Below are 55,799 nucleotides of genomic sequence, written 5' to 3'. Positions count from 1 at the left end.
GTGGTCAACAACGCCGGGATCCTGCGTGACAAGACCTTTCACAAAATGGAAGACGCCGACTGGGACCTGGTTTACCGCGTCCACGTCGAAGGTGCCTACAAAGTCACCCGCGCCGCCTGGCCGCACATGCGCGAGCAGAACTACGGCCGGGTGATTTTCACCGCGTCGACCTCGGGTATCTATGGCAACTTCGGCCAGTCCAACTACGGCATGGCCAAGCTCGGCCTCTATGGCCTGACCCGCACCCTGGCCATCGAAGGCCGCAAGAACAACATCCTGGTCAACGCCATCGCCCCCACCGGCGGCACGCGCATGACCGAAGGCCTGATCCCGCCACAAGTCTTCGAACAGCTCAAGCCGGAACTGGTCAGCCCGCTGGTGGTGTACCTGGCCAGCGAGAACTGCCAGGAAACCTCCGGTCTGTTCGAGGTCGGCGGTGGCTGGATGGGCAAGGTCCGCTGGGAGCGCAGCCTCGGCGTCGGGTTCGATCCACGGGCCGGTTTCTCACCGGAAGACGTGGCGGCGCACTGGCAGCAGATTTGCGACTTCGAGGGTGCGGCGCATCCGAAGGACAACATCGAAGCGCTGAAGGAAATGATGGGGAATTTGCAGAAGTATTCGCTCTGACATTGCCGGCAAGGTCACATTGACTGACCTTGCCGGTGGCTGCATCTGTAGGTTGGAAAATCGTTCGCCATCGATCAGCCGGAAAAGTATTTGAATACCAGTGCCTTCAGATTGGCGGCTGTCTGTGCATCCATTTTTCCGTCAAATTTTTCCGGTCGAAAATGCATCTGGAATGCCCGTACCAACTGTTGAAAACCACCCTCCGTCGAGGCGCCCGAAACATCGTATCCATAGGACTTGAACAGCCCCAGCAATTCGCTTCGGCATGGAACGCCCGATGTGGTGTATTGGCTCAGAAACTCGTCCCGAGTGGCTTCATCGAACCAGGCGCCGACGCCTTTGAGGTACAGCGCCTGCCAGGGAAACATCGGCCCCGGGTCGCTTTTGCGGCCGATTGAGATATCGGAGTGGCCCAACACCTGCGTCGGCGTGATATCCGGGTAGCGCTTGAGGATGTTCAGCGCCAGTTGTTCAATCGCAGCAATCTGCTCGGGGTGATACGGCGGGAAGGTGAATTCGCCGTTGTTGTCAGTCGCCAGGTTGACCACTTCAATGCCGATAGACGTGTCGTTCAGATTGCTGCGGTTGCCCCACTGACTGACGCCCGCATGCCACGCGCGTTGGCTTTCATCCACCAGGTTGAACACTTCCTGCCCGGTATAACCGGCTTTCAGGTAACTGGGGTCGGTGATATCCGGAACCAGATAGTGCGCGCTGACATTCGGGCCGGTCAGGGCACTGACAGAGCTCGCAAAGTCAGCGGCCGTGTAGTGAAGCACCAGAAGGCGTATTCGACTGTTGAAGCTTCGGGTTGAGCGATAATGGTTGTAGTTGATGGGCTTCATGGTTGCACTCGCAATAAGTCAATGTGAAGCCGGACGAAGATCAAGGTTGTTCGCCGACTTGCCGGTCAACTTAATGGCCTGAGTGCGATAGGTGTTTACCTATGCTTGTAGGTTCTTTCTGAAAAAAATGTAGGAGCCAGCTTGCTGGCGATGGACTCAAGCGCGCCGCGTTTATCCAGTTCACCCGCGTTATCGTTAACGACCATCGCTGGCAAGCCAGCTCCCACAAAGGACTGCGCCCACGCTGAAACTGTAGGAGCCAGCCTGCTGGCGATGGACTCAAGCGCGCCGCGTTTATCCAGGCCACCCGCGTTATCGTTAACGACCATCGCTGGCAAGCCAGCTCCTACAAAGGACCGCGCCCACGCTGAAACTGTAGGAGCCAGCCTGCTGGCGATGGACTCCAGTTCGCCGCGTTTATCCAGTTCACCCGCGTTATCGTTAACGACCATCGCTGGCAAGCCAGCTCCCACAAAGGACCGCGCCCACGCTGAAAACTGTAGGAGCCAGCTTGCTGGCGATGGACTCAAGCGCGCCGCGTTTATCCAGTTCACCCGCGTTATCGTTGACGCCCATCGCTGGCAAGCCAGCTTCTACAAAGGACCGCGCCCACGCTGAAACTGTAGGAGCCAGCCTGCTGGCGATGGACTCAAGCGCGCCGCGTTTATCCAGTTCACCCGCGTTATCGTTAGCGCCCATCGCAGGCAAGCCAGCTCCTACAGGGGACTGTGCCCACGCTGAAAATGAGGCCCATAAAAAAGGCCGCTGCAAACGCAGCGGCCAAAGTAAGACGTTGGATCAGGAGCTACAAATCAACGTCAGTGAACACGGGGCGATGAACCGAATCCTCGATTCATCTGAAATCTTTCAGTCACGGTGCAGGCTCCGTGGCAGCCAGGTAAGAATAAGCCCTCGGCGCTGTAGGAAAAATACCAATTCCCGACATGCACTGTTGCAGCCCGGGCAACAGTCAGGATTCGGCTGCTCGACTTCCGGGTGATGACCCTGTGCCGGTCATCCTTTAGAGGTACACCACGAATACCTCTTTGGTGCGCTTATCGATCCCGGTGCCCCGGCAGTAGGGTGACGCCTTCTGTCACTCACCGGGGAAGACGCATGACAAAAACAACAATGCGCGCCATCTTCACACCGCAGGCGCTGGCGGCCGCGGTCGCATTGGGCTGCTGTGCCCAGGCTCAGGCCATTTCGTTCAGCATCGGGGAAATCGAGGGGACGTTCGACTCCTCATTGTCGGTCGGCGCGAGTTGGGGCATGCGTGATGCGGATGATGCCCTGGTAGGCACCGTCAATGGCGGTTCCGGTCAGTCTTCGACCGGTGACGACGGGCGCCTGAACTTCAAGAAGGGCGAAACCTTTTCGAAGATCTTCAAGGGTATTCATGACCTCGAACTGAAGTACGGCGACACCGGCGCGTTTGTGCGTGGAAAGTACTGGTACGACTTCGAGCTCAAGGATGAGAGCCGCCCATTCAAGGACATCAGCGATCACAATCGCAAAGAAGGCGCCAAGTCTTCAGGCGGACAAATCCTCGACGCGTTCGTTTATCACAACTACTCCCTCGCCGATTTACCGGGCACGGTGCGTGCCGGCAAGCAGGTGGTCAGTTGGGGGGAGAGCACCTTCATCGGCAACTCGATCAACAGTATCAATCCGGTCGACGTGTCCGCGTTCCGTCGCCCTGGAGCGGAGATCAAGGAGGGCCTGATCCCGGTCAACATGCTGTTCGCTTCCCAGGGCCTGACGGAGAAGTTGACCGTGGAAGGCTTCTATCAACTGGAATGGGATCAGACGGTCGTCGATAACTGCGGCACCTTCTTTGGTGTCGATGTGGTGGCCGATGGCTGCAACAAGGGCTACACCGTCGCCAGCCCGGCCATTGCACCCTTGCAGCCGATTGCGGCTGCCTTTGGCCAGGGCTTCGAGGTCAGTAAAGAGGGGGTGATCGTTCCCCGAGGCGGTGACCGTGACGCCCGGGATTCCGGACAGTGGGGTACGGCGTTGCGCTGGCTGGGGGACGACACCGAGTACGGCCTGTACTTCATGAACTACCACAGCCGCAGCCCCAACGTCGGGACCACCACCGCCGGGCTCAGTACGCTGGCAAGCCTTCCGGGAATCGTCGCCACCGCCAACCGAATCGCCCCCGGCAGCGGTTCAGGCCTGGCCCAGAGTGTGATGCTCGGTCGGGGCCAGTATTACCTCGAATACCCGGAGGACATCCGCCTCTACGGCGCCAGCTTCGCCACCACCTTATCGACCGGCACTGCGTGGAGCGGGGAAATCAGCTACCGCCCCAACCTCCCGGTGCAGGTCAACACCAATGACCTGACCCTGGCCATGCTCAATCCGATAGCAGGCGGTGCGGCGTCGCCCATCGCCACGTCACCGGGGGCTGACAACAAAGGTTACCGCCGCAAGGAAGTGACGCAGATCCAGAGCACCCTGACGCACTTCATCGATCAGGTCGCCGGTGCGGATCGCCTGACGTTGGTGGGCGAGGCGGCGGTGGTTCGGGTCGGTGGTTTGGAAGCACGCAGCAAACTGCGCTACGGCCGCGACTCGGTGTATGGCCAGTATGGTTTCCACGGCGATACCGACGGCTTCGTGACCTCGACTTCTTGGGGTTATCGCGCTCGGGCCATCCTCGACTACAACAACCTCATCGCCGGGATCAACGTCAAGCCCAATCTCTCGTGGTCCCACGACGTCTCCGGCTATGGCCCCAACGGCCTGTTCAACGAAGGCGCCAAGGCCATCAGCCTCGGCGTCGATGCGGACTATCGCAACACCTATACCGCGAGCCTCAGTTACACCGATTTTTTCGGCGGGGACTACAACGTCCTCACCGACCGTGACTTCGTGGCATTGAGCTTTGGTGTGAACTTCTGATCTGGCTGAAAAGGATGAATTCAATGCGCAAGATGATTCTGCAATTGGGCACCGTTCTGGCTCTGAGTCTGCTGGCCGCCAAGGTGATGGCCGCGGTGTCGCCAGAGGAAGCCAACAAGCTCGGCACCAGCCTGACCCCGCTCGGTGCCGAGAAGGCCGGCAATGCCGATGGTTCGATTCCGGCCTGGACCGGTGGCATCCCGAAAAACGCGGGCGCGGTGGACAGCAAAGGTTTCCTGGCCGACCCGTTCGCCAACGAAAAGCCGTTGTTCGTGATCACCGCTGCGACCGTCGACAAGTATAAGGACAAGCTTTCCGACGGCCAGATCGCGATGTTCAAGCGCTACCCCGAGACTTACAAGATCCCGGTCTATCCCAGCCACCGCAGTGTGGCGTTACCGGCAGAAATCTATGAGTCGGCCAAACGCAGTGCACTGAACGTAACACCGATCAACGACGGCAACGGTCTGGCCAACTTCACCGGCAATCGCTACTACGCGTTTCCGATTCCGAAGAATGGCGTGGAAGTGATCTGGAACCACGTCACCCGTTACCACGGCGGCAATCTGCGTCGCACCATCACCCAGGCGACACCGCAATCCAATGGTGATTTCACGGTGATCCGCTTCAAGGATGAAGTCGCCGTGCCGTCGTTGCTCAGTGATCTGAAGCCGGGCAGCGACGATAACGTGCTCAACTACTTCAAGCAGGAAGTGACCGCACCGGCACGGCTGGCGGGCAACGTGTTGCTGGTCCACGAGACGCTCGATCAGGTCAAGGAACCGCGCAAGGCCTGGATCTACAACGCCGGCCAGCGTCGGGTACGGCGTGCGCCACAGGTAGCCTATGACGGTGTCGGCACCTCATCCGATGGCCTGCGCACCACCGACAACTTCGACATGTTTTCCGGCGCACCGGATCGCTACGACTGGAAACTGATCGGCAAGAAGGAGATGTACATCCCCTACAACAGCTACAAGCTCGACTCGCCAGACCTCAAGTACACGGACGTGATCAAGGCCGGGCACATCAACCAGGACCTGACTCGCTATGAGCTGCACCGGGTCTGGGAAGTCGTCGCTACGGTCAAGCCGAGCGAACGGCACGTGTACGCCAAGCGCCACATGTACATCGACGAAGACAGCTGGCAAGTGGCGCTGGCCGACCACTACGACGGACGTGGCCAGCTCTGGCGTGTCGCCGAAGGGCATGCCCAGTTCTACTACGATCACCAGGTGCCGGCGTACACCGTCGAAGCGCTGTATGACCTGATTGCCGGTCGCTACATCGCACTGGGAATGAAGAACGAAGAAAAGCGCAGCTTCGAGTTCAACATCGATGCAAAGGCGGGAGACTACACGCCAGCAGCCTTGCGCAGCACGGGGGTCAGGTAGGTTTCCTACAGGCTCCTACACAAAAGGGTGACTTTGCGGTCACCTTTTTTATAGGGGGCGATCAGTGTGTTGAATACTTCTTCAACAAGCGCTCGGGAGGGGTCTAGGGTAGCGCCAGAATTATAAAAAAAAGGCGCATCACAATGACTGCAATGACGCACTGTCTGGACCGCCCAGGCCTTGTGCCCCGACTGTCGTCCCATCATCTGTCCCGCGAGCGGTTGATCGAACCCATGCTGGTGTCGACCGCGAGGGTGAAGTTGCTTTGCGCACCGCCCGGCAGTGGCAAGAGCGCGTTGCTCAGCGAATGCCTGCTGCGGGCGCCGGAGCACTATCGGGTCTGTTGGCTGCCGCTGGCGGGGGCGTCGTTGAGTGCTGCCGATTTTCTGTTGCGCCTGACGCAAGCGCTGGATCTGCCCTCGGCGGATGAGCCCGGGCTGCTGGCGCATCTGGCCCGATTACAGACCCCGACCTGGCTGTTTCTGGATGATTACTGCCGCGCACCCAACCCGGAACTCGACCGGATGCTCGATCGCCTGTTGGCCGTCGCCAACCCGATGCTGACCTGGTGGCTGGGTTCCCGTCGACGACCCTCCTGCAACTGGCCGCGGCTGCTGCTCGATGATGAGGTGTACGAGTGCGAAGGCCGGGCGCTGGCGTTTACCGAGGCCGAGGTCGGGCAGTTGCTCGGTCATGTCGAGCCGACCCTGGCGGCCCAGACTGCCAAGAGGGTAGTTGAGCGCAGCGGTGGCTGGTGCGCTGGCGTACGGATCGCGTTACTCAATGGTTGCCCGTGGTCGAGTGAGCAGGGGCGTTCGGCAACGTTGCTTGATTATCTGCAGCACGAGTTGTTCAACACCTTGCCGCCGGAGTTGGTTGAGGTCTGGCAGGTGTTGGTTCATCTGCCACGCTTCAACGCCAGCCTGTGCGAGCATCTTTTCGGTACGGGTGAGGGCGCGCAGTGGCTGCACGCGTTGCAGGACATGGGCTGCTTCATTGAGCCTTGGGAAGACTCCGTCGAGTGGTTGCGGATCTTCGAGCCACTGGCCCGGGCAATGGCTGAAGAGCCGACCCCGACCGGGCGATCCTGGCATCGCCGCGCGTGCCAATGGTTCAGCGCCGAAGAGGACTGGCAAGGTGCGTTCGAGCAGGCGCTGTTGGCGCAGGAGTTCGAAGTGGCGGTCAGTCTGTTGCAGCACTTCAGCCTCGAACATTTGTTCCGGCGCGAAAATGTCTGTCTGCTGTTGAAACTCCATGAGCGTCAACAGGCTGAGCTGACCCTTGTTACGCCGCAATTGGTGGGGCTGGTCAGCGCGGCGTTGTTGTTTGCCGGACGTTTCGATCCTGCCGCCGCGTGCATCGAGCAACTGGCACGATTTACCCCGCAGCCTACGCAGGCGCTGCAACGGCAACTGCTGGCACGCTGGCAGGCGCAACAGGGTTGGCTGCTGCATTTGCAAGGCCGTATGGAGGCGGCCCGTACGCACTTCCTCGATGCGCTGGCCGAGCTGGGCGTCGATGCCTGGCCGGCGCGAGTGTTGTGCCTGTCAGGACTGACCCAGCAGGCGTTGCTCAACGCCGAACTCGATGTGGCGCAGACGTTCAATCGTGAGGCACTGTGCCTGGCGCGCGCCCAAGGCTCGCTATTGTTCGAAGGCCTGCTTGAACTCGATCACGCGCAGTTGCTGGAGATGCGCGGAGCGCCCCGACGCGCCGAGAGCTTGTTGGCTGATACTGTGGCGCTGTTGTCTCGAGAGGCTGATCGACCGACGCCGCTATTGGGGCGAATTGCCCTGCGGCGAGGACGTTTGGCTCTCTGTCAGGGGCAAGATGAGCTGGCCGCCGGTTTCTTCCAGTCCGGCCTGGAGGACTGCCTGCAAAGCCAGGACAAGCACGCGCTGTATGGCTTTCTCGGGCAAGCGCAGATGGCCGCCAACCAGCGCGATTATGCCCATGCGTTTGATCGTCTGCGCGAAGCCGAACGGTTGATGCAGCAACGGCAGATCCCCGACACGGTTTATCGCAGCGTACTGCTGCAAATCAGCAGTCATTTCTGGCTGCAACAAGGGCGCCCGGAGTTGGTCCGGGAAGCGCTGACCCGAGTCTTGCGTCATTATCGCGGGGCCCATGCACGCCAGGCACCACCCGCCACGCTGCAACTGATTGCGCGTATCGAATACCAGTTGGTGTTGGCCGAGACTCAACTTCAATTGGCGCACTGTCCATTGGATCGTCTCAAGGCGTTACTCAAGCATGCGCAACAACAGGCCATGCTGGCGCTGGAAACGGAGTTGCAATTGGCAATCTGCGAAGTGGCGGACCTGACGGGCGAGCCGGACATGGCTCATGCAGCACTGGAGGCCGGCCTGGCCTTGGTGAAGCGTTGTCATGGGCAACAGGCATTGCGTGATTTGAATTTGCGCCAGCCAAGTCTGATCTGTCGTCTACAGGGAACGGCGCCAGCGGTCGGCACCGATGTCAGTTTGCTGAGCGGGCGAGAGCTTGAAGTGCTGGATCTGATTGCCCAAGGCAACTCCAATCAACAAATCGCCGAACAACTGTTCATTTCGTTGCATACGGTTAAAACCCATGCCCGACGCATCCACAGCAAGTTGGGTGTGGAGCGACGCACACAGGCAGTTGCCATGGCAAATAAGTTGGGGTTGATAATGCAGGTTTGTTAAGTATTGGTTTTTAGTTTTGAAATGAATTAAAACATACTGTCGCGTGCATAAATAATTGTGTTGATTAGTATGGTTGCCGGCGCTGACAGGTCAGAAATTGGTTGCGTTGTCAGTATGTTGGTTCAACACGCCGAGCAGGATGTTCGGCTATTCAAGACAGGAAGTCTGTATGAGCGACAGGTTTTTTTCTTACAGAAAGATTTTACTATTGAAGCGTATACGTGCGGATTTCGCAGTCGAAGTGCTGTTGGTTTCGCGCTTGGGAGAACTCGGGATCAATCCGTTCAAAACCTATTTGAATACGCTGGTTGATCTTGTTGGCAATGAATTCAGTGGATCCAGGACGTTATTCGATGAAACGCTGGAGTGGGTTGAGAAAAAGGCACTGCCTAATTATATCCAGGGTATCAATCAGATTTTCAACCGGCAGTATTCTTTCGAGCCGGAGCATCGGGTATCAGGGCTGGACCTGATAGAGTTTGAGCGCATCGTAATTGATATCGTCCGTTGGTTGACCGAAGCGCCCTCAATCAACCTTTCAAAACGTTCGATCAAAGTATCCGGCATCGAGGAGGTCCATGCGGCGTTGAAGTATCAGCTCCCGGAATTCAATATCGATAACCTGTACTTGACCCGTTTTGTCGCGCAAGCGGGCGAGCGAAAGATACTTCAATCCCGAAACTTGGCCGAAGATATCTTTACTCATTTCAAGCAGAATGAAATTCCTTACTATCACGGCGAAGGAATTGGTGTTTATTCGATCGCTAACAGTGCCCAGGAATCTGATTTGCATCCGCAGCTTACGATCGAGGATGTCAGTGACCTGGTGATCAAGATCGCCCCGGATTTCCTGGCCTGAGCGTTTGGTAAAAGCGCTGGCTATGGGGAAAAACGTGTAACTATTAATTATGGAGTTTTAAAGTATGGAACAGCTGACCAAGGAATTGGTGCGGGCCAAGTTGCACGCAAGGATCAGTCGTCGCGGTATCGATGTCGATAAGGTATATATCAATGCAGTTGCGTCGGCTAGCGATTCGACGGTTATTTACTCTGAGTCACTGGTGTCGGCATTTTTTCTTCAGTTGCAGGATGGTGAGGTTCCAAAGTTTTACAGTGAAAATTTGGGGATCTTTTCCAAGCCGTATACGTTTGACCAGGAATATCGTTTCGATGGTGTGAAACTTGATGAACTCAATGAAATGGGTGCAGCCATTGCACGGGACTTTTTGAGCTGATTGGTGTTTTCATAAAAGCAGCTGTGCCAACCCTGCTTGGTTGGCACAGCTGTGGCAGTCAGATTGCGGATGCGGCGGGTTCATAACCCATGCGCCAGCTGACCGCACGGCTGGCGGATAACAGGCGCTGCGCCGCCGGCCCGTTTTCATCGGCATGGAACAACGATGTCGGCCCCACCACTGTCAGCACCGCAACCACTCTGCCCATCGCGTTGAACACCGGTGCCGACAAGGCATCCACCCCTGGCAGCAGCAAACCATGTACATGGTGCAAACCGCGCGCGCGGATTTGTTCGCACTGGGCCGCGTAGGCCTGATCGTCTGCCAGCACATGGGCTGCGTGGGACTGTAGTTCCTGCACGCGCAGATCCTCGGTCTCGCGTTTCGGCAGGTAGGCGCCAAATACCAGTCCCGTCGAAGAGCTGAGCAGCGGCAGCACCGAGCCCAGTTGTGTCACCACCGTCACCGCACGCACTGCCGGCTCGATGTGCACCACGGTCGCGCCCTGATTGCCCCATACCGCCAGAAAGCAGGTTTCGTTCAAGTCATCGCGCAGCTCGGCCAAGGGCAGGGCGGCGACTTTCAGCACGTCCATACTGTTGAGTGCTGCCAACCCCACGCGTAAGGCTTCACGGCCCAGGCCGTAATGGTTGGTCGCTGCGTTCTGTTCGGCAAACCCGCTGGCGATCAGCGCCTGCAAATAGCGGTGGACCTTGCTCGCTGGCATTTGCACGTGTTCGGCCAGGCGCGACAGCGAAGTCGAAGGCGACAACTCGGCCAGAGCCTTGAGGATGTCAGTGCCAACCTCGGCCGAGCGGACTTTCTGTTTACCGTTGTTGTCGCTGGTTTTTTCCATGGTGGCTGGGATCCCGGGACGAATGGGCGTCTTTATAGCTTGACGGTCAATACCAATCAAATTACGTTATGCGTAATCAAATTACGATAAAAATAACCCAGGCGTGCCTCGACCTCTGCAACAGAGCGAGCGGCCACTGCCGACTCCCTGTTCAGGAGGCTCCATGAACCCCGATTCAACGATGCCAGCGCTGGCCTACCTGTCAGGCTTCGGCAACGAATTCAGCAGCGAAGCCTTGCCCGGCGCACTGCCTGTCGGCCAGAACTCCCCGCAAAAAGCCCCATACGGTCTCTACACCGAGCTGTTCTCCGGCACGGCGTTCACCATGCCGCGCAGCGAGGCACGGCGGACGTGGATGTACCGCATTCAGCCGTCGGCCAATCACCCGGCATTCGTCAAGCTGGACCGGCAACTGGCCGGCGGCCCGCTGGGTGAGGTGACCCCCAACCGCCTGCGCTGGAACCCGCTGGACATTCCCGCCGAGCCGACCGATTTCATCGACGGCCTGGTGAGCATGGCCGCCAACTCGGGCGCAGAAAAGCCGGCCGGTATCAGCATCTACAACTACCGCGCGAACCGTTCCATGGAGCGCGTGTTCTTCAACGCCGACGGCGAGATGTTGCTGGTGCCTGAACTGGGGCGCCTGCGCATTGCCACCGAACTGGGCGTGCTTGAACTGGCACCGCTGGAAATTGCCGTGCTGCCACGCGGTCTTAAATTCCGCATCGAACTGCTCGACCCGCAGGCCCGTGGTTATGTCGCCGAAAACCATGGTGCGCCATTGCGTCTGCCGGACCTGGGGCCGATTGGCAGCAATGGCCTGGCCAATCCGCGGGACTTCCTGACTCCGGCGGCGGCTTACGAGAACCTGCAACAACCCACCACGCTGGTGCAGAAATTCCTCGGCCAGCTGTGGGCGTGCGAGCTCAATCATTCGCCGCTCAACGTGGTTGCCTGGCACGGTAACAACGTGCCGTACAAATATGACTTGCGCCGTTTCAACACCATCGGCACCGTCAGTTTCGATCACCCGGATCCTTCGATCTTCACCGTGCTGACCTCGCCGACCAGCGTCCATGGCCTGGCCAACCTCGACTTCGTGATCTTCCCTCCGCGCTGGATGGTGGCCGAGAAAACCTTCCGTCCGCCGTGGTTCCACCGCAACCTGATGAACGAATTCATGGGTTTGATCCAGGGCGAATACGACGCCAAGGCCGAAGGCTTTGTGCCCGGCGGTGCTTCGCTGCACAGCTGCATGAGCGCCCATGGTCCCGACGGAGAGACGTGCACCAAAGCAATCAACGCTGACCTCAAACCGGCGAAAATCGACAACACCATGGCATTCATGTTCGAGACCAGCCAGGTGTTGCGTCCGAGCCGTTTCGCCCTCGATTGCCCGCAACTGCAAAACACTTACGATGCCTGCTGGGCTACGCTGCCCGCCACTTTCGACCCGACCCGGAGATAACCCATGACGCAGACTTCCATCACTCGCAGCTGGGTTGCATCCGCCAACGACCATGCGGATTTCCCCCTGCAAAACCTGCCGCTGGGCGTGTTCAGCCTCAACGGCTCGGCGCCGCGCAGTGGCGTGGCCATCGGCGAGCACATCTTTGATTTGCAGGCGGCCCTGGAGGCCGGGTTGTTCGATGGCGCTGCGAAAGCAGCGGTCGAAGCGACCCTTGGCGGTCAGTTGAATGCCTTCTTCGAACTGGGCCGCGAGGCTCGCGTCGCGTTGCGCGAGCGTTTGCTGGAACTGTTCGCCGAGGGCAGCACCCTGCACGGCAAGATCGAAGCCCAGGGCGCAAAACTGCTGCCGCTGGCGGCGGATTGCGAAATGCACCTGCCGGCAAAAATCAATGACTACACCGACTTCTACGTCGGCATCGAGCACGCGCAGAACGTCGGCAAACTGTTCCGTCCCGACAACCCGTTGCTGCCGAACTACAAGTACGTGCCAATCGGCTACCACGGTCGTGCGTCGACCATTCGCCCGTCCGGTACCGACGTCCGCCGCCCGAAAGGCCAGACCTTGCCGGCCGGTCAGAGCGAACCGACGTTCGGCCCTTGTGCGCGCCTGGACTACGAACTGGAGCTGGGCATCTGGATCGGCCGGGGCAACGACATGGGGGACTCGATTGCCATCGGCGACGCCGCCGATCACATCGCCGGTTTCTGCCTGCTCAACGACTGGTCGGCACGGGACATCCAGGCCTGGGAATACCAGCCTTTAGGGCCGTTCCTGTCGAAAAGTTTCATCACCAGCATCTCGCCGTGGGTCGTCACCGCCGAAGCGCTGGAGCCATTCCGTCGTGCCCAGCCTGCGCGTCCGCAAGGCGATCCGCAGCCGCTGCCGTACCTGCTCGACAAGCGCGATCAGGCCGCTGGCGGGTTCGACATCGAACTGGAAGTGCTGCTGCTCACCGAGGCCATGCGCGAGCAGAACCTGCCGGCTCATCGCCTGACCCTGAGCAACACACAGCACATGTACTGGACCGTGGCGCAAATGGTCGCGCACCACAGCGTCAACGGCTGCCAATTGCAGGCCGGTGACCTGTTCGGTTCGGGCACCTTGTCGGGGCCGGAGAGCGGTCAGTTCGGCAGCCTGCTGGAAATCACCGAGGGCGGTAAAAAGCCGATTGAACTGGCCTCGGGCGAGGTGCGTAAATTCCTTGAGGACGGTGACGAAATCATCCTGCGCGGCCGTTGCCGTCGCGACGGTTTCGTGTCCATCGGTTTCGGTGAGTGCCGTGGCAAAGTGCTGCCGGCGCGCTGAGAGGAGCGGGGCATGGAACTCTATACTTACTACCGTTCGACGTCCTCGTACCGGGTGCGTATCGCGTTGGCGCTCAAGGGCCTGGATTATCAATCCTTGCCGGTCAACCTGATCGCCCCCCAGGGCGGCGAGCATCGACAGCCGCCTTATCTGGGCATCAACCCGCAGGGCCGCGTGCCGGCCTTGCGTACCGATGAAGGCGAGTTGCTGATCCAGTCTCCCGCCATCATCGAATACCTGGAGGAACGTTATCCACAGCTGCCACTGCTGTCCAAGGACCTCGCCACCCGCGCACATGAGCGCGGCGTGGCGGCAGTGATCGGTTGCGATGTGCACCCGCTGCACAACGTCAGCGTGCTCAACCGGCTGCGCCAGTCGGGCCACGACGAACCGCAGGTGGTGGAGTGGATCGGTCACTGGGTCGGCCAGGGTCTGGCCACGGTAGAGCAGTTGATCGGTGATGACGGTTACTGCTTCGGCCCCGAGCCGGGGCTGGCGGACGTCTACCTGATCCCGCAGTTGTACGCGGCCGAGCGTTTCAATGTTTCCCTTGAGGTTTATCCGCGGATTCGTCGAGTGGCAGCGTTGGCGGCGACGCATCCGGCGTTCGTCCAGGCGCATCCGGCGAATCAGCCTGATACGCCTTGACGCCTCACACCGTCCCACAGGGGGGGGGACTGTGATTAATGGACGATGGCATTCGGCGGCAGATGTCCCAGCCGTTCCGTCAGGCGAATCCGCTGGATGGGATCGTCGCTGAGCAGCAGGGCGTGCTCCAGGTCAAAACGCTCGGCGTTCGGGCAGTCCAGCCGTTGGTACAGGCTGGCCCGGGCCAGATAGTCGGCGGTGCTGGCATTGCCCAGTTCCAGGACGCGTCCGGCGTCGATCAGGGCATTGATGAAGTCGTCGTGGGAGAGGTACAACTGGCGCAGGTTGCGCGACAGCCGTTGCAGCATCTGCACCGGCTCGGCGGTAACCAGGTGATCGGCGCTGAGCTTCATGTTCGGGCCGTACTGGCGATGCAACAACTCTCGGCAATCGTTCGGATAAAGGCGACGGCCGCCGCAGGGATCGAGCAAATGATCGGCGCCCGGCACCCGCAGCAGGAAATGCCCGGGAAAATTGACCCCGACCATGGGGATCTCCAGGCCCTTGGCCAACTCCAGCGCAATCAGCCCCAGCGTCAAGGGTTGCCCTCGTCGGCGTTCCAGTACTTTGTCGAGCAGTGCCACTTGCGGGCGCAAAGGGGTGAAGTCGTCCTGGGCGAAACCCAGATCGTTCATGCGCCGCAATAGCGGTTGGGCCAGTTCACTGACCGGCAGCATCGGCAAGCCGCCGCTGACCCGTTGCTGCAATTCCTGGAAATCGGCCAGTACCGCTTGAGGCTTCACTTCACCGTCATGCTCGACCGCAATCCATAGCGCCGCCTCGAACAGCGCGGGCGGTGAACGTTGCAGGCAGGCGAAGAACGATTGGCGCGGGGTCATCAAAATCTCCGGGCAATGCCTCGTTTTAGCCCCCTCTCCGGCATTCGTCCAGTGCTGCACGAGCGCGAATTCCGGTTATTTCCGAAAGCCTGCATCTGGGCCGCGCTTATTCCGGTGCGCTTCTGCAATTTTCGGGCGCAAGCCTATACTGGCGTCTACAAGAAGTGATTCGGGAGCCTTACGATGTTCGCTCTCATGCAAAGTACTCGCCTTGAATCGCTGCATCTGAGCGTTGACCCGGTCACCGGGTTAAAGGCGGTCATTGCCATTCATAACAGCCGACTGGGGCCTGCCCTGGGTGGTTGTCGTTATCTTGCCTATCCCAGCGACGAGTCTGCGGTCGAGGATGCGGTGCGCCTTGCCCAAGGCATGAGTTACAAGGCGGCACTGGCCGGCCTGGCCCAGGGCGGCGGCGTGGCGGTGATCATTCGCCCCGTTCACGTGGCCAACCGCGCCGCGCTGTTCGAAGCCTTCGGGCGCTGTATCAATCAGCTGGACGGGCGCTACATCACGGCCATCGACAGCGGCACCTCAGTGGCGGACATGGATTGCATCGCCCAACAGACCCAACACGTCACCAGCACCACCTCGGCAGGTGACCCGGCGCCGCACGCGGCGATGGGCGTATTCACCGGCATTCGCGCCACTGCGATGGCACGACTGGGCAGCGATAACCTCGAAGGCCTGCGCGTCGCCATTCAAGGCCTGGGCAACGTCGGTTATGCCCTGGCAGAACAGTTGCACGCCGCCGGGGCCGAACTACTGGTCAGCGATATCGATCACGGCAAGGTGCAACTGGCGATGGAGCAACTCGGGGCTCACCCCATCGCCAACGACGCACTGCTCAGCACACCTTGCGATATTCTTGCGCCATGCGGTTTGGGCGGGGTGCTGAACAGCCACAGCGTGACGCAACTGCGCTGCTCGGCAGTGGCCGGTTCGGCGAACAATCAACTGACGCATCTGGATGTCGCCGATCAACTGGAACGTCGCGGCATCCTGTACGCACCGGATTACGTGATCAACGCTGGCGGGTTGATCTATGTGTCGCTCAAGCACCGTGGCGAAGAACTGTCGACCATCACCGCACACCTGTCGAAAATCAGCTCGCGCCTGACCGAGGTGTTTGCCCATGCCCAGGCGGAAAAACGTTCGCCGGCTCGGGTGGCGGACGAGTTGGCGGAAAAGGTGCTGTATCGATAAAAGGATCAATAGATCGCAGCCTTCGGACATGAAAAAGGCCCTGACTCCATCGGACTCAGGGCCTATTCAATTCGGGTGTCGCTTATTTTGCTGTTTTCGCAGCCTTGGCTGGCTTGGCCGGGGCAACGGGCTCCGCGTTTGCCTCTTCCACAGGAGCGGCCACTGCAACCGGCTCGGCAACTTCAACAGGTGCAGCAAGCAGTTCGGACAGGGCGTCCGGCTGGCTCTTGAACGCCTTGGCGAACACATCGCGATTCTTCGCCATGTAGATCCCGGCCTCTTCCACTTGCTGCTCGGTCAGGGACGGAACGGCTTTTTGCAACACTTCAGCCAGCAATTCGGCCAGTTCGAGCATTTTGTCATGACGGTCAGCTTCGGCTTTATCCATGAACAAGCGCTCCAGATCTCGGCTGCTGCGGTATACCACTTCGACGGCCATTCACCACCTCACATGCCTTCACATTGGTTGTCGGTTTCGACTACTGTATCTATATACAGCGAAAGGATAAGCGAAACCCTGTCTTTTGGGTAGTGGCTTTTTAATGTAGACCGGTTTCGGCATTTGTCAGGCGCGGCGCTGCCAGGTGCGACCAAACGCCACGGCGCGCAATCCTGAGCGGCTCGCCATCATGGGCTGGCCTTTTTTCTGCATGCAGAAAAACCGTCACGTCCAACCCGCATCATCCGGTCGAACCGACCTAAGGAAGCATCATCGTGAAAATCAACTGGGCCGAAAAGCTGCGGCAGAGCGTGCATGAACTGGCCGAGTCCCTGGGCAATCTGTTCGTCGAGACCTTTCATTACCTGGCGCTGTTCGCCATCGGTGCGGTGACCGCGTGGGCGGCGGTGATGGAATTTCTCGGGATGATCGAAGAGGGACACATCAAGATCGATGACATCCTGCTGCTGTTCATCTACCTGGAATTGGGGGCGATGGTCGGGATTTACTTCAAGACCAACCACATGCCCGTGCGCTTCCTGATCTACGTGGCGATCACCGCGCTGACTCGGCTGCTGATTTCCAACGTTTCGCACCACAACCCGCCGGACCTGGGGATCATTTACCTGTGCGGCGGGATCCTGCTGTTGGCGTTTGCGATTCTGGTGGTGCGTTACGCTTCGTCGCAATTTCCCTCGGTGAAGATCGAAAACCCGCAACGCAAGACCGGCGCGGGTTCCAGTGAACATCCAGAGGTCGAGAAGGGCGAAATCTAGAGCCTGAGCGTTGGGCGCTGCCGCCCTTTGACGGGAGGGGGCGGCAAGGTCCGTCCGCTGCCGGTGGTCATGGCTTCGAGGATGGCTACGGCGCTGTGGCCCTGTTCGATGGCAATGCCGAATTGAATGCTTTGAACCAGTCGCTTGAGGCGCTGGGGATCATTGCGTTGTTCGGCGCTGATCATGCGTTTGGCTACCACGCGGCCCCTGTTGGAAAGGGTCAGCATGATGCTGCCGTCCAGGCTCTGAATGCTCAGGTTGATCTGGTAATCCGCTGCAAAGGCATCGGTAATGAGCTGGAAAGGGTTGTCCATGATGCGTCACCGCCTGATTGAACGTGCAGTTGTTGACCGGCCGTGATCAGGTTGGTTCGCAACGCCAGACCACCGGCCATCTCGCCATCATTGTTCCAGCAGGGAAGTAGCAAGGCCCATGCCGGAAAAATTGTCGGACAAAAAACAGGTTCTGTAGGAGCGAGCTTGCTCGCGATGGTCGTCAACGATTACGCGTAAACCCAGACACCTCACGGTGCCTTTTGGTTTTTCGCGAGCAAGCTCGCTCCTACAGGGGCCGCGTTTCCTGCACGTTTCAGGGCAATAACGGCGGGCGTGCAACCAAAACGGTCAGCATTCCACCCAGTTCACCGCCAGTCCACCCCGTGACGTCTCTTTGTACTTGTCGTGCATGTCGGCTCCGGTGTCGCGCATGGTGCGGATCACCCGGTCCAGGGAAATGAAGTGCTTGCCGTCACCGCGCAAGGCCATTTGCGTGGCGTTGATGGCTTTCACGGCGGCGATTGCATTGCGTTCGATGCACGGCACTTGTACCAGTCCGCCAACCGGGTCGCAGGTGAGGCCGAGGTTGTGTTCCAGGCCGATTTCAGCGGCGTTTTCCAACTGTTCCGGGCTGGCGCCCAGTACCTCTGCCAGGCCTGCGGCGGCCATGGCGCAGGCAGAGCCGACTTCGCCCTGGCAGCCGACTTCGGCTCCGGAGATCGATGCGTTTTTCTTGCACAGGATGCCAACGGCGGCTGCGCCCAGGAAGAACGCGACCACGTCGTCGTCAGACGCATCGGCATTGAATTTCATGTAGTAATGCAGCACCGCTGGAATGATTCCCGCTGCGCCGTTGGTCGGCGCCGTGACCATGCGCCCGCCTGCCGCGTTTTCTTCGTTCACGGCAAGGGCGTACAAGTTGACCCATTCCATCGCTGACAAGGTGGAGGTGATGACATTCGGCTTGCCGATTTCCTGCAGGCTGCGATGCAGTTTCGCCGCTCGACGCGGAACATTCAGACCGCCGGGCAGGATGCCTTCGTGACGCAAGCCCTGCTCGACGCATTCGCGCATCACCGACCAGATATGCAACAGGCCCTGGCGAATCTCGGCATCCCCACGCCATGCCCGTTCGTTGGCCATCATCAGCTCACTGACCCGCAGTCCGTGCTCGTTGCACAGCTTGAGCAGTTCGGCGGCGCTGGAGAAGTCGTAAGGCAGCACCACATCGCCGGCCGGTGCGATCCCGGACTCGGCTTCGGTCGCTTCGATGATGAAACCGCCGCCCACCGAGTAATAGGTTTGCTCGAACCGCTCGCCGGTTTCACCGAAAGCCGTCAGGGACATGGCATTGGGGTGGTAGGGCAGGCTCTCGTCAAGCAGCAGGAGATCGCGTTGCCAGTCGAAAGCAATGTCCGCAACGCCCGCCAGACACAATTTGCCGCTTTCGCGCAGGGTGTGAATGCGGCTGTCGATAGTGGTGGGGTCGATGCTGTCGGGCCATTCGCCCATCAAGCCCATGACGCAGGCGCGGTCCGTTGCATGACCGACGCCGGTCGCCGACAGAGAACCGTAAAGGCGAATCTCCACGCGTCGCACGTCCGTCAGTAAACCCTGTTCGAGCAGTTGTTGAGCGAAGGTCGCAGCGGCGCGCATCGGACCGACGGTATGGGAACTGGACGGGCCGATGCCGACTTTGAAGAGATCGAAAACACTGATAGCCATGCTAAAGCCTGTACAAGCAATGGAAGAGGAATCGCCGCCATTTTTGTAGGACAAGCGCTATGTCGGCGATACTGCCCGCCAAGGTCCTACGTGACCAACGAAATTTCCTAAGACATCCTTTAGCAGGACTAAACGATGAGCCGTCAATTACATGCCCAGACCTATGTCTGGCTGAACGTGTTTGCCTGTGCCGCGCGGCACCTGTCGTTCACCCGTTGCGCCGAAGAACTGCACATCACACCGGGAGCCGTCAGCCAGCAGATCCGCCAGCTGGAAGAGCGCCTGGGCTTTCGCCTGTTTCACCGCCGTGCCCGCGGAGTGGAGCTGAGCGCCGAGGGCCAGCGCCTGGCCATTACCGTCAACGAGGCCTTTGGCAGTATCGACGCGGAATTGCGGCGACTGGATGCGGGCATGATCAGCGGGATTCTGCGGGTGCGTTCGATTCCGTCGTTCCTTAGCAAATGGCTGACGCCGCGTCTGCCGCGTTTGCAGCAGCGTTTTCCGGACATCCAGTTGCGCCTGGTGGCCGAGGACAGCAGCGTGCCGTTGCATGAGGGCGACTTCGACCTGGCAATCGACCTGAACGACGGCAGCTATCCGGGCCTGTTATCCACAGCCTTGCTCGATGAACAGATCTTTCCGGTGTGTGCGCCGAGCCTGTTGCGGGGTCGTCCGCCGCTGCACGGTCCGGCAGACCTGATGCACTTTCCGTTGTTGCACGACATCACCGCCTGGCGCGGCAGCTACGAATATGCGGAATGGGAGTTTTACCTCAACGCCATCGGCTTCGAAGGGGCCGATGTGCGACGCGGGCATACCTTCAATCGCAATCACCTGACCATCGAAGCGGCCATCGCCGGGATGGGCGTGGCGATTGCCCGACGAACGCTGCTCAATGATGAGCTGGAACGTGGGGCGCTGATCGTGCCGTTTGGTCTGGCGGTGCCCAATCACAAGCGCTACATGCTGCTTTACGCACCAGGGGCTTTGAGCCATCCGGGTGTGCGCGCGGTGCACGATTGGTTGGTGGAGGAGGCGGGTGCTTTTCGCAGCCTGCACCCGTTGGGGGAACAGCAAATGTGAGCAATTGTTACGCAAGAGCAGGGCGACCCAACTCCCGACCTTAACAGCGCTTTTACCGGTTGTCCGGCTTTTTTTGCGATTGAACATTTATCTTTTTTTAGGGGTTGAATTGTTCAGCGTACAGACCGATTGTGTAACCAAGAGGTCACGGTGATGACGCCCAAGGGCTTAGCTGACCGGCCTCTCGCGAGCTAGCTGAAATAAGGGATGAACTATGCAAATCCAAGTCAATAGCGATAACCATATTCAAGGCAGTAAACGACTGGAGGAGTGGGTACGTACGACCATTGAGAGCACGCTCGAACGCTACGAAGAGGACCTGACACGCGTCGAGGTTCACCTGCGGGACGAGAACGGCGACAAGCCGGGTCCCCACGACATGCGCTGCCAGCTGGAGGCGCGGCCAAAAGGCCATCAACCGGTTTCCGTCACCCATAAGGCCTCCACCATGGAGCAGGCGATCGACGGAGCAGCCACCAAACTTGAACATGCGCTGGAGCATATGTTCGGCAAATTACGCGGCAAACGAGCAAATGTGGTGCCCATCGAGAGTGGCACCCATGCCGACCAGCTGCTGGAAGAAGAGTTTCTGGAAAACGAACAGGCGGCGCTTAACGGCTGACACCTGATTCACTTTTTACCTTCCCATGAGAACGGGCCTGCATTGCAGGCCCGTTTTCGTTTCGGTGGCTTTTGGATGCCATGGTCGTTGGCATGGGTTGTGGGGACAGCCAGGTTTGCGGTGAACCAACGGGCGAGATAGGTGCAGCACCCGATCTTTTGCATATGAGAATATTTATCATTAATATTGCGACCTTGCCGGCCCCCCTGACGCTGTTGTGGTCTCCCCGGTCTCCAGGTCGAAACTTGAACAATGATGACTCTCCCACCCGACCCCCACGATATCGAGCGTGATCAACAGCGCGGCGACCGTGCGCATTTTCTCCAGGTGTTTCTCTCCCAGCGTTCGCAAATGGAAGCGCTGGTAAATCGGCGTGTCGGCTGCAGCGCGACGGCGGCGGACCTCGTTCAGGACTTGTTCTTGCGTTTCTGGCGGCGGCCGCTGGTGCAAGTCGAGGAACTCAGTACCTACCTGTTGCGCTGCGCCGGCAACATCGCCATCGATCATTTGCGCAGTGAAGGCACGCGGGTGCGGGCCAGCGAAGGCATGCTGGTGGAATCACCGGACAGCCATGGCTGCGGACCGCAAGCGGCGCTGGAGGCGGGCAACGATCTGCGCCACGTCGAAGCCGCATTGCGCGCTTTACCGCAGCGCACGCGGCAGATCTTTTTGCTCAATCGCATTCACGGCCGTAAATACGCCGAGATCGCCAAGGCCATGGGCTTGTCCCAAAGTGCCGTGGAAAAACATATGATGCGCGCCCTCGAAGCCTGCAAGGCCAGCCTTCGGGAACCCGAATCGCGTACGCCAGGGAAAGCACCGTGAACCACTTCGAACGCGTCACTCCGACGCCCGCTCAGGAACAGGCAGCGCTGGCCTGGCTGAGTCTGTTGCATGACCAGCCCAGCAGTGCTGATCAGGCGACTTTCAGTCATTGGTTGCAGGCCGATCCCGCTCATGCCGAGGCCTATGCCCGGGCGCAGGTCTTGTGGGAGCTGAGCGAAGGGCCGGCGCGCACGCTGGCCGATGAAGATGCCCTGGCCTTGCAGAGTTACCTCAACGCCATGGACAAGTCTCGGCGCAGCACGGTCGGGCGCTGGTCCGGTGCGCTGGCGATGGCGGCGTGTCTGCTGTTGATGGTCAGTCTCGGTACAGGCTGGCAGCCCTCGCGCTGGATCGATGACCTGGGCGCGGACTTTGTCTCGGCACCGGGGGAAATCCGCACCGTCACCCTGGCCGATCAGTCACAGGTGACGCTGGATGCCGACAGTGCCATCGCCGTGGATTTCAGTCGCGGCGAGCGGCATGTGCAACTGCGTCGCGGCGCCGGGTTTTTCAGCGTGACGCATACGGGGCAACCCTTTGTGGTCGATGCTGAAAAAGGCCAGGCGCGGGTCCTGGGCACGCAGTTCGAAGTCCGTTTGCAGCCTGGGGGGGCGCAGGTCACGGTGCTGTCCGGGCGAGTCGGGGTGACGGCGGACCAGGACGCCGAACAGCAAATCCTCACCGCCGGACAGCAAGTCGCCTACGGCGAAGGCTCGGCACAAATGCTCCACGCAGTGGACAGCGAGGCGCAACTGGCATGGCGCCAGGGCTGGCTTAATTACTACAAGGCGACGTTGGCCGATGTGGTGCGGGATCTGGGACGCTATTACCCGGGACGGATCGTGATGCTCAATAGTGAACTGGCGGCACGCCGGGTCAGTGGCAGCTTCCCGAGCAGGAATCCGCAGGCGGTGTTGAGTTCTTTGCAGGGAGTGTTGGGGTTTGAGCAGCATCAGGTGTTGGGGCATCTGATTATTTTGCGTTGAAGCTGGCGGCCTCTTCGCGGGCAAGCCCGCTCCCACAGAGAAATGCACTTCAAATGTGGGAGCGGGCTTGCCCGCGAAGGGGCCAGTTCAAACACTGCATCACCCGGAACAAAAATATTTTCAAATTGTGATGAGGTAAACCCGATTGCCATCCGTGTAGTGACTGAAACTGCGAGTCATTCGCATCAGTTGTGGTTCTACACAGGTCATGAGTCATGAAGTCCAGGGCAAAATCGGGTTCGGTCAAACAATGGTTGGGTGTGTCTGTGTTGAGCTTTTCGGCATCGGCGTTGTTGCCGCTTGGCCTGGCGCTGGCCGCAGAGACGGGCAGTAGCCAGCCGCGTGCGCAGTTCAGTTTCTCGCTGGCCGCCAAACCGCTGCCCCAGGCCCTGAGTGATTTCAGCCGGGTAACCGGCATCAGCGTCGTCTATACCGATGAAGCGCCATACGGCCTCAATGCGCCGGAGGTCAATGGCCAGATGAGCGCCGAACAGGCCCTGCAACGTCTGCTCACCGGCTCGGGATTGACGTTCCGCCGCACCGACGGCCATACCATGGCGCTGGAGCCGCGGCCGACTGAAGGTGCGTTGAACCTGGGCGCGACCACCATCACCTCGGTGATGGATGAGTCCATGAGCTACCAGCCGCCACCGACCTCTTCGGTGATGCGCTCTTCGGCCCCGATTCAGGACATACCGCAAACCATCAATGTCGTCCCGGCCCAGGTGATCCGCGATCAGGCGCCGCGCAACCTCGATGACGCCCTGGCCAACGTCAGCGGCATCACCCAGGCCAATACCCTGGGCAGCACCCAGGACTCGGTGATGGTTCGCGGTTTTGGCGACAACCGTAACGGCTCGATCATGCGCGACGGCATGCCGATCGTGCAGGGGCGCGGCCTCAACGCCAGTGTGGACCGGGTCGAGGTGCTCAAGGGCCCGGCCTCGTTGCTGTACGGCATCCAGGATCCGGGCGGCGTGGTCAACATGGTCAGCAAGAAACCCGAGCTTGAGCAGTACAACGCGCTGACCGCGCGCGGTTCGAGCTATGGCGACGGCAAGAACGGCAGCGGCGGCACTCTCGACAGCACCGGCGCCCTTGGCGATTCCGGGCTGGCCTACCGCATGGTGCTGGACTACGAAGACGAAGATTACTGGCGCAACTTCGGCGTGCATCGTGAAAGCCTGATTGCGCCGTCGCTGGCCTGGTACGGCGAAGGCACCCAGCTGCTGTTCGCCTATGAGCACCGCGAATTCCTCACGCCGTTCGACCGCGGCACGCTGATCGACCCACGGACCAACCACCCGCTGGACATCTCGCGCAACGAGCGCCTCGACGAGCCGTTCAACAACATGGAAGGGCGTTCGGACCTCTATCACTTCGAGGCTGATCACGAACTCAACGACAACTGGAAAGCCCATTTCGGCTACAGCTGGAACCGCGAAACCTACGATGCCAGCCAGGTGCGCGTGACCGCCATCGACACTAAAAAGGGCACGCTGACCCGCAGCATGGACGGTACTCAAAACGCGATCAGCACCGACCGATTCACCACCGTCAGCCTCGAAGGCAATGTGAATGTGCTCGGCCTGCAGCACGACCTGCTGTTCGGCATCGACGACGAATACCGCAAGATCTACCGCGAAGACCTGATCCGCCAGAAAAGTCGCACCCAGTTCAGCTACGTGAACCCGATCTATGGCCAGGAAGTGCCGGGCACCACTGTCAGCCCGGCCGACAGCGCGCAGACCGATGAATTGCGCAGCGACTCGGCCTTCCTGCAGGATTCCATCCACCTCAACGAGCAATGGATTCTGGTAGCCGGCGCGCGTTTCCAGGCGTACGACCAGTACGCCGGCAAAGGCGTACCGTTCCACGCCAACACCGACGGCAACGGGCAGAAATGGGTGCCGCGCGCGGGCCTGGTGTACAAGTACACCGATGCCTTGTCGTTCTACGGCAGCTACACCGAGTCATTCAAACCCAACTCGACCATCGCACCGTTGAGCGGCAGCAGTACCGTGCTTGACGGCGGCATCGCGCCGGAAGAAGCCAAGTCCTGGGAGTTGGGGGCCAAGCTTGATCTGCCGGGCCGCGTCACCGGCAACATCGCGCTGTTCGACATCAAGAAACGCAATGTGCTGGTGGCCAACGCCGAAGGCCCGACCACGATCTACAGCGCCGCTGGCGAAGTGCGTTCCCGTGGCCTTGAGGTGGACTTGAGCGGTCAGCTCACCGATCGCTGGAGCATGATCGGCAGCTACGCCTACACCGATGCCGAAGTCACCGAAGACCCGATTTACAAGGGTAATCAACTGCAAAACGTGGCGAAGAACAGCGGCTCGTTGTCGGCGGTCTATGACTTCGGCAGCGTCATTGGCGGTGATCAGCTGCGGGTCGGCGCCGGGGCGCGTTATGTGGGGGAGCGCGCGGGCAACGCGGTGAACGATTTCGACTTGCCGAGCTACACCGTGGCCGATGCGTTCGCCACCTACGACACCCAGGTCGACGGGCAGAGGGTCAAGTTTCAGCTCAACGTGAAGAACCTGTTTGACCGCACCTACTACACCTCGGCGGCGAGCCGCTTCTTTGTGTCGATGGGCGATTCGCGGCAGGTGACGTTGTCCAGCACCCTGGAGTTCTGACGACAGACACTGAACCTGTGGGAGCGGGCTTGCCCGCGATGGCGGCAGTACAGGCGATAAATAATCGGACCTAGCGCAAAAACGCCTGTCGATACTGGCCGGGCGTTCCCCCCAATGCCTGGCGAAAGCGGTTGGTGAAGTGGCTGGCACTGGAAAAACCGCAAGCCAGCGCAATCTCCCCCAGTGGTTGCGAGGTCGTGCGCAGCAATTCCCGCGCCCGGTTCAGGCGCCGCGCCAGCAGGTACTGGTGGGGCGGCAAGCCGAAGCTCTCGCGGAACATCCGCGCGAAGTGGTACTCCGACAACGCGCACAACGCCGCCAACTGACCGAGGCTGATGGCCTGGTCCAGATGGCTGTCGATGTACTCCACCAGATGCCGGCGCTGATGCGCGGCCAATCCACCTTTAAGGCGCAGGCCTTGCCGGGCGTTGACCTGGCTGAGCAGGGCATGGCTGAGCAGTTCGTGGGCCAGGCTGCTGGTCAGCAGGCGTTCGCCCGGCTCGTCCCAGTTCAAGCTGATCAACTGCCGAAATCGCAGCGCCTGCTGCGGGTCATCGAGAAACGTCTGCTCGCGCAGCTGCATTTCCCGGGGTTCGCGATCGAGCAGGGTGACGCAGCCGAGGGCAAATTGTTCGGGGCTGAAATACAGGTGTGCCAGGCGGATGTCACCGTTGATCACCCAGCCTGACTGGTGGTCGGCCGGCAGGATGCACAGTTTGTCCGGACCGCCCTTGTTGCCGGGCTGATCGCGACGGAAGGTGCCGGTGCCGCCGGCTATGTAACAGGACAACGTGTGGTGGCTGGGTGCTTCGTATTCCTGTGCGTCGTGGTGATTGCTCCACAAGGCTGCAGACAAGCCGTCACCCAGCTCGGCGCTGTGCTCCAGACGAGCATTCGGCGAGCGGTTGAGGGCTTGAAAGACTTGTAGGGTATCCAGTGCAGCCATGATCGTTGCTCTCTAACACCAGCATCCAACGCCCTGCATCCTACTCCGTAGACGTGCGCCTGCCAGCCTGTCGCCAGACAAAAGCGCAAGTTTATGCAAGTGCCCCAAGGCGTGACGCCGGACACTGGGCGCCTATCGAGGAGCCTTTGCCATGAACCTTTCTCTGTACCTGCTGACCGTGCTGATCTGGGGCACCACCTGGATTGCCCTGAAATGGCAACTGGGCGTGGTGGCGATTCCCGTGTCGATCGTCTATCGCTTCGGCCTCGCCGCGCTGGTGCTGTTCGTGATCCTGTTGCTCAGTCGGCGCCTGCAAGTGATGAACCGTCGCGGGCATTTGATTTGCCTGGCTCAGGGCCTGTGCCTGTTCTGCGTCAACTTCATGTGCTTCCTCACCGCGAGCCAGTGGATCCCCAGCGGTCTGGTGGCCGTCGTGTTTTCCACCGCCACCCTGTGGAATGCCCTCAACGCGCGAGTGTTCTTCGGCCAGAGAATCGCCCGCAACGTGCTGATGGGCGGTGCGCTGGGCCTGCTTGGGTTGGGACTGCTGTTCTGGCCGGAACTGGCCGGGCATACCGCCAGCCCGGAAACCTTGCTCGGCCTTGGTCTGGCCCTGTGCGGCACCTTGTGTTTCTCGGCGGGCAACATGCTCTCAAGCCTGCAACAGAAGGCCGGTCTCAAGCCACTGACCACCAACGCCTGGGGCATGGCCTACGGGGCGGCGATGCTCTCGGTGTGGTGCCTGGTCAAAGGCATTCCCTTCGACATTGAAATGAGCGCGCGTTACATCGGCTCACTGTTGTACCTGGTGATTCCCGGGTCGGTGATCGGCTTCACCGCCTATCTCACACTCGTCGGGCGCATGGGGCCTGAGCGGGCGGCGTACTGCACAGTGCTGTTTCCGGTGGTGGCGCTCAACGTGTCGGCGTTTGCCGAGGGTTATCAATGGACAATACCGGCGCTGTTGGGGCTGGTGTTGGTGATGTCGGGGAACGTACTGGTGTTTCGCAAACCGAAAGTGCCGTTGATGCAGGGAACTGGCAAGTTAGCGTGATTCAGCAGAGGCGGGCGAGATCGGCGGCTCTGCACTCTCGATCGGCAAGGCAATGTAAATCAGGGATAACAGTATGAAGTCAACTGCTTGCCGCCCCCAGTCCCTGTAGTTCCATTTTTTTGATTCGTCCATATTGAACCATTCAATACCGACGGCCTGAAAACAAACGTAATATATAAAAATAGCAATCAGTAACCCGATAACTGCAAATTTTTTTGCTTCGTGGAATGCTTCCTTGCTGGTGTTTATGTTTTTATAAAGATAGTAGGTTCCTATTGTGCAGAAGAGTGTAAACATGATTTCAAGTGTAATGATCAGCCAAAAGATCCGATGATGAAGCAGGGGCGATGTGATGGCTCTATTACTGTACTTGAGTTGATTCAGGGTCGTGTCCATGCTCAGTATATGGGCGAGATATTCGTAGTTTGTGGAGTAGTCGGCGAAATTGTTGTAAGTCGTCAATAGCCCGAAAAAGCTGATAAATAGCAGAATCGAGGTTTTGCTGATTCTAATGATCTGGTTGGTATTGAGTGAATTCAAGATTTTTCTCCGTTATTGTTAAAGAAGGTTTCCTTTCAAGTAACGGATTCTAGCGGATGGTTCTATTGCAGGGTGATGTGCTGAATTGCAAAGTGTGTATTGGTTTAATGCTAGCTTGTTTTAATTGAACTTCTGAGGGCAAAGGGCAGGCGCTTGTAACACCTGCCCGTTTTGCGTCAGCCCTTCCAGACTTGCGGGTTGACCAGGTCCTGCGGGCGCTCGCCCAACAGGGCGCTGCGCAAGTTGGCCAAGGCACGGTTGGCCATGGCATCGCGGGTCTCATGGGTGGCCGAGCCGATGTGCGGCAAGGTCACGGCGTTGTTCAGCTGGAACAGCGGCGACTCGGCCAGGGGTTCTTTTTCGTACACGTCCAGCCCGGCACCACGAATGCGCTTGTTTTGCAGCGCTTCGATCAGCGCCGGTTCATCCACTACCGGGCCACGGGCGATGTTCACCAGAATGGCACTCGGCTTCATCAGCGCCAGTTCACGATGGCTGATCAAGTGCCTGGTTTTCTCGCTGAGCGGCACCACCAGGCAGACGAAATCAGCTTCGGCCAGCAATTGATCGAGGGTGCGAAACTGCGCGCCGAGCTCCTGCTCCAGCCTGGTCTTGCGACTGTTGCCGCTGTAGATGACCGGCATGTTGAACCCCAGGCGACCACGTCGGGCGATGGCCGCACCGATGTTGCCCATGCCGACTATGCCCAGGGTCTTGCCATGCACATCGCAACCGAACAGCTGCGCACCGACAGTGGCTTGCCATTGCCCGGCCTTGGTCCAGGCATCCAGTTCGGCAACGCGGCGCGCGCTGCTCATCAATAGCGCGAACGCCAGGTCGGCGGTGCTTTCGGTGAGCACGTCCGGCGTGTTGGTCAGCATGATTCCGCGTTCGTTGAAGTAGGCCAAGTCATAATTGTCGTAGCCCACCGAGACGCTGGACACCACTTCCAGTCTCGCGGCGTTTTCCAATTGGGCGCGGCCGAGTTTGCGACCAACGCCGATCAGGCCGTGGGCGTGGGGCAGGGCTTCGTTGAACTGGGCGTTGATGTCGCCATTTTTCGGATTCGGCACGATGACGTCGAAATCCTGTTGCAGGCGTTCGACCATTGCCGGGGTGACGCGGCTGAAGGCCAGGACAGTCTTTTTCATGAGAGGCGGGCTCGTCGGGCGGTGAAGAATGCTTAGCAAGCTACAAGTTTCACGCGGCAAGCTGCAAGTTTAAAAGCCGACCTCATCGTTTTAAATTGAAGCTGGCCGGTTGAAGCTTGTCGCTGCCGTTCCGGTATACTGCCGCATTCTTATACTGTGGCATGCGGCTCACTCACCGGGCCCGACATCTCATGCATCACCCGGAGCTTTCATGACTTCCCCGAAACAACCGTCGGTCGCCGACGCCCAGAGCGACGTGCAGGCAGAGCTGCCAGACAGCGTCGACTCCAGCGCCGACAGCGAAACCAAAGCCGAAATCCCGGCATTCAAGTTCCCGTTCAAGCCGGGCGAACTGGCGGCAGCCAAGGGCTCGAACCAGCCGTGGTACAAGAACGGCGCCAAGAACGGCCACACCAAGACGCCGGGCATGGCGCCGCCGGGGACTCGTCGGTCGATGGGCAAGCGCTGAAATTTCCAGTGCCTGGCCTGCCGTCATCGCGAGCAGGCTCGCGATGGGGCCGTTGCCCGTAGCCCAAGTTTTTGATCAAACTGCCCGCAACGAAATGTGCGCAGCTCAATTGGCCTTGGCGGCCAGGCGGATGGAGTCCCATTCGGTGACGTACGCGGTTTTGCTCTTTTTGTTGTAGAGGCACAGCTCGGTGCCTTGTGCACCTTTCATGTGCTTTTGCGGGTACTGGCCCTGGAGCAGGAGCGCGGTATAGCCAACCCGGTCATCGAACTGTGCGGCGTTGCCCACGGGTTTGGCGTCTTTCAGGCCGCTGGCCTTGGTGCAACTGGCGAGTACGGCCTTGTCGTAGGCGGCCCAGGCGTCGGGGCTGGAGGCGTGGGCCTGAGAGGTGAGGGCGGTGAGGCAGAGAATAGTCAGTGTTGCTGCTTTCATGGTTCAGGCGTCCTTGGATGTGCAATGGCCAAGGCTGGAGTATGCCTGATCGTTTTGAGGCGGTTTTGCCGGCCTCTTCGCGGGCAAGTCGGATCGCCGCACCGCCGCTCCCACAGTGACCGAGTACGGCCACAAATTCTGTGCATGACACATAACCCTGTGGGAGCGAGCTTGCTCCAGGCAGCGCTCCGACGATGGCGGCGTATCAGTCTGGAACCGGCTCCCGGCGAACGGCACGCATCCCGACACTTTCATACAATCGCCGCGCCCGGTGGTTGTCTTCCAGCACCTTCAGATCCACACATCCTTCACGCCGCTGCTGGAACACCTTGAACGCCTGCAACAACAAGGCACGTCCCAATCCTCGGCCCTGAAACCGTGGATGCACCACCAGGTTCTTGATGTAGGCGCTGGTCCAGCACTGGCACACGCCAACAATGCCTTCGGCATCCCGGGCGATCAAGCACAGCGCCGGGTCATATTCCGGGTCGTTCTCGAACTGCCATTGCCACATGTCCAGCGCTGCCACGCGACCGCCACCTTCCAGGTAACCGAACTCCATCAACCGGTGCACGGCTGCGCCGATTTCGGGATGGTATTCGTTCAGTTGCAGGCCGGCTGGCCAATCGGGTGACGGCACGACTTCAGTGAGGTCGCGCCGCATCAGCCAGCAAAAATCCTCGGCCAAGGCTCAATATCCCTGTTCGGCGACAGCCTTGGCCGCAGTGATCAGGCACTGGGTCAATTCCGGCGAAGAGAACTTGGTCAGCACCGCGTTAGCTCCCGCCAGCCTTGCTTTCTCGGCGTTCATCGCACTGTCCAGCGACGTGTGCAGCAAGACATAAAGATGCGCGAAGTCCGGGGTTTCCCGCAGGGTGCGGGTGAAGGCGTAGCCGTCCATCTCGGACATTTCGATGTCCGAGACGATCAGGTTGATCTGCTGCGCGGTGCCTTGCAGATCCAGCAGACAGTCGATGGCTTCCTTGGCGCTGCGGGCGGTATGGCATTGCAGGCCAAGGTTACGCAGGGTGTGCACCGATTGCTGCAAGGCGACCTGGCTGTCGTCGACCACCAGGATGCGCGCGTTGCCCAGCAGTTCGGCGTCTTCCATGCTCAGTTCGGTCGGCGCCATTTCGATTTGTGCCGGGGCGATGCCGTGGATGACTTTTTCGATGTCCAGGACCTGCACCAGGGTGCCATCGACCGACGTCACGCCGGTGATGTAAGCGCGCAAACCACCGGAGCCGAAGGGCGGTGGGCGGATGTCGGTGGTCAGGCAATGGACGATCTTGCTCACGGCCTGCACGTGCAGGCCCTGCTTGGAGCGGCTGACATCCGTGACGATCAGGCAGCCGCCGTTGGGGTCTTCCAGCGGGCGCTCGCCAATGGCGCGGCTGAGGTCGATCACCGACAGCGATGCACCGCGCAGGGTGGCGATGCCTTTGACGTGGGGGTGTGATTCCGGCAGCCGGGTCAGCGGCGGGCAGGGAATGATCTCACTGACCTTGAGCAGGTTGATCGCCATCAGCTTGCCGCTGCGCAAGGTAAACAGCAGAAGCGAAAGTGAGTCTGCGCGGGCTTTGGTGGAGGACATAGGAACCTTCTCTGGAAAAAGGTGACGGGCAATCCCGGGATCGCCATGACTTCGATGCCGGGTTATCGACTTGTCGGGGGCAGGCTTTAGGGCAAATGCCTCCATTACCCACCAAAGGGTGATTCGAACGGTAGGAGCCGGCTTGCTGGCGATGGCGCCCTCAAGGACGCTATCGCCGGCAAGCCGGCTCCTACAAAAAACAAATGCCGGGTTATTTCATCCCCAACCGCTTGGCCATCCGCCCCAGGTTCGCCCGATCCAAGCCTAGCTCACGGGCCGCGCTTGCCCAGTTGTTGTTATGCCGTTCCAGGCAGGCACCGATCATTTGACGCTGATATCGCTCGGTGGCCTCACGCAAATCGCCGATCGGCGCTTGGGTGACGGTGGCAACAGGTTGCTCGGTGGCGGTTTCAACGCTGGCGTTGGGCAAGTCCAGGTCGGCGGCGCTCAGGCTGAGAATCTTCGGCCGTTCCTTGCAATTGCCCAGGGCTTTCAAGGCGCTGCGGCCGATCAAATGTTCAAGCTCGCGCACATTGCCGGGCCAGTCGTAGGCCAATAGCGCGGCCTGGGCGTCGCTGTTCAGGCGCAGGCTGTTGAGGCCCATGCGCGAGCGGTTCTGCTCGAGGAAGTAACCGCTGAGCAGCAGCACATCGCGCCCGCGATCGCGCAGGGCCGGCACCAGCAGCGGATAAACACTGAGACGATGGTAGAAGTCGGCACGGTAACGACCGCTGCGCACTTCCTCGGCGAGGTCGCGGTTGGTCGCCGCGATCAGGCGCACGTCGACCTGATGCTCCTGGTCCGAACCCAGTCGCTGCAATTGACCGCTCTGCAACACGCGCAACAACTTGGCCTGCACGGTCAGCGACAACTCACCGACTTCATCAAGAAACAGCGTGCCGCCATTGGCCAGTTCGAACTTGCCACGACGGTCGTTCATCGCCCCGGTAAAGGCGCCGCGGACATGGCCGAACAACTCGCTTTCCACCAAGGTATCGGGCAACGCGGCGCAGTTGAGGCTGATGATCGGTTTGTCGGCGCGGGGCGAGGCGGCATGGATGGCTTGGGCCACCAACTCCTTGCCGACCCCGGTTTCGCCAGTGATCAGCACGGTCAGGTCGCTGCCGCCGACCAGGCTGATTTCTTCGACCAGACGCTTGTGGGCCTTGCTCTGGCCAATCAACTCGCGATTCTGCTGGCCGCTGGCCTGGCGGTAGACCTCGGCGCGCTGATGCTCATCTTCGACCCGGTTGTTCAGCCGCTCGATGCGCTCGGCGGCGTTGACCGTGGCGGCCGCAAGGCTGGCGAAGGCTTGCAGGGCATCCAGTTCGATCGGTTCGAAACGCTCCGGATCGAGGGCATCGAGGGTCAGCAGACCCCATGGGCGCTCGTCGATGAACAAGGGGCAACCCATGCAGTCGTGGACTTCCAGGTGATCATCCAAGCCATCGACCAGGCCGTCATAGGGATCAGGCAAGTCGCTGTCGGCAGCGAAACGGGTCGGACCGGGGCCGCTGAGCAGCGCTGCGAAACGCGGGTGCTCACTGACTTTGAAACGCCGACCGAGGGTGTCGGTACTCAGGCCGTCGACGGCCAGTGGCACCAGCCATTCGCCATCAAGGCGCAGCAGGGCGGCGGCATCGCACGGGAGCAGGGCGCGCATGGCCTCCAGCAGGCGGCGATAACGCTCACCCTCGGGCAGTTCGCGGGACAGGTCGGAGACCAGGGGCAGCAAAGCGGTGAGCAGTGGTTTTGCAGTCATAGTGACTCCGTGTAGTCGGTATGACTATAAGGCAGACAGTGTCGAAATGACTATTATGTTTTTAACTAATTGATTTTTAACGATTAAATAGTTGGCACGAAAGCTGAAGTGCATAGGTAATCCGTTAGCAACCCAAGAAGACCAGGAGTCACCTTATGCTGAGCGCTCAAGACCGTGCCATCGTCAAATCCACCGTACCGCTGCTCGAAAGCGGTGGTGAGGCGCTGATCACGCACTTCTATCGCATGATGCTCTCCGAATACCCGCAAGTCCGCCCGCTGTTCAACCAGGCCCACCAGGCCAGCGGTGACCAGCCGCGTGCCCTGGCCAATGGCGTACTGATGTATGCGCGCCATATCGACCAGCTCGACCAGTTGGGCGACCTGGTGGCCAAGATCATCAACAAGCACGTGGCCTTGCAGATCCTGCCTGAGCACTATCCGATTGTCGGCAGCTGCCTGCTGCGGGCCATTGCCGAAGTGTTGGGTGAAGAGATCGCCACCCCGCAAGTGATCGCGGCCTGGGGCGCGGCCTACGGCCAGCTGGCAGACATCCTGATCGGTGCCGAAGCCAGCGTTTACGACCAAAAAGAACAGGCCCACGGCGGCTGGCGCGGGGCGCGGGAGTTCCTCGTGGTGGACAAGGTCCAGGAGAGCGCCGAGATCACTTCGTTCTACTTCGAACCGGCGGACAAAGGCCCGATCCTGGCGGCAGAACCCGGCCAGTACATCGGCATGAAACTGATCCTCGACGGTGAAGAGATCCGTCGCAACTACTCGCTGTCGGCGCGGGCAAACAAAGGCCAGTACCGCATCAGCGTCAAGCGTGAAGCCGGTGGTCGCGCGTCCAACTACCTGCATGACCAGATGCATGTCGGCGACACCATCCAATTGTTCCCGCCATCGGGCGAGTTCACCCTGACCGCCAGCGACAAACCGCTGGTGCTGATCAGCGGCGGCGTCGGCATCACCCCGACCCTGGCGATGCTCGAAGCGGCGCTGGAGACCCAGCGGCCGGTGCATTTCATCCACTGCGCGCGAAACGGCAGCGTCCATGCTTTCCGCGACTGGATCGATGGCCTGGCCGAGCGTCACCCGCAACTCAAGCGCTTCTACTGCTATTCCGAGGACGACGGCGTGAGCCCGGCGGCGCACAAGGTCGGTTTGTTGAGCCAGCAGCAGTTGAATGCATGGCTTCCGGAGCAACGTGACCTGGATGTTTACTTCCTGGGGCCGAAAGGTTTCATGGCGTCCATCAAGCGCCATCTCAAGGCACTGGGTGTGCCGGAGAAGCAAAGCCGCTATGAGTTCTTCGGGCCGGCAGCGGCGCTGGAATAAATAGTACCGGAGACCGCGTCGCCCTCATCGCGGGCAAGCCCGCTCCCACAGGTTCTGTGTCGTTCACATCAATCTGGATCGACACAAATCCCTGTGGGAGCGGGCTTGCCCGCGATGAAGGCGACGCGGTCTTGAATGGAAAAAAGCTGAAAAGTTAATCCCTCCTTAACCGCTTTGTCGTCTATTCCCCCCGAATCCCCCGGACATGCTCCAGACTCTCAAAGGTCCGGGCCAGCGTGTAGACTGGCGGGCACTCGAATCTTGAAGGGAAACGCGATGAGCGATGAATCCATGCGGTTGGGGCGTGAGCGGCGCTACCTGGTGTTGTTGGGCATCATTTGCCTGGCGTTGATCGGCGGCGCGCTGTACATGCAAATTGTCCTGGGCGAGGCGCCTTGCCCGCTGTGCATCCTGCAACGTTATGCGTTGCTGCTGATTGCGATCTTCGCCTTCATCGGCGCGGCCATGCGCAACCGTCGCAGCATCACGGTGTTCGAAGCCCTGGTGGTGATCTGCGCGCTGGCAGGTGCAGGCGTTGCCGGGCACCACGTCTATACGCAGTTCTATCCGGCGGTCAGCTGCGGCATCGATGTGCTGCAACCGATTGTCGATGACTTGCCGCTGGCGAAGATCTTCCCGCTGGGTTTCCAGGTCGATGGTTTCTGCTCCACGCCATACCCGCCGATCCTTGGTTTGTCGCTGGCGCAGTGGGCGCTGGTGGCTTTCGTACTGATCGTGGTGCTGGTGCCGCTGTTGACGTCGCGTAACCGCAAAGCGCTGCGCTGAGGTCATCTGCCGCCGTACATTGTCGGACAAAAAAGCCCCGTTCCTTGCAGTGAGGAGTGGGGCTTTTTTTGTGTTGAGGAGCGCATTCCAGGGACCAGGTAAAAAGGCCGTGATGTGGGGCAGCCAAGGGTGCGATACATGTGCGACATGTTGTCACAGAGTCCGTGTCGCAGGGCGTTCATGGAAGCCGGATTGGCACATGGAATCGTAACGAAATTGGGCTGTTTTGCAGGCTACCGGTTTTTTCCGTTCCGAACCCGAACAGGCAGTTTTAACAGGGCCTGGCGAATGGCCGCAGTCCCCGTCATACCGGGCCTCTGGCAGGGTCAAGGGCATCAGGGAGGCACCCGATACTGTCTGAACTGTGGGCGGAAGACCTACTTATTTTGGTGTTTTTGTTGAGAATCAATTTCGATAAGATGCGCCACTTTTGCGAAAACGGTGAATGATTGTTGCCGGTTCGGATAAAAATTATTTCGGGATGAGACATGGTTTATAAAACGCTACATATCTACAATCGCCCGCACTGAATTCCCGACGCTGCTCAAATCTTAACCAGGCATGAGCAGGAACAGGGTGTCGAGAGGTCTGGTGGCTTCATGCGATGCCCAGGTGTCGGAGCCTCCAACTACCCGCACCAAATGGAATTGGTCTGTAACAAGGCCTTTGACCACGAATTCGAATAAGAACTCACCGCAGGCCCGGGATTTGTCGTACAGCGTCTGACGCACGACGGGCATGCCCTTATTCAATCCAAGAAAAATGCCAACCCTTGGCAGGGTGAAGTGTTGGCGATCAAAACCCAACTGCATTGCGCAAGCTGCTTTAGAGGTCGTGAGATGAGTAAAAACAGGTACCCCAGACTACTAGGCTTATTGCCGCTGATCGGCACGTTGTTGCTGTCAGGCTGCAACATGACCTTGCTCAATCCCAAGGGCCAGGTCGGTCTGGACGAGCGAAACCTGATCATCACCGCAACGCTGCTGATGCTGTTGGTCGTGATTCCGGTCATCGTCATGACCTTCCTGTTCGCCTGGAAATACCGCGCGTCCAACACCAACGCTACCTACACCCCGAAATGGAACCACTCCACCAAGATCGAGATCGCGGTGTGGGCCGTTCCAGTGCTGATCATCATTGCCCTGGGTTACGTCACCTACAAGTCGACCCACGCTCTGGACCCGTACAAGCCGCTGGAATCGGACGTGAAGCCGGTGACCATCGAAGTGGTCGCGCTGGACTGGAAGTGGCTGTTCATCTACCCGGAACAAGGCATCGCCACGGTCAACAAGATCGTGTTCCCGGCGCACACCCCGATCAACTTCCGCATTACCTCTGACGCCGTGATGAACTCGTTCTTCATCCCTGCGCTGGGTGGCCAGATCTACGCGATGGCGGGCATGCAGACCAAGCTGCACCTGATCGCCAACGAAAACGCTGAAATGGACGGTATCTCCGCCAACTACAGTGGCGCTGGTTTCACCGGCATGAAATTCAAAGCGATCGCAACTTCCCAGGAAGATTTCGACGCCTGGGTAAGTGAAGTCAAAAAGGCACCTAAACAGCTTGAACAAGCTGAATACGCAGCCCTTGCCAAGCCAAGCCAGAACAACCCAGTCGAGCTCTACTCCTCGGTGACACCGAACCTGTTCCAGACCATCGTCGACAAGTACGAAGGCATGAAACCGGGTCCTAAGGTGCACCACGAGAAGAAAGAGAAAGAAGTGGCCGCTACGGACATGAACTCGCATTCAGCTGCCGGGGCAGAGGAGTAAACGATGTTTGGTAAATTAAGTTGGGAAGCGATCCCGTTCCACGAGCCGATCGTCATGGTGACCATCTCCATGATCGCGCTCGGTGGTCTGGCGTTGTTCGCTGCAATCACCTACTTCAAGAAGTGGACCTACCTGTGGACCGAGTGGCTGACGTCGGTCGACCACAAGAAAATCGGCGTGATGTACATCATCGTCGCCATGGTCATGCTGCTGCGCGGCTTTGCCGACGCCATCATGATGCGTACCCAGTTGGCCATGGCCACCGAGGGTTCGCCTGGCTACCTGCCACCTGAACACTATGACCAGATCTTCACCGCTCACGGTGTGATCATGATCATCTTCATGGCGATGCCATTCTTCACCGGCCTGATGAACCTTGCAGTGCCGCTACAGATCGGCGCGCGTGACGTTGCCTTCCCGTTCCTGAACTCCCTGAGCTTCTGGCTGCTGGTTTCCGGCGTGGTGCTGATCAACCTGTCCCTGGGCGTCGGCGAATTCGCCAAGACCGGCTGGGTTGCCTATCCGCCGCTGTCGGGCCTGCAATACAGCCCTGGCGTGGGGATGGACTACTACATCTGGGCGCTACAGCTATCCGGTTTGGGGACAACGTTAACGGGGGTTAACTTCCTCGCTACCGTGCTGAAAATGCGTACCCCTGGCATGAAGCTGATGGACATGCCGATCTTCACCTGGACCTGCACCTGGGCCAACGTCCTGATCGTGGCTTCGTTCCCGATCCTGACCGCTACTCTGGCGCTGCTGACGCTTGACCGTTACATGGATTTCCACATTTTCACCAATGAACTTGGTGGCAATCCGATGATGTACGTGAACCTGTTCTGGGCCTGGGGTCACCCTGAGGTGTACATCCTGATCCTGCCGGCGTTCGGTATCTTCTCCGAAGTCATCTCGACCTTCACCGGCAAGAAACTGTTCGGCCACCACTCGATGATCTACGCATCGGGCGCAATCTCGATCCTGGGCTTCATGGTTTGGCTGCACCACTTCTTCACCATGGGCTCGGGTGCCAGCGTCAACGCCTTCTTCGGTCTGGCGACGATGCTGATTTCCATCCCGACGGGTGTGAAACTGTTCAACTGGCTGTTCACCATCTACCAGGGCCGTCTGCGTTTCACCAGCCAGGTTCTCTGGACCCTGGGCTTCATGGTGACCTTCGCCATCGGCGGCATGACCGGCGTACTGCTGGCCATCCCGGGTGCCGACTTCGTTCTGCACAACAGCCTGTTCGTGATCGCGCACTTCCACAACGTGATCATCGGCGGTGCGGTATTCGGTTACATCGCCGGTTTCGGCTTCTACTTCCCTAAAGCGTTCGGCTTCAAGCTGCACGAAGGTTGGGGCAAGGCTGCATTCTGGTTCTGGATCTCGGGCTTCTTCGTCGCGTTCATGCCGCTCTATGCACTGGGCTTCATGGGCATGACCCGTCGTCTGAACGCCACCACCAACCCTGAGTGGGTGCCGTACCTGTACGTCGCCATGTTCGGTGCGGTGATGATCGCCGTGGGTATCGCTTGCCAGCTGATCCAGCTGTACGTCAGCGTGCGTGACCGCAACAAGCCGGAAAACATGTGTGAACACGGCGACCCGTGGAATGCACACACCCTGGAATGGTCGACCTCGTCGCCACCTCCGTTCTACAACTTCGCCGTGCTGCCAAAAGCCGACGTTGTCGACCCGTTCACCGAAGCCAAGGAAAACGGCACTGCGTACAAGGTTCCGGCCAGGTACGAGCCGATCCACATGCCAAACAACACCGCGACCGGTGTGGTGATGGGCGCGCTGTTGACCGTGTTCGGTTTCGCGATGATCTGGCACATCTGGTGGCTGGCAATCGCGAGCCTGGCTGGCACCGTGATCTACTTCGCGATCCACGCGGCCCGTGATGATCAAGGCTATATGGTGCCGGTCGACGTGATCGAGCGCATCGAAGCCGAGCAGCACAAGCGTCTGGTTGCGGCAGGGAAAGTCCCGGCCACCGCCACCCGTGTTGAAACCTCGTTGGAACAGGCTTAAACCATGTCGAACTTAGTGACCAATGCTGGACACACCCATGTCGATGGACATGGGCATGATGACCATCACCACGACTCGGGCGAGATGACCGTATACGGTTTCTGGCTCTACCTGATGACCGACTGCATTCTGTTTGCGTCGATCTTCGCGGCGTACGCGGTACTGGTTAACAACGTAGCGGGTGGCCCGTCGGGCCACGACATCTTCGAACTGCCATACGTACTGGGCGAAACCGCTCTGCTGCTGTTCAGTTCGATCACCTACGGCTTCGCCATGCTGGCGTTCTTCCGTGGCAACAAGAAGCAGGTCCTGGGCTGGCTGGCCATGACCTTCCTGTTCGGTGCCGGCTTCATCGGCATGGAGATCAACGAGTTCCACATGCTGATCTCCGAGGGCTACGGCCCTAACCGTTCCGGCTTCCTGTCCGGGTTCTTCACCCTGGTCGGCACCCACGGTCTGCACGTGACCAGTGGTCTGATCTGGATGGCGATCATGATGTACCAGGTGCAGAAAAAGGGCCTGACGGCGACCAACAAGACCCGTCTGAGCTGCCTGAGCCTGTTCTGGCACTTCCTGGACGTAGTGTGGATCTGCGTATTCACCGTTGTTTATCTGATGGGGACTATGTAAATGGCTAACGCAGCTCATTCCCACAATGGCCATGACAGCCACGACGCCGGTCACGGCAGCGTCAAGTCCTACGCCATCGGCTTCATCCTGTCGGTGATCCTGACCCTGATCCCGTTCGGTCTGGTGATGTACCCGACGCTGCCGAAGTCGATCACCCTGATGATCGTCGTCGCGTTCGCCGTCATCCAGGTACTGGTGCACCTGGTGTACTTCCTGCACCTGGACCGTTCGGCCGCGCAGCGTAACAACGTGATTGCGTTTGTCTTCGCCGCGATCGTGATTGTCCTGCTGGTTGGCTTGTCGCTGTGGATCATGTTCAGCATCCACACGTTCATGATGGCGAAGTGAGGTAGATCCGCATGTCCCTTAAGCACTTTATCCAAATCACCAAACCGGGGATCATTTTCGGTAACGTGCTTTCTGTGGCAGGCGGATTTTTCCTGGCCTCCAAAGGGCATGTCGATCTGGCCATCTTCCTGGCCGCCATGATCGGCACGTCCCTGGTGGTTGCCTCCGGTTGCGTGTTCAACAACTGCATCGACCGCGACATCGACCTGAAGATGGAACGCACCAAGAACCGAGTGCTGGTCCAGGGCTTGATCTCCCTGAAACTGGCCCTGGCCTATGCGACCGTCCTGGGCGTCGCCGGCGTTGCCCTGTTGTACAAGGTGGCCAACCCGTTGGCCGCACTGTTCGCCGTCATCGGCTTCGTGATCTACGTCGGCTTCTACAGCCTGTACCTCAAGCGCAAGTCGGTTCACGGCACGCTGGTGGGCAGTCTGTCGGGCGCCATGCCGCCGGTGATTGGCTACGTCGCAGTGAGCAACACTTTCGACATGGCCGCGCTGACCCTGCTGGTGATGTTCAGCCTGTGGCAGATGCCGCATTCCTACGCCATCGCGATCTTCCGCTTCAACGATTACCTGGCCGCATCGATTCCGGTGCTGCCGGTGAAGCGCGGGATCGAAGTGGCCAAGAAGCACATCCTGATCTACATCCTGGCCTTCCTCGTGGCGACCTTGATGCTGACCTTCAGCGGTTACGCCGGCATGAGCTACCTCGCCGTCGCCGCGGCCATGGGCATGTACTGGCTGTACATGGCCTGGACCGGCTACAAGGCAGTGGATGACACGGTCTGGGCACGCAAGCTGTTCGTGTTCTCGATCTTCACCATTACCGCGTTGAGCGTGATGATGTCCCTGGACTTCAAAGTGCCGACGGAATTGCTGCTGACGTACGCGCCGTAAGCGTCGGATGCTGAATTGAAAAGCCCCGCCTTCGAGAGAAGAGCGGGGCTTTTTATTAAAGCAGGGTCACCTCAAAGCTCTTTGGGAGGGGGTACGCAGAACAGTGCGTTTCAAGGTTCGCCAGACACTATGAGCGACCCGCGATACCGGGTTGCGACTCATACGGCGCAAGTCCCGCTCCAATATATCCCGGTGCGGGATAGGTTCGACATGCACCACGATGATTTCAACATCTACTGCGAAGCGGTAATCCAGGACTATTCGCCGTTCAATGCCGGTTGCTCGCAATCCGAAGGCGTCCATTATTCGCTGGGTAGACCTGCCGTTGCCTTTACTGGCCAAAAAGCGTTCCAGCATCCCTTCCTGTTCTTCGGTAGCGCATAACGCTTCTTTGTTGATCACATCCCACCGAACAATGACTTTCGGTAAGACGCCATAAAAATGGTTCTCCCTTGATACTTTTTCGTATTGATGCCACGTCACATCGGTAGCGTTCGGTCCCACATTCCCTGGAGCCCGGTAGTTGGAGACCATTTTCCAACGGCCCGGTAAAAATTCATTTTGGAAGCGATACCTGCGAGGTATGGTCGGCGCCGTGTAAGTGGATTCTATGGTGTGGTTATTAAAATACAGGTGGTCCTCGAAGGCTTTTACAACTTCGTTCTCACGAGCACCGGCAGCACGCTTTTTCATGTCCAGTCGTCTGAACTTCCCCGGGTCTTGTTGATAACCCGGCGCCCGAGCGCTGGGGGAATTTTCTGAGTATTCATCAATATCTTCCGGCGCCCTGCCATCCCCATCCCGAAACCGCAGCGGATTGTTCCTGACCATCCGATACAAGTTCAGCCCGTCAATATCCCCCGCCGGGTCCGGATTGATCCAGCGATTGAGCCAAGGCGCGTAGTAGCGCAAGCCGTAGTAATAGAGGCCTGTCGCATCGCGCTCCTTGCCGGAATAACGGATCGTCTTGCAATCGGCACGGATCTGGCTTTTTGCCGCCCACCACGCACTGCCACCGAACGGGTAATAACCCTCATGGCTGATCACCTCACCCTGCTCATCAAGCTCCAGCACGTAGCTACCCAGATGATCGTCGACGTTGAAGCGCGACTGTGCAGCAGGCAGTGCCTTGCGACCGTTTGCCAGCCAGTGCAGTCGTCTCATCTGGCTGTGCTCGGACTGCACTGTCATCACGTGCAGCTCCTCTCCCGTGGCCGTATTGCGACGAATTTCCAACCCCGGCAAATACAGGACCTGCGCCACATGTCCGACGGCCTTCGTCTGCTGAGTTCTTACCTTACGGCCACGTTGGCCGTTGCCATGATAGACATAGACTTCGTCATCATTGGCACCGCCATTGCGTGCTACCTGGGTAACGCATTGCAACTGATTGCGCGCGTCCCATGTCATGGCTTGTGCCCCCTCCAGCAACAGCATATTGCCGTTCGCGTCGAAACCCTTGTCCAGATCCGGTGGATTCGCTTCGTCGGCCATGTTCAGGCTGCGATTGCAGCGTAGGGCAATCTTCATCCTCCGCAGCGGCGCTTCGCCATGTTTGAGGGTAAGCAAGTTCCCGGCGGCGTCATAGGTGTAGCTTTGTTTGTAGTTGCGTAGCCGGCTTGCATCGCTTGTACCCGGCACCACCAGTTCGGGCAAACCAGGGTGGATGCCGGCCAGCACGCTTTCCCGGCCCGTTGCCTCAAGCAGTTGACCCAGTGTGTCGTAGCGGAAGGTGCTCAAGGGGTTGATCTGTTGAGCGTCAAACCATTGGGTCGGCTGTGCCCGATCTTCAACGCTGACTACATTGCCCAGCGGATCCTGAACGTAGTGCAGGTCTTGAAGCACCTTACTAGGCCGGGCTGCAAACAAGCGTAGAAGTCGACCGCTGTCCGCCGCATACGTCGCCTGGATGCTGACCCGGTTGCCCGCTGTTTGGGATTCCATCTGGCCTGATGCGTTGTAAATGATATTGCCCATCACCACCAGTTCGGTTTCTCCGTCGGGTATCAGGCTGGAGTGCGCCAATTCACCTGCAACGTTGTATCTACAGAGCTGCTTGTTACCCAAGGCATCGGTTTGGCTGAGTACCGCGCCCAATGCATTGTGGCGCCATCGCGTGAGGTACAGCTCCCCCGCCTCTAATAAAGCATCGCGCTCCAGTAACAAGCCAGGCCAGTTCGGTGGGGTCAGGTCTTTTAGAAATTGCTGGGCTTGCGCAACGGCCTGTCCCAGCAATCCATATTCGACATACACCTGGGTGCCTACAGGATCATCGTGACGGATCAGCCGCCCACAGCGATTGCCAGTTTCAGCGCAGATGCCATAAGTGAAGCGTTCGACGCATGCCGGGATGTCGTCCTCCAGATGCTCATGCACAGTGAGTGGGCGCAACTGGGGATCATAAGTGGTCTGCCGGTGGCTGCCTCGTCCATCCCAGCTTTCCAATGCCTGAGCTCCGGAGCCGAAAAGATTTACGCACCAGCCGGCATCTACGCTTTCGAGGCCCAGCACCCGCCCGGACAGGCTGCAGGCCTTCCTCTGGTTGGGCAACCCCGACTCAGCCCCCAGCCTCCACAACCGCGCGTCCCATTGCGAGCGCACTCGCCCAGCAGCATCGTAAGCCTGCCGTTCCGTACGCGCTTGAGAGGGTTCCTCCACTTTTGCCCGGTGATAGGCCACAGTCGCCACCTGCAATCGGCGCGGATCAATGACAGAAAGGGTGGGCGTATGCTGATGCAAGCTTGAGGGCATTGAAGATCATCTCCCAGTGGGGGAGAGTGAAGTGTAGTCACAATGCAGAGTATCGTTGGAAGTCATCGGCTTCGTGATCTACGTCGGCTTCTACAGCCTGTACCTCAAGCGCAAGTCGGTTCACGGCACGCTGGTGGGCAGTCTGTCGGGCGCCATGCCGCCGGTCATCGGCTACGTCGCGGTGAGCAACACCTTCGACATGGCCGCGCTGACCCTGCTGGTGATGTTCAGCCTGTGGCAGATGCCGCATTCCTACGCCATCGCGATCTTCCGCTTCAACGATTACCTGGCCGCATCGATTCCGGTGCTGCCAGTGAAGCGCGGGATCGAAGTGGCCAAGAAGCACATCCTGATCTACATCCTGGCCTTCCTCGTGGCGACCTTGATGCTGACCTTCAGCGGCTACGCCGGCATGAGCTACCTCGCCGTCGCCGCGGCCATGGGCATGTACTGGCTGTACATGGCCTGGACCGGCTACAAGGCAGTGGATGACACGGTCTGGGCACGCAAGCTGTTCGTGTTCTCGATCTTCACCATTACCGCGTTGAGCGTGATGATGTCCCTGGACTTCAAAGTGCCGACGGAATTGCTGCTGACGTGCGCGCCTTAAGCGTCGGATGCTGAAAAGAAAAGCCCCGCCTTCGAGAGAAGAGCGGGGTTTTTTGTTGGGATTTTCCTGGCGCCGCCACGGCGAGCAGGCTCGCTGACAATGGGGCGAACGGGCAAGCGAAAATGCTTACGAATGTACCAGCACTGTCCTACCGGGCTTTCAGGTTGAGGGTCGGAAGTCGTATCTCTAGCCTCGGAATGCTGTCATCACAAGCATCCCAGAGGCTCTACGATGGAACTGCCAGAGGTAATCACCCCGCGCGTTAATACGAGTACAGCGTTAGGGCAGGCTTTGATTTCGATGTTCAAATCTGTCGAAGCGGAGCTGGTACTTGAGAACGCAGGACCCGGGGCGGTCAAAATCATTGTCTTCGGTGGCTGCGCTGTTCACCTTTACACCCATCATCGCGTTTCCAGCGACGTCGATGCCGAGATTTATGAGGCTCATGTCCCCGACGGTTTGCACCTGCAAACCATGCTCGCAGAGATACCCGAACAGTTTGTCGATGAGCGATCAGGTCGCTTGATGGAGCTGAACTACGACCTTCAATACAACACCAGTTTTGGCCCGATTCACGAGGACTATTGGGAGCGCAGCCTTCCCTTTGAAGAGTTTCCGGTTGAATCCCCGCTGCACGTTCATATTGCAGCACCTGTCGACATTGCCATCTCCAAGCTGGGCAGAGCGACCGATCAGGACATTGGTGATATCAAGGCACTTCTCAGGGCGGGTTTCATACTGACCAGCGAATTCCGTCGACTGGCGTTGCAGGCAATTGATGTATATGTTGGCAACAAAGAGCCACCAATCTCCGTTCTTACGAATATTTTGCACGATTACCTGGAGAACCCAGATGGCGAAGCCCCTTAACGGCCACGTCCTCTCATCTGCATTGGACACGCTGGTAACAAGACCTTTGAATCAAGCGGATGACGCAGCGCTCGTGAGCGCTGCCAAAGCGGTCTGGTACTCGAATTCAAACCTGGAAAGCGAGGTCAGCGCTTTTTTGAGTCGTCACACTGACGAAGTTGAGGTTCGGCGCGCGGGCTATCTGCTCGAACGATTCACTCGATTTACTTGCTTATCGGATCTCCGGGTGTCCGAGACCCTCAATGTCCTCGAGCTTTTTGCACATTCGACTTCCAGGCAAGTCGCGACGCTACAAACCGTCACGCCATTACATCGACGTCGTGATGAGCTCGCTGTCTCTTGGGGATTGAGTGAGGGCCTCGGCCTGAAAGCCCAAACCCTCATGCCTTTCCAGACCCGGCACTACGAAGCTGAGCAGCGCGCAATGTTTTCCTGAGTCCAGCTTGCAACAAAACGGCTGCCTCGTTCGGCCCTGAAGTGACAACAGTCGTCAGCTTGTAAGCCCCGCCCTTCGGGAGAAGGGTGGGGCTTTTTGTTTATGCGTGGTTGTTACATGGCGCATCGAGCACCTTCACCACGTCATCGATGATCGCCTTGCTCATGTCCTGCAAAAAATGCGAGGCCCAGGCGTGCCGGTCGGAGTCGCGAACCATGGCGGCGTCTGAGGCGAGCAGTTTGGCTATGTGGAGCAGGTCGGAGGCGTGGTAGAGGGCTTCGATCACCGGGACACCGGCGTTGATGCGGAACAGCGGTTCGTTGGCGTGGTAGGAGAAGGGGGTGAGGCCGATGGTTTTGAGATCTTGGGGATTGGTCATTGGGCTTCACCTCCTGTAGGGCTGGAGGTGGAGGGGCATGACTGGTGTAGCAGACGGATCGATAGCGTTCATTTGTAACTCCTGCATAAGTGAAGCTGTCCCGTTCGTTCTCAGGCGAATGGGTGGCAGCTGTGCGCAGGCTGAGAAACCGGAGATGCAGGACCCGGCAGACCCTAAGGTCTCCCACACACAGCCGCCATAGCACGAAAATTCAGGCGTAAAAAAACGCCAACAATCGTGGGGCGTAGCTGCGTGGCATCTTACTCGGGTTCTCAGGCCCGGTCGCTGAATTGGCAGCGACGGGGGGCGAAGTTAGCCGGCAAGCATGAGGTCGGCAATCGTAGCGATCTGGTGGCCGGGGATGGCCGGGACACCGCAATCCCTGTGGGAGCGGGCTTGCCCGCGAAGGCGGTGTGTCAGGCGACATTGATGCTGGATGTGACGGCCTCTTCCCGAGCAGGCTCCCACAGTTGAACTACGTTGAACGCGAAAATCAGCGCACACCCTTGTAGGAGCTGGCTTGCCAGCGAAGGCGGTGTGTCAGGCGACTTGGATATTGGCTGTGACGGCCTCTTCGCTGGCAAGCCAGCTCCTACAGGATTGAGGGCCGTCAGTTATTTATGGGGTTTATCCAGCAACCGGAAAAACCGCTCCCGTACCTGCAGACTATCGCTGTGCGCCACATTGAATCGCAGGAACTGACTGGCATTCGGCCCTTTGCTCAGCAAGGTGCCTGGCGCCAATACCATGTTGTTCTCCAGCCCTTGTCGAGCCAGGTTCTCGGCGTGCAGGCCCTCCGGCAACCGCGCCCAGATAAACACGCCTTCGCCCGGCAGCGAGGAAAGCGAACATCCGGCTTCCGCCAGCCAACTCGCTACCCGGCTGTTGGATTCATACAGCCGGTCCACCGTGCGCCGCGCATGCTTGGCGTAGCTGCCGTCGCTGAGCATGGTGCAGGTGATCTGCTCCGCCAGTTCCGAGGTCACGCCGCCGCAGGCCATTTTTAGTGCGACCATCCGCGCCGCCAGTTGCGGTGAGAGCACGGTGTAGCTGACGCGGCTGTTGGCGGTCAGGGTCTTGGAGAAGCCCGACACATAACTCACGTTGTCCAGCCCGCTGGCTGCCAGGCGCGGGGTGCGGCGTTGCTGGATGTCGCAGTACAGATCGTCTTCGACGATGTGGAAGCCATGGCGGTGGCTCAGTTCCAGCAAGCGGTAGACCTGGGCCGGGGTGAACGAGTGGCCGGTGGGGTTGTGCAGTGTGCTGTTGGTCATGTACAGCACCGGTTTGTGGGCGATCAGCAGTTGCTCGAGCGCGTCGAGGTCCATGCCGTCGCAATCCCGGGCGATGGTAATGACTTTGGCCCCGTGCAGCGCCAGGTTGGCGTGCATGTTGAAGTAGCAGGGGTCGTCGAGCAGTACGGTGTCGCCGGGTTTGACCAGCAGGCGCATCAGCAGGTCGATGGCTTGCATGGTGTTGGCGGTGGTGATGATCTGGTCCACCGGCGCTTCGATGCCGAAAGTCGCCAGTTTGACCCGCAAAGCCTGGCGCAACGGCACGTAACCGCCGGCCACGCCGTACTCGCCCATGCGCAACGATGTCGCTCGCAGGGTGCCGCGCACGGCTTTCTGCAATTCTTCGGCGGGCAGCCAGGAGGTTGGCAGAAAACCGCAGCCGGGGCGCAGCGCGCCGTTGTCCAGCAACAGTGCGCGACGAATCACGCTGAGGGTGTCCTGGGGTTGCAGGTCCGGGCCGGTGCCACTTTTCAGCGCCGCTTCGGAGCGATGCACGTAATGCCCCGAGCCCTGGCGTGACACCACCAGCCCCTTGGCGCGCAAGCGGTCCAGCGCATCCACCACTGTGGATTTGCCCACGTTCATCAAGTCGGAGAGTTCGCGAATCGGCGGCAATTTGGCGCCGTGGGGCAGGCCACCGGTGCTGATGGCCTGGGTCAGCTGATCGACGATCTGCTGCACCAACGGCGCGCCGGGCTGGAATTCAATGGCTTTGATGACTGCACGTTGAACCTGCATTTTACTGGTCTCTCCGGCAGTAAAGTTCGTTGGATTCTATACGAACTTGCCCTGATCAGGACAAGCCTCTCTCTCTACCATGCCCTTACAGACTTTTCTGAATGTCGGCCTTGGTTGGCGGGCGTTCATCCGGTTCCTGAGGTGCTGCATGAGTGTCGAAACAACGGTTGCGGTGGCCAAGCCGGCAATTAACCTGCGGTTATTCACGATCCGGGTCATCACGGCTGTTTCGCTGTTCGCGGTGCTGGGCAAGGCCAACGTCTGGCTCGACACGGCCACCAACAGCATCCTGGCCCTTGGATATCGTGCCTTGTTGCTGTTGTTGCCCCTGACTTTACTGGTGCTTGGGCGCCGCTCCCTGAGCGTCACGCTGTTGTGTGCCGGCCTTGGCCTGGTGCTGCTGGCGCTGACCAGCCATCAAGGCATGGTGATGTTTGCCGCCGCACTCTTTGCCTACGGCATTGCCATTGCCGGTTACCTGATCAAGAGCGAAGCGGCCCAGACCAAGGAAGGCGCGGCCTACAACCGCGTGGCCATGAACATGGGCAGCCTGGTGGCCGGTTTGATCCTGCTGTCGCCGCTGCTCACGCCAACGATGTTTTTCCTCGGTGCGGCGGCGTTCGTGTTGCTGTGCCTGCCGATCGCCCTCGGCGCGACCTTCACCACCGAACCGGTGCTGGCCCGTCCAGCCAGCCAGGTCGGCAGCAGTTGGGGCAACAAACTGCCGTGGGTGATCGCGGGGATCATCATGGGCATCAAGCTGTTCGGGGTGTTCTCGATCCTGCCACAGGCAATCCTGCTCAAGACCGGCGAGCTGCCGGCCTGGTACGGCCTGATGCTGATCCTCAACAGCGCTGTGGTGGTGTTCGCCCAGGTGCCGGTGATGAAGCTGATCGAGCGCACCGGGCGCTTCAAGGTCGTGGCGGTGATCGGGATCATCGTCGGCGGCTTTGCCGTGCTGTCTTCGCCAGCCGCGTTCCACGTCGAAACCCTTGCCGGGGCGCTGATCTGGGTGGCGTTGCTGTCGATCGCCGAATGCGCCTTCAGCTACCTCGATTACTTCTCGGTCAAGCAAAACAACATGTTCGTCAAGGAAGTGTCCCTGGGTGTGGGGGCCGGGCTGACCGTGTTGATCATGCGAGTGGTGCCGGCGCCGGACAACGCGCTGGTCCTCGCCGCCATCGGCGCCGGCGGGATCCTGGCCTGGTACTGGCTCAACCGTCAATCCAATGCGTCGTTGCATGACTGAGTCATCGCCGTTGCGGTTTTCACTTTGCAGGTCGGGGGCATTATGAATACGACTTCATGCGTGGTAGTGGTCGGTTACAACGGCAATCGGGTTCACGACATCCAGAAATTGCGCGAGCTGTGCAAGTCGCTCTACAACGCCAGGCTCATCCTGCTGGTCGAGAAGATTCAGCCCCATGACGACCAGGTGGCCGATCACGTCTGCAGCACTTCGCTGGCCGAGAAAGACGTGGCGGCGTCCCTTGAACTGGTGGTGGGGTGCCTGAATGCCGACAGCTGGAAGCTGATCGGCGTACTGCCGTTCTCCGATCGCGGCGTGCTGCTCGGTGCCGCGCTGGCCAGTCACTTCGGCCTGCCGGGCATCACCCCGAACGAAGCGCGAGCGGGCCTGGACAAGCAGATCTTTCGCCGTCTCGAAGCCACGGCCAGCCGTTCCCCCGAAGAATACCGGCCGGTGTTTTCCGTGCGGGTCGACAGCCTGCCGGAACTGCGCCAGCGCGTCGTCGAACTGGGCGGCAAGGCCTTCATCAAGCCGGCCTGCGAAGGGGCGAGCCGAGGCTGTCGCGTGATCCATCACCCTTCGGAGTGCGATGACGCCTGGCTCGCCCTCAAGCCCTATCGCGAGGGCGGCATCGTCCTTGAAGAGCTGGTGCAGAACGCCCGCGAATACAGCTGGGACTGCGTGGCCGGCAGCACCTGGGTGACTGAGAAAACCACCACCGAAGGCGCCTACCGCGCAGAGATCCAGCAAGTCGTCCCCGCACCGCTTTCAGCTGAGGTCCAGGCACGCTTGATGGCAGCCGGTCGGCATATGGCGGGTCTGGTGTCCCGGGACAACGGTGCCTGGCACAACGAAGTGTTCCTGCGCCGCGACAACCTGACCAGCGCCGTGGAAACCAACATGCGCCCTGGCGGCATGCACATCTGGGACCTGGCCAAGCGCGCCTTCGTCAATTTCGATCCGTGGGAACGCTGGGTGCGCTGGGCGGTGGAAGGCAAGACCGAGCAGCATGAGCCAGTGGCTCGCGGCTACTGCGGCATTCGCCTGCTCAGGGCGCCGGCTGGCGGCATCCTGCGGGCAACGCCAGACATCGAGGCCCTGGCCCGCGCACTGCGCATCGACCTGGTGGAAGGGCAGTACGCCAAGCGGATTGGCGACTCGGTCAGCGCGTTGGTCAAAGACAACTTCTCATTCATCGGCCACATCGTGTTGTTCAACGAACACTACGGGCAACTGAGCAAGGACCTGTTGCGCCTGGCCGAGTCGATTGAGTCACGCATTGTGGTGACTTGCCTGGCACCGGCCACCCGCGCCGTGTGCTGAGCCCGCAAGCACCCGTTTTTTGCATTACCGATCAAGAGGGTTCGATCAATGATCCAGCACATGACCTGCGATGAACGCTTCATCGCCCTGGCCAAAGAGTTTGGCTATGACATCTACGGCGAAAACACCGCGGGCGGGCATTACGCGCCGCTGATCCGTCATCACGATGAGCTGTACATCAGCGGCCTGGTGCCACGCATGAACGGCAAGATCCATTATCCCGGCCGCGTCGGGCTGGACCTCAGCATGGCCGATGCGCAAGCGGCTGCCAGCATCAGTGCGATGCGCGGGCTGGCGTTGATCGTCGATGCCATCGGTTCGCTCGACAAGATCAAGTCCTTGATCCGGGTAACGGTCTATGTGAAGTCCACGGCGGATTTTGTCGACTTGAGCGAAGTGGCCAACGGCGCCTCGGATGTGTTCAGCCACGTGTTGGGTGATGCCGGTAAACATACGCGCACTACAGTCGGTGTTTATCAACTACCGAAGAACGCCGCGATAGAAGTGGACATGATTGCCGCCTTGCGCCCATCGGTTTTGTAAATTATTTCCAGACTTTACAGCGCTGAACCTATAACTTAAGGTTTAGCGCTAAAGTGTGGGAAATAAAAAAAAGGACGTGCGAATGGATAACTTTCAAGGTGCGTTTTTTTCATATAAGGACTTTCGTCAGAGCCTGCATCATCGACAGCAAAGTGCCAAAGTGTGGAAAGGCACCGAGTTGGCGGGAATGCGTCAGACCCTTGAGGCCAGCGACGTGGATATTGTCGCACTGGCTCACGACAAGAGCATTGACGGCTGTGCAGTGACGCCCGGGATGGCGATCGCCATGCAATGGCTGAACCCCGGTGTGACGCTCAACGGTCATGCCCATTCCTGGTGGCATCTGTTCGTTATCCAGTGTGGCAGCGGCGTGCTGACCCTCGGCGATGCCGATGAGGTCAACGTCAGCAGCGGCGACGTGCTGCTGGTGCCGGCCTGGACCCGGCATGGCTTCGTCAACACCAGCCAACACGAGCCTTTGGCGATGCTCAACATGAGCAACATGCCACAGATGGCACTGCTCTCGAACTTTGCCGACAGCCATGGCCTGATCACCACCCCGCCGTAATTTCCCCACCACCGCTTTTCGCAGGAGCCGGCTTGCCGGCGATAGCGACCTTGAGATCGCCATCGCCGGCAAGCCGGCTCCTGTGTTTTTTGTATCCGTCGAAACACGCTCCCGAGCCCGCTTTTTGCGTGCGTGTTTGCCCGCGTAAACAAACTTTCTGTATCGATTGAAACGGACAAATTCTGTATCTATTCAGCCTTCATTCAACTAACTACGATCACTTCCAATGCACGTTAATCCCTGCAGTCAGTGAATGGAGTGCTCTATGGAAAACAGGAAGCTCAAACTGTATGTCGGCGCCGATCATGTCAGCGCTTTTGCGATGTCGGCATTTGTTGCGCTCAAGGAAAAGCAACTTTCATTTGAACTTGTCACGGTGGATCTGAAAGATCGCGAAAACTATAGGGCGAGTTATCGCGATCTTTCGCTGACCTGCAAAGTTCCAACCTTGGTTCACGACGATTTTGCCTTGTCGGAATCCTCGGCGATTGCCGAGTACCTCGATGAACTCTGCCCGGGGCATAAAAAACTCTATCCGCAGGGCCTCCAGCAGCGTGCCCGCGCCCGTCAATTGCAGGCCTGGTTGCGCAGTGACTTGCTGGTGGTGCGCAAGGAGCGCCCGTTTGACCTGGTGTACTTCGGCAAGAAAAACACCGCGCTGTCCGACGAGGCCCAAGCCGCCGTCGAACGCCTGGTGTTCGTCGCCGACCATTTGCTGGAAGAGGACGCCGAGCATCTGTTCGGTGACTGGAGCATTGCCGACACCGACCTGGCAATCATGCTCAACCGCCTGGTTGCCAACGGCGATCCGGTGCCGGCACGGCTCCAGGCCTATGTGCGTCGCCAGTGGGACCGCGACAGCGTCCGGGCGTGGATGGACATAGAGCGCAAAGCGCCGGCCATCGCCTAACAACACTCAGGGCAAGCACCAGGAGCGCGGCCATGCAAGGACTGTCGGAGCACGAACGCTACAAACCCTATAACTCACGCACCATCCGCGATACGCCTTACTGGCACAAGCTGACGCCGGCGTTGCAGGAGGCCATGACCGTCGTGGCCCGGGTCATGCCGTTTCGCACCAACGAATACGTGCTGGGCACGCTGATCGACTGGAACAACATTCCGGACGATCCGGTTTTCCGCATGACCTTCCCCCACAAGGACATGTTGCTGCCAGAGGAATTTGCCACGCTCAAGCAACTGATCGAGCTGGAGGACAGCGCGGCGATCAAGCGTCGGATCGAGGCGATCTGGCTGCGCATGAACCCGCATCCGGCCGGACAGTTGACCCACAACGGTGTCACGCTCAATGGCAAAGTCCTGCCGGGCATCCAGCACAAGTACCGCGAGACCGTGCTGTTTTTCCCCGGTGCCGGTCAGACCTGTCACGCGTACTGCACCTTCTGTTTTCGCTGGGCGCAGTTCATCGGCGAGGAAGAGCTCAAGTTCAACGCCCGAGAGTCCCAGGAGCTGGTCAGTTACCTGCGGGTGCATACCGAAGTCACGGATGTGCTGATTACCGGCGGCGACCCGATGATCATGAACACCCGTTCGCTGGCCGGATACATCGAGCCGCTGCTGCAATTGCCACACCTCAAGAGCATCCGCATCGGTACCAAATCGGTGGCGTACTGGCCGCAGCGTTTTGTCAGCGACAAGGATGCGCCCGAGCTGCTGGCGCTGTTCCAGCGCATCGTCGCGGCGGGTAAGAACCTGTCGATCATGGGCCACTACAACCACCCGGTGGAGATCCGCCAGGCCGTTGCCCGCCAGGCGATCGAGCGCATCCGCTCGACGGGCGCGACGCTGCGCATGCAGGCGCCGGTGATCCGCCACATCAACGAAAACCCCGCCGATTGGGCCGCGCTATGGACCGAAGGCGTGCGCCTCGGGGCGGTGCCTTATTACATGTTCGTCGAGCGTGACACCGGCCCCAGCCACTATTTCGCGATGCCGCTGGCCCGCGCTTTCGAGATCTTCCAGGCGGCGTACCGCACGGTGTCGGGGCTTGCGCGAACAGTGCGCGGGCCGTCCATGAGCACCTTCTACGGCAAGGTGTTGATCAACGGCATCGAGACCGTCGCCGGGGAAAAAGTCTTCGTCTTGCAGTTCCTCCAGGCACGCAATCCGCAATGGGTGTTGCGCACGTTCTACGCGCGCTTCGATCCGCAAGTGACCTGGTTCGACGACTTGCAACCGGCCTTTGGCGAGCGCTCGTTCTTCTTTCAGACCGAGCTCGCCGCCGTGCCGGAATTGATACCGGTGTTGCTGGAAACGGCGTAGGAACATTCATGAACAATGGGGAGATAGGGAGATGAGCAGTATCCCGTTTGATCAGCGCGAGGGTGTTATCTGGCTCGACGGCGAGTTCGTCGAGTGGTCCCGGGCGCAGTTGCATGTGCTGACCCACGGCCTGCATTACGCGAGCACCGTGTATGAAGGCGAGCGGGTCTACAACGGCAGGATCTTCAAGCTGCGCGAGCACAGCGAGCGGCTGTACCGCTCGGCGCACCTGATGGACTTTGCCATCCCCTATGAGCTGGCCGAACTGGAAGCGGCGAGCCAGGAACTGCTGCAACGCAACAAGGTGCTCGAGGGTTATCTGCGCCCGGTGGCCTGGCGCGGCAGTGAAATGATCTCCACCTCGGCGCGCTTTAACCGTGTGCACGTGGCCATCGCCTGTTGGCAGTGGCCAAGCTATTTCGACCCGGCGGCGCGCATGGCCGGCATCCGCTTGAAAACCGCGAGCTGGCGCCGTCCGCCACCCTGCAGCAGCCCGTTCGAGGCCAAGGCTTCCGGGCATTACCAGATCGCCACGCTGAGCAAGCACGACGCCGAGAACACGGGTTACCACGATGCCTTGATGCTCGACTGGCGCGGCCACGTCGCCGAAGCCACGAGCGCCAATGTGTTCTTCGTCAAAGGCCGGACGCTGCACACCCCGCTGCCGGATTGTTTCCTCAACGGCATCACCCGGCAGACCGTGATCGAGTTGGCCAAAGCGCTGGATTATCAGGTGGTCGAACGGACGATTCTGCCTACGGAACTCGGCGACTTCGATGAGTGTTTTCTCACCGGCACCGCCGCCGAAATCACCCCGGTGCAGAGCATCGATGAGCGCCGCTATCGACCGGGCGGTGCCTGCCGCGACTTCATTGCCGCTTACACCTCAACCGTAAACGCCTGATCACCTGCCAGGAATCTCACCATGTCGGATCAAGGGATTGTTGCGTCTCAACCTTACATTTCGCTCGGCCATCGTCATGAAGAGCTGTCGACGTTGGGCTGGACTGTGCTGACCGCGGAAGAATTTGCCCATGATGTCGTAGGCACCTTGCATGAGTTCGGCCCGATCATTCCGCAGTTCAACGGCCAGATGGCCTTTCCCATCACTCGCAAGCCAGGTTACGAGGACTTACCGTATTCCCAGAGCATGAACGGCATTGGCCCACACACCGAGGCGCCCGTGTACGGGCCGCCGCCGCGTTATCTGGCGTTGCATTGCCATAAGCAGGCCACGTGCGGGGGCGGGCACACCGGTTTGGTGGACGGCTACGAATTTCTCAAGTCCCTGGAGCGCAGTGAACCAGAACTGCGTGAGTGGCTGGATGACACGCCGGTAGAATTTGTCGCCACCGCTAAACCCGGCGAACCGGGTCAACGGCGGGTCAAGGAGTACATCCTCACGCCCACGGAGGACGGGGATATTTTCCGTTTCAGCTACAACCAGTTTCACTACGGCGATGTGAATCCGTCCAGGGAAGCCCTGCAGCAATCCCTGGTCGCCAACAGCACCTCGCCGCTGGCCAGGTTTGCCGCGCTCGGCGAGGCGTACTTCGTCGAGCACAACATTCCGGTGCTGATTCCCGACGGATGCCTGCTGATTT

53 protein-coding genes and 2 pseudogenes (2 of these 55 running past the window's edge) are annotated in these 55,799 nt (G+C 59.5%); 36 read left to right on the top strand and 19 right to left on the bottom strand.

Annotation, left to right across the window (positions count from 1 at the left end):
• Nucleotides 1-627: the 3' portion of an SDR family oxidoreductase gene (locus AB7M25_RS25720; RefSeq protein WP_429384106.1), read on the top strand. Its footprint begins 285 nt before the window's first position; 627 of the gene's 912 nt are visible here — the last part of the coding sequence; its start codon lies off the left edge, out of view; the stop codon is at nt 625-627.
• 74 nt (nt 628-701) lie between these two features.
• Here the strand turns inward: AB7M25_RS25720 and AB7M25_RS25715 are convergent, their stop codons facing one another.
• The 3 genes from AB7M25_RS25715 to AB7M25_RS25705 form a co-directional block, all read right to left on the bottom strand.
• Nucleotides 702-1,472: an N-acetylmuramoyl-L-alanine amidase gene (locus AB7M25_RS25715; protein WP_454238151.1), complete on the bottom strand. Its 771-nt coding sequence runs from the start codon at nt 1,470-1,472 to the stop codon at nt 702-704.
• Between the two features lie 95 nt (nt 1,473-1,567).
• A complete protein-coding gene (locus AB7M25_RS25710) occupies nt 1,568-1,924 on the bottom strand; it encodes a hypothetical protein (RefSeq protein WP_454238150.1) in 357 nt (118 codons plus the stop codon).
• Complete coding sequence (locus tag AB7M25_RS25705; protein ID WP_454238149.1) at nt 1,914-2,171, bottom strand: hypothetical protein; 258 nt, start codon at nt 2,169-2,171, stop codon at nt 1,914-1,916. Before AB7M25_RS25705 ends, AB7M25_RS25710 begins: the two co-directional genes overlap by 11 nt.
• 417 nt (nt 2,172-2,588) lie before the next feature.
• Here AB7M25_RS25705 and AB7M25_RS25700 point away from each other — a divergent pair, with 417 nt between their 5' ends.
• The 5 genes from AB7M25_RS25700 (at nt 2,589) to AB7M25_RS25680 (ending at nt 9,695) form a co-directional block, all read left to right on the top strand.
• Nucleotides 2,589-4,382 carry a DUF1302 domain-containing protein gene (locus tag AB7M25_RS25700; RefSeq protein WP_429517609.1) on the top strand — a complete coding sequence of 598 codons (1,794 nt, stop codon included), beginning with the start codon at nt 2,589-2,591 and terminating at the stop codon, nt 4,380-4,382.
• Between the two features lie 23 nt (nt 4,383-4,405).
• The gene (locus AB7M25_RS25695) at nt 4,406-5,776 is read left to right on the top strand and encodes a DUF1329 domain-containing protein (RefSeq protein WP_429384097.1); all 1,371 of its coding nucleotides are present in this window, start codon (nt 4,406-4,408) and stop codon (nt 5,774-5,776) included.
• 143 nt (nt 5,777-5,919) lie between these two features.
• The gene (locus tag AB7M25_RS25690) at nt 5,920-8,460 is read left to right on the top strand and encodes a helix-turn-helix transcriptional regulator (protein ID WP_429517610.1); all 2,541 of its coding nucleotides are present in this window, start codon (nt 5,920-5,922) and stop codon (nt 8,458-8,460) included.
• Between the two features lie 169 nt (nt 8,461-8,629).
• On the top strand, nt 8,630-9,319 hold the full coding sequence (locus AB7M25_RS25685) for a hypothetical protein (protein ID WP_429384093.1): 690 nt from the start codon (nt 8,630-8,632) through the stop codon (nt 9,317-9,319).
• Between the two features lie 64 nt (nt 9,320-9,383).
• Entirely contained in the window at nt 9,384-9,695 is a 312-nt protein-coding gene (locus tag AB7M25_RS25680; protein WP_429384091.1) for a hypothetical protein, read from the top strand.
• A gap of 58 nt (nt 9,696-9,753) precedes the next feature.
• Here AB7M25_RS25680 and AB7M25_RS25675 read toward each other — a convergent pair whose 3' ends face one another.
• Complete coding sequence (locus AB7M25_RS25675; RefSeq protein ID WP_429397986.1) at nt 9,754-10,551, bottom strand: IclR family transcriptional regulator; 798 nt, start codon at nt 10,549-10,551, stop codon at nt 9,754-9,756.
• Between the two features lie 163 nt (nt 10,552-10,714).
• Here AB7M25_RS25675 and hmgA point away from each other — a divergent pair, with 163 nt between their 5' ends.
• From hmgA to maiA, 3 genes are read left to right on the top strand one after another with little or no spacing between them, the layout of a single operon-like run.
• Nucleotides 10,715-12,019: a homogentisate 1,2-dioxygenase gene (hmgA, locus tag AB7M25_RS25670; protein WP_429384087.1), complete on the top strand. Its 1,305-nt coding sequence runs from the start codon at nt 10,715-10,717 to the stop codon at nt 12,017-12,019.
• A 3-nt stretch (nt 12,020-12,022) separates the two neighbouring features.
• Nucleotides 12,023-13,327 carry a fumarylacetoacetase gene (gene fahA / locus AB7M25_RS25665; RefSeq protein ID WP_429384085.1) on the top strand — a complete coding sequence of 435 codons (1,305 nt, stop codon included), beginning with the start codon at nt 12,023-12,025 and terminating at the stop codon, nt 13,325-13,327.
• A gap of 12 nt (nt 13,328-13,339) precedes the next feature.
• Entirely contained in the window at nt 13,340-13,975 is a 636-nt protein-coding gene (maiA, locus tag AB7M25_RS25660; RefSeq protein WP_429384083.1) for a maleylacetoacetate isomerase, read from the top strand.
• 35 nt (nt 13,976-14,010) lie between these two features.
• Here maiA and AB7M25_RS25655 read toward each other — a convergent pair whose 3' ends face one another.
• Nucleotides 14,011-14,814, bottom strand: coding sequence for a SirB1 family protein (locus tag AB7M25_RS25655; protein ID WP_429384081.1), 804 nt, complete (start codon nt 14,812-14,814; stop codon nt 14,011-14,013).
• Nucleotides 14,815-14,997: 183 nt separating this feature from the next.
• On the opposite strand from AB7M25_RS25655, the gene AB7M25_RS25650 reads away from it, so the two are divergent.
• On the top strand, nt 14,998-16,017 hold the full coding sequence (locus AB7M25_RS25650; protein ID WP_007970336.1) for a Glu/Leu/Phe/Val dehydrogenase family protein: 1,020 nt from the start codon (nt 14,998-15,000) through the stop codon (nt 16,015-16,017).
• Between the two features lie 199 nt (nt 16,018-16,216).
• On the opposite strand, the pseudogene AB7M25_RS25645 reads toward AB7M25_RS25650, so the two are convergent.
• Nucleotides 16,217-16,456, bottom strand: a pseudogene (locus AB7M25_RS25645) (YebG family protein); the annotation flags it as partial.
• Nucleotides 16,457-16,731: 275 nt separating this feature from the next.
• Here AB7M25_RS25645 and AB7M25_RS25640 point away from each other — a divergent pair.
• Complete coding sequence (locus tag AB7M25_RS25640) at nt 16,732-17,232, top strand: phosphate-starvation-inducible protein PsiE (RefSeq protein WP_007970338.1); 501 nt, start codon at nt 16,732-16,734, stop codon at nt 17,230-17,232.
• On the opposite strand, the gene AB7M25_RS25635 is transcribed toward AB7M25_RS25640, so the two are convergent.
• Nucleotides 17,229-17,546, bottom strand: coding sequence for a DUF3509 domain-containing protein (locus AB7M25_RS25635; RefSeq protein WP_429384079.1), 318 nt, complete (start codon nt 17,544-17,546; stop codon nt 17,229-17,231). The two genes, AB7M25_RS25640 and AB7M25_RS25635, sit on opposite strands and share 4 nt — an antisense overlap.
• Nucleotides 17,547-17,855: 309 nt before the next feature.
• Nucleotides 17,856-19,232, bottom strand: coding sequence for an L-serine ammonia-lyase (locus AB7M25_RS25630; RefSeq protein ID WP_429384077.1), 1,377 nt, complete (start codon nt 19,230-19,232; stop codon nt 17,856-17,858).
• Between the two features lie 135 nt (nt 19,233-19,367).
• Between AB7M25_RS25630 and AB7M25_RS25625 the strand changes: the two genes are divergently transcribed.
• The 5 genes from AB7M25_RS25625 (at nt 19,368) to AB7M25_RS25605 (ending at nt 25,393) form a co-directional block, all read left to right on the top strand.
• The gene (locus AB7M25_RS25625) at nt 19,368-20,315 is read left to right on the top strand and encodes a LysR substrate-binding domain-containing protein (protein WP_056728454.1); all 948 of its coding nucleotides are present in this window, start codon (nt 19,368-19,370) and stop codon (nt 20,313-20,315) included.
• Nucleotides 20,316-20,529: 214 nt separating this feature from the next.
• A complete protein-coding gene (locus AB7M25_RS25620; RefSeq protein ID WP_218501101.1) occupies nt 20,530-20,937 on the top strand; it encodes an HPF/RaiA family ribosome-associated protein in 408 nt (135 codons plus the stop codon).
• A gap of 252 nt (nt 20,938-21,189) precedes the next feature.
• Nucleotides 21,190-21,762, top strand: coding sequence for an RNA polymerase sigma factor (locus AB7M25_RS25615; protein WP_429384074.1), 573 nt, complete (start codon nt 21,190-21,192; stop codon nt 21,760-21,762).
• Entirely contained in the window at nt 21,759-22,748 is a 990-nt protein-coding gene (locus tag AB7M25_RS25610; protein WP_429517613.1) for a FecR family protein, read from the top strand. Before AB7M25_RS25615 ends, AB7M25_RS25610 begins: the two co-directional genes overlap by 4 nt.
• Before the next feature lie 215 nt (nt 22,749-22,963).
• Entirely contained in the window at nt 22,964-25,393 is a 2,430-nt protein-coding gene (locus AB7M25_RS25605; protein ID WP_429384070.1) for a TonB-dependent siderophore receptor, read from the top strand.
• 70 nt (nt 25,394-25,463) lie between these two features.
• Here the strand turns inward: AB7M25_RS25605 and AB7M25_RS25600 are convergent, their stop codons facing one another.
• Nucleotides 25,464-26,339: a helix-turn-helix domain-containing protein gene (locus AB7M25_RS25600; protein ID WP_429398011.1), complete on the bottom strand. Its 876-nt coding sequence runs from the start codon at nt 26,337-26,339 to the stop codon at nt 25,464-25,466.
• Nucleotides 26,340-26,490: 151 nt separating this feature from the next.
• Between AB7M25_RS25600 and AB7M25_RS25595 the strand changes: the two genes are divergently transcribed.
• On the top strand, nt 26,491-27,393 hold the full coding sequence (locus AB7M25_RS25595; RefSeq protein WP_429384066.1) for a DMT family transporter: 903 nt from the start codon (nt 26,491-26,493) through the stop codon (nt 27,391-27,393).
• On the opposite strand, the gene AB7M25_RS25590 is transcribed toward AB7M25_RS25595, so the two are convergent.
• Both AB7M25_RS25590 and AB7M25_RS25585 read right to left on the bottom strand, forming a co-directional pair.
• Nucleotides 27,385-27,933, bottom strand: a complete 549-nt coding sequence (locus tag AB7M25_RS25590) for a DUF2165 domain-containing protein (RefSeq protein ID WP_429398013.1) — start codon at nt 27,931-27,933, stop codon at nt 27,385-27,387. The two genes, AB7M25_RS25595 and AB7M25_RS25590, sit on opposite strands and share 9 nt — an antisense overlap.
• Nucleotides 27,934-28,109: 176 nt before the next feature.
• Nucleotides 28,110-29,084, bottom strand: coding sequence for a 2-hydroxyacid dehydrogenase (locus AB7M25_RS25585; RefSeq protein WP_454238148.1), 975 nt, complete (start codon nt 29,082-29,084; stop codon nt 28,110-28,112).
• A 211-nt stretch (nt 29,085-29,295) separates the two neighbouring features.
• On the opposite strand from AB7M25_RS25585, the gene AB7M25_RS25580 reads away from it, so the two are divergent.
• On the top strand, nt 29,296-29,553 hold the full coding sequence (locus AB7M25_RS25580) for a hypothetical protein (RefSeq protein ID WP_429384060.1): 258 nt from the start codon (nt 29,296-29,298) through the stop codon (nt 29,551-29,553).
• Between the two features lie 105 nt (nt 29,554-29,658).
• Here the strand turns inward: AB7M25_RS25580 and AB7M25_RS25575 are convergent, their stop codons facing one another.
• The 4 genes from AB7M25_RS25575 to norR all read right to left on the bottom strand — a co-directional run bounded on the left by AB7M25_RS25575 (nt 29,659) and on the right by norR (nt 33,341).
• Nucleotides 29,659-29,985: a hypothetical protein gene (locus tag AB7M25_RS25575; protein ID WP_429384058.1), complete on the bottom strand. Its 327-nt coding sequence runs from the start codon at nt 29,983-29,985 to the stop codon at nt 29,659-29,661.
• A gap of 205 nt (nt 29,986-30,190) precedes the next feature.
• Nucleotides 30,191-30,649 (bottom strand): GNAT family N-acetyltransferase, encoded by a 459-nt coding sequence (locus tag AB7M25_RS25570; RefSeq protein WP_454238147.1) that lies wholly within the window; start codon nt 30,647-30,649, stop codon nt 30,191-30,193.
• A gap of 27 nt (nt 30,650-30,676) precedes the next feature.
• On the bottom strand, nt 30,677-31,579 hold the full coding sequence (locus tag AB7M25_RS25565) for a chemotaxis protein CheV (protein WP_007970363.1): 903 nt from the start codon (nt 31,577-31,579) through the stop codon (nt 30,677-30,679).
• A gap of 211 nt (nt 31,580-31,790) precedes the next feature.
• A complete protein-coding gene (gene norR / locus AB7M25_RS25560) occupies nt 31,791-33,341 on the bottom strand; it encodes a nitric oxide reductase transcriptional regulator NorR (protein ID WP_454238146.1) in 1,551 nt (516 codons plus the stop codon).
• Nucleotides 33,342-33,496: 155 nt separating this feature from the next.
• Between norR and hmpA the strand changes: the two genes are divergently transcribed.
• Together hmpA and AB7M25_RS25550 are read left to right on the top strand one after the other, a co-directional pair.
• Nucleotides 33,497-34,678, top strand: a complete 1,182-nt coding sequence (hmpA, locus tag AB7M25_RS25555) for an NO-inducible flavohemoprotein (protein WP_429517618.1) — start codon at nt 33,497-33,499, stop codon at nt 34,676-34,678.
• 276 nt (nt 34,679-34,954) lie between these two features.
• Nucleotides 34,955-35,464 (top strand): disulfide bond formation protein B, encoded by a 510-nt coding sequence (locus AB7M25_RS25550; protein WP_429384050.1) that lies wholly within the window; start codon nt 34,955-34,957, stop codon nt 35,462-35,464.
• Between the two features lie 551 nt (nt 35,465-36,015).
• Here AB7M25_RS25550 and AB7M25_RS25545 read toward each other — a convergent pair.
• Nucleotides 36,016-36,276, bottom strand: a complete 261-nt coding sequence (locus tag AB7M25_RS25545) for a hypothetical protein (RefSeq protein ID WP_429384048.1) — start codon at nt 36,274-36,276, stop codon at nt 36,016-36,018.
• 27 nt (nt 36,277-36,303) lie between these two features.
• On the opposite strand from AB7M25_RS25545, the gene cyoA reads away from it, so the two are divergent.
• Genes cyoA through cyoE form a run of 5 tightly spaced genes read left to right on the top strand, consistent with a single transcriptional unit; the run spans nt 36,304 to nt 41,150 of the window.
• Nucleotides 36,304-37,239, top strand: coding sequence for a ubiquinol oxidase subunit II (gene cyoA / locus AB7M25_RS25540; protein WP_007970370.1), 936 nt, complete (start codon nt 36,304-36,306; stop codon nt 37,237-37,239).
• 3 nt (nt 37,240-37,242) lie between these two features.
• Entirely contained in the window at nt 37,243-39,273 is a 2,031-nt protein-coding gene (gene cyoB, locus AB7M25_RS25535; protein WP_429384046.1) for a cytochrome o ubiquinol oxidase subunit I, read from the top strand.
• A gap of 3 nt (nt 39,274-39,276) precedes the next feature.
• Nucleotides 39,277-39,903 (top strand): cytochrome o ubiquinol oxidase subunit III, encoded by a 627-nt coding sequence (locus tag AB7M25_RS25530; protein ID WP_008000700.1) that lies wholly within the window; start codon nt 39,277-39,279, stop codon nt 39,901-39,903.
• Nucleotides 39,904-40,251: a cytochrome o ubiquinol oxidase subunit IV gene (gene cyoD / locus AB7M25_RS25525; protein ID WP_007970373.1), complete on the top strand. Its 348-nt coding sequence runs from the start codon at nt 39,904-39,906 to the stop codon at nt 40,249-40,251.
• An 11-nt stretch (nt 40,252-40,262) separates the two neighbouring features.
• A complete protein-coding gene (cyoE, locus tag AB7M25_RS25520; protein WP_218482408.1) occupies nt 40,263-41,150 on the top strand; it encodes a heme o synthase in 888 nt (295 codons plus the stop codon).
• Between the two features lie 66 nt (nt 41,151-41,216).
• On the opposite strand, the gene AB7M25_RS25515 is transcribed toward cyoE, so the two are convergent.
• The gene (locus AB7M25_RS25515; RefSeq protein WP_454238145.1) at nt 41,217-43,901 is read right to left on the bottom strand and encodes an RHS repeat domain-containing protein; all 2,685 of its coding nucleotides are present in this window, start codon (nt 43,899-43,901) and stop codon (nt 41,217-41,219) included.
• A gap of 61 nt (nt 43,902-43,962) precedes the next feature.
• Here AB7M25_RS25515 and AB7M25_RS25510 point away from each other — a divergent pair.
• The 3 genes and pseudogenes from AB7M25_RS25510 to AB7M25_RS25500 all read left to right on the top strand — a co-directional run.
• A pseudogene (locus AB7M25_RS25510) lies at nt 43,963-44,511 on the top strand (UbiA family prenyltransferase); the annotation flags it as partial.
• Between the two features lie 231 nt (nt 44,512-44,742).
• The gene (locus tag AB7M25_RS25505) at nt 44,743-45,381 is read left to right on the top strand and encodes a DUF6036 family nucleotidyltransferase (protein ID WP_429560295.1); all 639 of its coding nucleotides are present in this window, start codon (nt 44,743-44,745) and stop codon (nt 45,379-45,381) included.
• Nucleotides 45,365-45,817, top strand: a complete 453-nt coding sequence (locus AB7M25_RS25500; protein WP_429384041.1) for a hypothetical protein — start codon at nt 45,365-45,367, stop codon at nt 45,815-45,817. Before AB7M25_RS25505 ends, AB7M25_RS25500 begins: the two co-directional genes overlap by 17 nt.
• Before the next feature lie 100 nt (nt 45,818-45,917).
• Here the strand turns inward: AB7M25_RS25500 and AB7M25_RS25495 are convergent, their stop codons facing one another.
• Both AB7M25_RS25495 and AB7M25_RS25490 read right to left on the bottom strand, forming a co-directional pair.
• The gene (locus AB7M25_RS25495) at nt 45,918-46,196 is read right to left on the bottom strand and encodes a DUF3077 domain-containing protein (RefSeq protein ID WP_429384039.1); all 279 of its coding nucleotides are present in this window, start codon (nt 46,194-46,196) and stop codon (nt 45,918-45,920) included.
• A gap of 614 nt (nt 46,197-46,810) precedes the next feature.
• Complete coding sequence (locus tag AB7M25_RS25490; protein WP_454238144.1) at nt 46,811-48,229, bottom strand: aminotransferase-like domain-containing protein; 1,419 nt, start codon at nt 48,227-48,229, stop codon at nt 46,811-46,813.
• Nucleotides 48,230-48,377: 148 nt separating this feature from the next.
• Here AB7M25_RS25490 and AB7M25_RS25485 point away from each other — a divergent pair, with 148 nt between their 5' ends.
• From AB7M25_RS25485 to AB7M25_RS25450, 8 genes are all read left to right on the top strand, one after another.
• On the top strand, nt 48,378-49,478 hold the full coding sequence (locus tag AB7M25_RS25485; RefSeq protein WP_454238143.1) for a hypothetical protein: 1,101 nt from the start codon (nt 48,378-48,380) through the stop codon (nt 49,476-49,478).
• A 42-nt stretch (nt 49,479-49,520) separates the two neighbouring features.
• Nucleotides 49,521-50,801, top strand: coding sequence for an ATP-grasp domain-containing protein (locus tag AB7M25_RS25480; protein ID WP_454238142.1), 1,281 nt, complete (start codon nt 49,521-49,523; stop codon nt 50,799-50,801).
• 48 nt (nt 50,802-50,849) lie between these two features.
• Nucleotides 50,850-51,344, top strand: coding sequence for a RidA family protein (locus AB7M25_RS25475; RefSeq protein ID WP_046040191.1), 495 nt, complete (start codon nt 50,850-50,852; stop codon nt 51,342-51,344).
• An 82-nt stretch (nt 51,345-51,426) separates the two neighbouring features.
• The gene (locus AB7M25_RS25470; protein WP_429384030.1) at nt 51,427-51,912 is read left to right on the top strand and encodes a cupin domain-containing protein; all 486 of its coding nucleotides are present in this window, start codon (nt 51,427-51,429) and stop codon (nt 51,910-51,912) included.
• 265 nt (nt 51,913-52,177) lie between these two features.
• Complete coding sequence (gene yfcF, locus AB7M25_RS25465) at nt 52,178-52,822, top strand: glutathione transferase (RefSeq protein WP_429385486.1); 645 nt, start codon at nt 52,178-52,180, stop codon at nt 52,820-52,822.
• A 32-nt stretch (nt 52,823-52,854) separates the two neighbouring features.
• A complete protein-coding gene (locus AB7M25_RS25460; protein WP_429385488.1) occupies nt 52,855-54,195 on the top strand; it encodes a KamA family radical SAM protein in 1,341 nt (446 codons plus the stop codon).
• Nucleotides 54,196-54,226: 31 nt separating this feature from the next.
• Nucleotides 54,227-55,099: a branched-chain amino acid aminotransferase gene (locus AB7M25_RS25455; RefSeq protein ID WP_429385490.1), complete on the top strand. Its 873-nt coding sequence runs from the start codon at nt 54,227-54,229 to the stop codon at nt 55,097-55,099.
• Nucleotides 55,100-55,120: 21 nt separating this feature from the next.
• Nucleotides 55,121-55,799 carry the 5' portion of a TauD/TfdA family dioxygenase gene (locus AB7M25_RS25450; RefSeq protein ID WP_429385492.1) on the top strand. Its footprint extends 80 nt past the window's final position, so 679 of the gene's 759 nt are visible here — the first part of the coding sequence; the start codon lies at nt 55,121-55,123; the stop codon falls past the right edge of the window.

This window comes from Pseudomonas sp. AP3_22 TE3818 (assembly GCF_053628995.1).
This window is presented reverse-complemented; position numbering and strand designations above follow the sequence as displayed.

What these genes read in the sequence shown, in the direction of transcription:
- AB7M25_RS25715 (WP_454238151.1), bottom strand. Translation starts at nt 1,472, where the DNA reads ATGAAGCCCATCAACTACAACCATTATCGCTCAACCCGAAGCTTCAAC.
- AB7M25_RS25710 (WP_454238150.1), bottom strand. Translation starts at nt 1,924, where the DNA reads ATGGTCGTTAACGATAACGCGGGTGAACTGGATAAACGCGGCGAACTG.
- AB7M25_RS25705 (WP_454238149.1), bottom strand. Translation starts at nt 2,171, where the DNA reads ATGGGCGCTAACGATAACGCGGGTGAACTGGATAAACGCGGCGCGCTT.
- AB7M25_RS25700 (WP_429517609.1), top strand. Translation starts at nt 2,589, where the DNA reads ATGACAAAAACAACAATGCGCGCCATCTTCACACCGCAGGCGCTGGCG.
- AB7M25_RS25695 (WP_429384097.1), top strand. Translation starts at nt 4,406, where the DNA reads ATGCGCAAGATGATTCTGCAATTGGGCACCGTTCTGGCTCTGAGTCTG.
- AB7M25_RS25690 (WP_429517610.1), top strand. Translation starts at nt 5,920, where the DNA reads ATGACTGCAATGACGCACTGTCTGGACCGCCCAGGCCTTGTGCCCCGA.
- AB7M25_RS25685 (WP_429384093.1), top strand. Translation starts at nt 8,630, where the DNA reads ATGAGCGACAGGTTTTTTTCTTACAGAAAGATTTTACTATTGAAGCGT.
- AB7M25_RS25680 (WP_429384091.1), top strand. Translation starts at nt 9,384, where the DNA reads ATGGAACAGCTGACCAAGGAATTGGTGCGGGCCAAGTTGCACGCAAGG.
- AB7M25_RS25675 (WP_429397986.1), bottom strand. Translation starts at nt 10,551, where the DNA reads ATGGAAAAAACCAGCGACAACAACGGTAAACAGAAAGTCCGCTCGGCC.
- hmgA (WP_429384087.1), top strand. Translation starts at nt 10,715, where the DNA reads ATGAACCCCGATTCAACGATGCCAGCGCTGGCCTACCTGTCAGGCTTC.
- fahA (WP_429384085.1), top strand. Translation starts at nt 12,023, where the DNA reads ATGACGCAGACTTCCATCACTCGCAGCTGGGTTGCATCCGCCAACGAC.
- maiA (WP_429384083.1), top strand. Translation starts at nt 13,340, where the DNA reads ATGGAACTCTATACTTACTACCGTTCGACGTCCTCGTACCGGGTGCGT.
- AB7M25_RS25655 (WP_429384081.1), bottom strand. Translation starts at nt 14,814, where the DNA reads ATGACCCCGCGCCAATCGTTCTTCGCCTGCCTGCAACGTTCACCGCCC.
- AB7M25_RS25650 (WP_007970336.1), top strand. Translation starts at nt 14,998, where the DNA reads ATGTTCGCTCTCATGCAAAGTACTCGCCTTGAATCGCTGCATCTGAGC.
- AB7M25_RS25635 (WP_429384079.1), bottom strand. Translation starts at nt 17,546, where the DNA reads ATGGACAACCCTTTCCAGCTCATTACCGATGCCTTTGCAGCGGATTAC.
- AB7M25_RS25630 (WP_429384077.1), bottom strand. Translation starts at nt 19,232, where the DNA reads ATGGCTATCAGTGTTTTCGATCTCTTCAAAGTCGGCATCGGCCCGTCC.
- AB7M25_RS25625 (WP_056728454.1), top strand. Translation starts at nt 19,368, where the DNA reads ATGAGCCGTCAATTACATGCCCAGACCTATGTCTGGCTGAACGTGTTT.
- AB7M25_RS25620 (WP_218501101.1), top strand. Translation starts at nt 20,530, where the DNA reads ATGCAAATCCAAGTCAATAGCGATAACCATATTCAAGGCAGTAAACGA.
- AB7M25_RS25615 (WP_429384074.1), top strand. Translation starts at nt 21,190, where the DNA reads ATGATGACTCTCCCACCCGACCCCCACGATATCGAGCGTGATCAACAG.
- AB7M25_RS25605 (WP_429384070.1), top strand. Translation starts at nt 22,964, where the DNA reads ATGAAGTCCAGGGCAAAATCGGGTTCGGTCAAACAATGGTTGGGTGTG.
- AB7M25_RS25600 (WP_429398011.1), bottom strand. Translation starts at nt 26,339, where the DNA reads ATGGCTGCACTGGATACCCTACAAGTCTTTCAAGCCCTCAACCGCTCG.
- AB7M25_RS25595 (WP_429384066.1), top strand. Translation starts at nt 26,491, where the DNA reads ATGAACCTTTCTCTGTACCTGCTGACCGTGCTGATCTGGGGCACCACC.
- AB7M25_RS25585 (WP_454238148.1), bottom strand. Translation starts at nt 29,084, where the DNA reads ATGAAAAAGACTGTCCTGGCCTTCAGCCGCGTCACCCCGGCAATGGTC.
- AB7M25_RS25580 (WP_429384060.1), top strand. Translation starts at nt 29,296, where the DNA reads ATGACTTCCCCGAAACAACCGTCGGTCGCCGACGCCCAGAGCGACGTG.
- AB7M25_RS25575 (WP_429384058.1), bottom strand. Translation starts at nt 29,985, where the DNA reads ATGAAAGCAGCAACACTGACTATTCTCTGCCTCACCGCCCTCACCTCT.
- AB7M25_RS25570 (WP_454238147.1), bottom strand. Translation starts at nt 30,649, where the DNA reads ATGCGGCGCGACCTCACTGAAGTCGTGCCGTCACCCGATTGGCCAGCC.
- AB7M25_RS25565 (WP_007970363.1), bottom strand. Translation starts at nt 31,579, where the DNA reads ATGTCCTCCACCAAAGCCCGCGCAGACTCACTTTCGCTTCTGCTGTTT.
- norR (WP_454238146.1), bottom strand. Translation starts at nt 33,341, where the DNA reads ATGACTGCAAAACCACTGCTCACCGCTTTGCTGCCCCTGGTCTCCGAC.
- hmpA (WP_429517618.1), top strand. Translation starts at nt 33,497, where the DNA reads ATGCTGAGCGCTCAAGACCGTGCCATCGTCAAATCCACCGTACCGCTG.
- AB7M25_RS25550 (WP_429384050.1), top strand. Translation starts at nt 34,955, where the DNA reads ATGAGCGATGAATCCATGCGGTTGGGGCGTGAGCGGCGCTACCTGGTG.
- AB7M25_RS25545 (WP_429384048.1), bottom strand. Translation starts at nt 36,276, where the DNA reads ATGCAGTTGGGTTTTGATCGCCAACACTTCACCCTGCCAAGGGTTGGC.
- cyoA (WP_007970370.1), top strand. Translation starts at nt 36,304, where the DNA reads ATGAGTAAAAACAGGTACCCCAGACTACTAGGCTTATTGCCGCTGATC.
- cyoB (WP_429384046.1), top strand. Translation starts at nt 37,243, where the DNA reads ATGTTTGGTAAATTAAGTTGGGAAGCGATCCCGTTCCACGAGCCGATC.
- AB7M25_RS25530 (WP_008000700.1), top strand. Translation starts at nt 39,277, where the DNA reads ATGTCGAACTTAGTGACCAATGCTGGACACACCCATGTCGATGGACAT.
- cyoD (WP_007970373.1), top strand. Translation starts at nt 39,904, where the DNA reads ATGGCTAACGCAGCTCATTCCCACAATGGCCATGACAGCCACGACGCC.
- cyoE (WP_218482408.1), top strand. Translation starts at nt 40,263, where the DNA reads ATGTCCCTTAAGCACTTTATCCAAATCACCAAACCGGGGATCATTTTC.
- AB7M25_RS25515 (WP_454238145.1), bottom strand. Translation starts at nt 43,901, where the DNA reads ATGCCCTCAAGCTTGCATCAGCATACGCCCACCCTTTCTGTCATTGAT.
- AB7M25_RS25505 (WP_429560295.1), top strand. Translation starts at nt 44,743, where the DNA reads ATGGAACTGCCAGAGGTAATCACCCCGCGCGTTAATACGAGTACAGCG.
- AB7M25_RS25500 (WP_429384041.1), top strand. Translation starts at nt 45,365, where the DNA reads ATGGCGAAGCCCCTTAACGGCCACGTCCTCTCATCTGCATTGGACACG.
- AB7M25_RS25495 (WP_429384039.1), bottom strand. Translation starts at nt 46,196, where the DNA reads ATGACCAATCCCCAAGATCTCAAAACCATCGGCCTCACCCCCTTCTCC.
- AB7M25_RS25490 (WP_454238144.1), bottom strand. Translation starts at nt 48,229, where the DNA reads ATGCAGGTTCAACGTGCAGTCATCAAAGCCATTGAATTCCAGCCCGGC.
- AB7M25_RS25485 (WP_454238143.1), top strand. Translation starts at nt 48,378, where the DNA reads ATGAGTGTCGAAACAACGGTTGCGGTGGCCAAGCCGGCAATTAACCTG.
- AB7M25_RS25480 (WP_454238142.1), top strand. Translation starts at nt 49,521, where the DNA reads ATGAATACGACTTCATGCGTGGTAGTGGTCGGTTACAACGGCAATCGG.
- AB7M25_RS25475 (WP_046040191.1), top strand. Translation starts at nt 50,850, where the DNA reads ATGATCCAGCACATGACCTGCGATGAACGCTTCATCGCCCTGGCCAAA.
- AB7M25_RS25470 (WP_429384030.1), top strand. Translation starts at nt 51,427, where the DNA reads ATGGATAACTTTCAAGGTGCGTTTTTTTCATATAAGGACTTTCGTCAG.
- yfcF (WP_429385486.1), top strand. Translation starts at nt 52,178, where the DNA reads ATGGAAAACAGGAAGCTCAAACTGTATGTCGGCGCCGATCATGTCAGC.
- AB7M25_RS25460 (WP_429385488.1), top strand. Translation starts at nt 52,855, where the DNA reads ATGCAAGGACTGTCGGAGCACGAACGCTACAAACCCTATAACTCACGC.
- AB7M25_RS25455 (WP_429385490.1), top strand. Translation starts at nt 54,227, where the DNA reads ATGAGCAGTATCCCGTTTGATCAGCGCGAGGGTGTTATCTGGCTCGAC.